The following is a 57671-nucleotide window of genomic DNA, read 5'->3' on the forward strand; positions in this document are numbered from 1 at the left end:
TCTTTTTCTACGATGTTATAAAGCATATTTAAGTGTATATCTTTTTCAACATTCTTTTCCTCGAAAAAATCTTCATTATCATTTAATTTCTTTATCATCTCTCTTTGAGAGGTTCTTAATGCTGATAGTTTAGGTCTATTCTGATTAAATCTATTTTTCTGTAATCCGCTAGTATAAGTCTTGGAAATGTTGATCCACTCTGTATGTTTCGTTTGATTCTCTTCCTGAAAAGAAGCTCTAGCTAATACATAATTGTTAGTACTCACAGGGTCTGGAGCGAATAAATGCCAATTTTGCTTGAATATGGGCCCGACATAACTATTGATAACAGGTGCCATTTTGAAATTCATCGGATTAATGGGTAGGTTGTATAATAAAACAGCCGATATATGAAAAACACAAAAACAAGAAATACAAACAAAGAATAGTTTTGATAGTTTTGTTTTCATTTTTTCCTCCTTAAAAAGATAGAGGGAAGTAAAAGCCTATCAAGACTTTTACTTCCTAATTGAATTATCTTCCGAATTCTGTAACTTCTCCAGCTGATACTTTTTCCTTTGATGCGCCGCCTACACCGTAATATTGAGCTTCAGGAGCAGCATCATAAGCGCCAGCTTCTAATTGTGCATTATATTGGTCATTCAACCAATCACCAGCAGCTTTTCCTGCATCGTACACAGCTGCTGATACAACACCTACTGCAATCCCGCCCCAAAAGCTACTTTCTTTTTTTGCTCCGCCTTCAACCGATTCGATCTTGTTTAATTCATCCCCACTAACATAATCTGTCTGGGCATTCGCACCAAGGGAAAAAGAGAAGAAGGTTAACCCCACTACCGTACTTACACTGAACACTTTTAATTTCTTTGACATTTTCTTCATTAATAATTCCTCCTTATCAATATTTCTATTTGAGCCTAACAGCTTTTTGAAAAGGTTGAATTTCCACTCATAGGTTCTGTGATTAAAATAGATACCAAAATAACATCCATTAATTAGATATTTCACAGAAATATAACAATAGGAATATTTTAAATAAATTAGTGCTTAACAAAATAAAAAACCTCTTCATGACAATGAAGAGGTGATGATTGAACATATTTTTTTATTACTATAAATCGTTTTGTGAGAATATTAATGTTGGTCTGGTAATTCATCTGCCCAAGGATTATCGAGGTCGAAATGATGTTTATGATTTGGAAGGTCAGATCCTAACCAGACACCAGTAAATAACATCAAACCAATGATAAACCGTAAAGATAATTTTTTCACAGTAGCCCCTCCTTTTTTCTTAATTATATAAAAAGTTTTGGATTGGTGCTTTTTCTGTGTCATAGAATGAGTAGGACAGTACTCCCTGAACCTTCCATTTCCTCCTGTTTATCAGTAGAATATAATTATAGGAATATTTTATGAAGAGGGTGAGTGAATGGACTATCAACATATATCTGGTGTAATAAAGGAACTACGAAAGCATAATAATATGACCCAGAAAGAATTAGCAGAAGATATATGTACCCAAGCTCAAATAAGTAAATTAGAAAATGGAAACGAATATCCTTCTTGTATTACGTTATACTACATATCTCAAAAACTAGGAGTTGATATGGATTATTTTTTCGAATCGATTTATACACCACGATTGGATTATGTGAATGAAGTGAAAACACTCCTAAGAGAGTTTATTAGAGAAAGGAATTATGAAGAAGTGTTTCAAATCGTTCAAAACGAAAAGAACACACCGTTATTCAAATCCGGTCACAACCTTCAGTTTCTTATTTGGCATGAGGGAATTGCCGAGTATTACATGCATGGAAATGTGGAAAGAGCAATCGATTTATGTACCTACGCCCTCAACATAACTAGTAATCATTACAAGCCTTATAGTGAAAGAGAAATTGAGATTTTAAATAGCATCGGAATTATTTATAAAGAAAATAATGAGCACCAGAAAGCCTTGTACGTCTTTGAAGATGCTCTTTCCCACTTTCTTCATCTACCGAAGATTTCTGATCGTACCATACAAATACGGATTATCTATAATGCATCAAAAGTTAGCTATAATCTAAAGGAATGGCATCAAGGGATAAGCTTTTGTGAACAAGGAATAAACTTGTGTAAGAAAACAGAATCCCTCTATTTACTAGGTGAATTATATTATCAGAAGGGGCGTTGTTACTTCAATTCACACCATCAAGAAGAAGCATTTAGCCAATACCACAAGGCCCTATCTGTTTTTGAAATCCAGGATAAAACTGCCTATATTAAAGTTGTACAAGATGCAATCAACGAAGTTACTGGGGAAGAGCAAGTGGGGAGTCAGTGAGACGAGGAACCTGTCCCTCCACCCCACAGGTCCCTGGTCCCCACGCCCCATAACATACGAAAAAACCCCCTAAGAGCGCCGTGCTCTTAGGGGGAGAGAGTGGGACGAGGGACCTGTCCCCTTATCCCGCTTCTGTAGCTTCTTCTTCTTGTTCGTTATTGCCGCCGCGTTGTTTCCAGCCGATGCCGAATAGGATGGCTAGGACAACTAGGCTTAGGATGATGAACAGGATGTTTGATTCAGCTAGTCCGATTAGGTTACCAAGGATGATGCCGACAACACCGAAGTCTGCGTCGCCGAATGTTGTTCCTTCGAATCCTAGCGTGCCTAGTACTGGTAGTAGTAGGGCTGGTAGGAAGCTGATGATGACGCCGTTGGCCATACTGCCGAAGATGGCGCCTTTTCTTCCACCTGTTGCGTTACCGAATACGCCGGCTGCCGCTCCGGTGAAGAAGTGTGGAACAAGTCCTGGCACGATGACTTTCAGGCCGAAGATTGGTAGGAAGAACATGCTTAGAAGTCCTGCTACGAAACTTAGGATGAAGCCAATGATTACGGCGTTTCCTGCGAATGGGAAGACGGCCGGAGCATCAAGTGCTGGCTTGGCATTTGGTACGATTTTTTCTGCGATACCTTTGAAGGCAGGTACGATTTCACCTAGTAGCATGCGCACACCGGATAGGATGATGTAAACGCCTGCTGCGAACGTTAGGCCTTGCATGAATGCGAAGACGAGGAAGTTTTGTCCTCCGCTTAGGTTGTTCTGGATAAAGCTTGGTCCTGCGAATAATGCTACGACGAAGAATAGGATGACCATCGTTAGGGATACGGAAACGGATGTGTCACGTAAGAACCCTAGTGACTTCGGTACGTTGATCTCTTCTGTGGAACGAGAGTTTTTGCCGACTTTTTTACCAATAAGTGCAGAGATAAAATAGCCAGTAGAACCGAAGTGGCCGACAGCAAAGTCATCGGAACCAGTGATTTGGCGCGTGTAAGGTTGTAGTAGAGCTGGGAATAGCACCATCAATGATCCTAGAATGACGGATCCGACAAGTACCATCATAACACCGCTCAAGCCACCCGTTTTTAAAATCACGGCAATCATACATGCCATGAACATGGTATGGTGACCAGTTAAGAAAATATATTTAAAAGGGCTAATGCGGGCGATGATAATGTTGGCTACCATACCGAACAGCATGATCATCGCCGTTTCGGTACCAAAGCTTTCTTGAGCAAGTGCTACGATGGCTTCATTGTTTGGAATGACGCCATCTACGCTAAATGCCTCGTTAAACATGTCGCTAAATTTACCAAGTGATTGAACGAGGACATTGGCACCTGCACCTAGGATGACGAAGCCCATGATTGTTTTCAGTGTTCCAGAAACCGTATCGGCAACATTTTTCTTTTGAGCGATTAAACCGATGAGTGCAAATAGTCCGACCAGAATCGCAGGGGTGCCAAGTATGTCGTTCATTATTAGATTGATCATGTTCTCATCCTTTCATGGGGTAGTAATTCGTGTTCTTACAGGTTGTTTTCTAGTGCTTCACGTAGTTCTTGCTTGTCCATTAGGTTGTTTAGTTTCGCGATGTTCTTTTTGCCGTCGTCAATGTTACCAACGATGTCTTCAGAGCCGATATACAGATCAGCGTGTTCTGTTTTCGCAGATGTTAGATCTGTGTGGGATACCTCTGCTTCTTTTCCAAGGTCCTTCAAAATGCTATTCACGTTCATTTCCACGATCATGCTGCTTCCTAGTCCGTTTCCGCATACTACTAAAATTTTTGTCATAATAAATTCCTCCTAATTAATGGGTTGAGTATTGTTTTACTAAGTTAATAACTTCTTCCGAGTTATTCGTTTGAATCAAGTGCTCGAGGTTCTCTGGTTCTGACAGCATCGTCGTTAGCTGGGACAATGCTTGTAAGTGCGTTTCGTTATCAATCGCTGCCAATACGATAATCAGGTTGGCGCGATGTTTTTCTTTTTCGGAAAAATGGACGGGCTCTTTCACGCGTAGAAAACTCATGCCTAGCTTTTCTACACCAGCTTCAGGTCGGGCGTGCGGAATCGCAATCTGCGGGGCAATGACGACATAAGGTCCATTTTCGTACACATTATCGATCATCGCCTGCACGTAATCCTCGGTTATTTTTCCTGAATGAATCAGTGGTTGTGAAGCCTGGCGGATCGCCTGTTCCCAGTCCGTAATGGATTGTTCGAATTGGATCGTATCTTCTGTTAGCAATTCATCCAGCATAGGGCTAATATTCTCCTTTTCCTTCAGGGTGTGGGTAACCTGATAGTTCTCTAGTTCTTTGCGTAATGCTTGTTCATCATGGACGGTTGCGTATTGTTTGATTGTGTTTAAAAGTTCATCGGTGTTGGATGTTTCGTTTTGTTTTGGTGATAAAATAGTGTCCAATTGGTTGATGACAAAGCGTTTATCCACGTCGGTCAAAAGCGCAGGTACGTTAATGACCGGTGTTTCGTTTTGCTTAATATAATTGGTTGCAAAAATCACGTCGGCATGGTGCGTCGTTTCCTTGAACTCTCGATAGGACATTGTTTTTGTAATTTCTAGGTCATGCAACAGCGACTCTAACTGGGAGCGAAGCATGTTGGATGTGCCGACGCCACTCTCGCAAACAATGATAGCTCGGTACTTTGGATTAAGCGACTTCTCTTGCTTGCGTAGCCAACCACCGAAATGAATGGCAATAAAAGCGACTTCTTCATCAGGAAGCGTACGACCGATTAGTGTTTCAAGGTGTACCATGGATTTTTTCGTGAGTTGAAAAACTTCCTGATAATGTTCCTTGATATAATCAAGCAAATCGTTCTGGATTGTGACGCCATATTTTAATCGGTAGTAGGTCGGCTTAATGTGCGTTAGTAGATTTTCTTCTAGCTGGTCTCGGTCATCAAACAGGATGCACGAATAGATTTGAAAGTCATCGATGATTTTGTTGATGGTGTCGCGTAGCTGCGAAATCTCATCGGTTGGTGCGGTGGAAAAATCATCGTATTCGACCTTCGAGCTCAAAATCTGCAACGTTACATAGCGGTGTTCATCGCTTGATAGGGTTGGGTGGTTCGCTTTTTCTAGTTGCTGGTTAAGCTCGTTTATCGCCTCGTAAGCGTTGGTTTGTTGGATGATATCCTGCTGAGCCAAGTCCATTTCAATGTGCTGCTTCGTTGGTTGTTCGGTTAGGATGATGCCGATTTGATAGGCTAGATGCTCCATCGTTTCATCCGTGAATACCAATCCTAGTGTTTGTTCTGTTTGATAGAGTTGTTCTTTTATAAAAGGAAGCAATTCGTTGGTTTCGGGAGCTTGTTGCTGAACCATTTCCTCAAAAACGTTTCTTACCTGGGTCCATTGCTCATTGGAAAGGATGGAACTGAGTACGCCGGATAGTGCATTTTGCCGATCGAATTCAGAACCTGCTAGCGTGTAGCCAGTCTTCTTTTGATAATGAAGAGACAGGTTATATTCGGCTAGCTTTTCCTCAATCTGCTTTAAATCGTGCACAATCGTGCTCCGACTCATCTGCGTCCAATCCATGAAGTGCTTCATCGTTGATGTCTCGTAATGGGTCAACACATGCAAGATTAGGAGAATCTCACGCTCTTCCTGCGAAAACTTATACTGCCACGATTCGTTGATGATGAATTCTTCCGGCAAAGCCTCTCTAGTAGTGTCGGGTAGGAAAAATCCAACCCCACGCTCCCGAGTAATCGGCTCATAACGTGCATCCTCTAACCAATCATTGATATGCTCCACATCGTAGTACACAGTGCGCTGTGATACCCCCATCTTCGAGGTAAACCACTCAACCGATACAGGCTGCTGCGCCTCATGCAACTGCGACAATATATACGTTCTACGGTGATCTAATGTCATAAGGTTTATCCCTCCATCCCCGGATGATGAAGTTTGCAAAATGAGACAGGGGGACAGGTCCCTCGTCCCACTTCGGTGAGTGGGACGGAGGGACAGGTTCCTTGTCCCAATGCAATGATCATTGCTTAATTCATAGTGTAATGGGTATGCGGAGAAGATGAAAGGGGTTTCAGTATGTAAAGATTGTCAATTGATTGTTTGCAAAATTACACAGGTTGGGGTGAGGTGGGATGGGGGGGGCAGGTTCCTCGTCCCACTTTCGCGTTGTGCGTGCCGCGAGAGAGGGGAATGGGACGAGGGACCTGTCCCTTCGTCCCATGTTAAGGGGGATTTCTTGATATGGGTTGAAATACTTTTGTATAATAAAGGAAAGAAGTCCTTTTAGGAGGGGTGGCCGTAAAATGAATCTTTTTAAGAGAGAGAAACCAATGCTCACTAGTGAAGACGAAAAAGAGTTTCTACGAATAAAAGAATCAGTGGAATCAAAGAGAGCGAAATTGGTTATTGATGCTACTTTCGACCATCAAGAAGATTATGTACTAGATGGTGCTCCTTTAGTCAAAGTCAAACGTTCATATATATATAACAAGTTAAAATAGTTGATAAGGATTGCTTTAATTGGAAGGTGTATCAGTTGAAGCTATTGAAGAAATGTACTCTTGTGATTTCGGTTGGGTGAAAGTTCAGGAATTCAATTCAGATAACCCGTCTTTAAACCGGTTTCTTCACCAGGATGCCTATTATCATTCTATTGAATTTGAAGCTAACACTAGCTTATTAATATCTTCAGAGAATGATATCATAGGGTATTTTACATTAGTACGAAGCAGTATGGACTTCCCTAATATTAAGGTCCCTTGCTTAGAAGTTGCAAAACTTGCAGTACACTTAGATTATCAACAAAATGGTTATGGATCTTATATGATAGATGTCATAAAAAAGGTTGCTAGGCAAACCAATCATAGATATATAACCCTTGATTCTCTTTATTCGCAGTGGTGTTGGTATTATAAACATGGTTTTATGTACATTAAACAAGAAGAGATAGAAAATGAATCTGGCTACGTTTATATGTATTGCGACTTATATGATGAAAACATAAGCAACGATTTTTTGGAAGAGTGATTGTATAATACCAGTTCTTATTGCCAAAAATGGTGATAAGAGGTGAAGTTAATGTCATTATTTAAAAGAAAAAAAACCAATCTTAACAAATGAAGATGAGAAACGATTTTTAGAAGAGAAAAAAGAAAAAGAGAATAAGAGAAAGCAAAATAATAAAAAGAAATAGAATCAAAAATTCTTTTTACATATTTATAAGCAACTAACCCTGCTAATACACTTTGGCTAGGGTTTTTTATTTTTTTGAAAGAGGCTGAGACGAAGGCACGGGTTCCACGTCTCAGTTTGGGACGAGGGACCTGTCCCTTCGTCCCACAAAATGTCGAATAGTAGCAGGATTTGGAGGAAATGTGTGGAATAGTATTAGATGTATCACTTTGCCTCCCCTCTAACCCCTTAGTTGATATCCTCATATGTTGTAAGTTCCCTTCGCAAATCCTTTCCTGATCTAATTTTTCTCTAATTTATGCTGAAGCTGTTTTTTCGTAGTGATTTTGTTTAAATGAGAAATGAGGTGATTCATGTTTGCCTAGAAAACCAAGAAAGAGAAGCTATAATGGTGTGTATCATGTCATGTTGAGAGGGATCAACAAGCAAACGATCTTTGAAGATGACGTCGATAAGAAGAAGTTTTTGGAGATTGTGAAGAAATACAAGCAAGTTTGTGGTTTTGAGTTATACGCTTATTGCTTGATGGATAATCATGTTCATTTGCTTCTGATGGAGAAAGAGGAGACTGTTTCACAGGTGATGAAGCGGATTAGTTCAAGTTTTGTCTATTGGTACAATATGAAATACGAGCGAATCGGTCATCTCTTTCAAGAGCGTTTTCGAAGTGAGAACGTGGAAGACATTCGATATTTCAAAACAGTTCTTCGGTATATCCATCAAAATCCTTTGAATGCCGGTGTGGTCTCCAATGTGTGGAATAGTGAATGGACGAGTATTCATGAATATCTTCATAGATGGGTTATGGTCGATGTCGATCGAGGGTTGAATTTGTTTTCGCACGAACGAGAAACAGCTATTCGAGCCTATATCGATTACATGAAGGAAACCAATGATGATGAGTGTTTGGAATATGTGGACCGAGTACGGGTGCCTGATGAGGAAGTGAGGAAGTATTTGAAATCGATCGGGATAACAAGCGCTACGATGATTCAACGGATGCCGAAAAATGAAAGGGATGCGTTGTTAGCTTTGCTTAAAGAGAGGAAAGGTTTATCCGTTAGTCAGATTTCTAGAATAGTAGGTGTATCGAGAAGTGTGGTAGGCCGTGCTCAGTGAGTGGGATGAGGGGACAGGTACCTCGTCCCAGTGGGTTGGTCTCGAAGCTGTTTGAACAACTGATGGAAAGTTATTACTTTGATAATAATTAGGGTTTATAACGTATGCTATAATATGAAAAAGGAGGTTTGTGGAATGGCGACAAAAAATGATTCAAAGCAAGATTTAGACTACAAAAAAATTGCTAAACGTGTCTTCGAAAAACGTCAACGCCGTATTACAAACTACCGTCCGGAGAATGATGATAACATTTCCAGCATTGAAAAATATTTAAAGAAATACCCTGGTAATAGAAACCGCTAAAATTAGCGGTTTTTTTATCCTCTAGGAAATTATAAAATTCAATGCTTGTGTATAACTGAAAAAGTGAAGTAGCCCCGTCCAGCTCCAGCGCCCAGCGACTAGTATGCTTCCCTCGCCTCCGTACGATAAGTTAACATCGAATCACTTCGTTCTTCGTGTTGCCTTTATCTCCTACGGCTCAGTCCAGCATATACGTCGCTACCCGGGCGCTTGCGCTTTTGTTCTTTCGCTTCACTGTAAATGGAGTTTGAAATGACTTTCCAGAATCTAATTTAATCCCTTTTATTTTCAAAGCTCTTGGTGCTTTGTTTTGAAAACCCTTTTTAGTTAAAATCATGTCTAACCATCTACTGTAATATCGAATGAGTCATACACCCTTTCATGTATATGGATAAGAACTGTATAAATCATTGTATGTGTTGCTCATTAGTACAATGTACTACATAAGGTATTTCTTGGTGATTAAGTTAAAGTATTTGCTATATCAACTTCTGTATTCATATCCCAATGAAAAATTTTAAGGGACAAGGTACAGAGATCACTGAGAAGCGGGGAGAACAGGTGCCTCGTTCTGGGATGAAGGGACAGGTCCCTCATCCCACATTTACATCCAACACCCCGGGTGAAGAGGAAAATGGGACGAGGGACCTGTCCCCCCATCCCAAAAAATTTCAAAAAACGTGCAACTTTTTTGTTAGGTAGCTCATCAGTATAAATAGGAAAGGAGGGCGATGTGTTTTGGAGAATATGCTGGAGCGGTTGCGGCAACGGGATGAGAAAGCGCTAGAGTACGTTATGTATCAGTATGGGAACGAGTTAAAACGGAGTGCTTATCTCATGGTAAAGGATCAGCAGTTGGCTGAAGAGATTGTGCAGGATGGTTTTGTGAAAGTGTTTGATAAGATTCACCAGCTTCAGGATGAATCCAAGCTCAAAAGCTGGCTGATGACCATCGTCCTCAATCAGTGTCGATCGAAAATCAGGACGAAGCGGTTTCGGTTTCCGTTTTTGCCTTTTGACCCGAGTGAACGAGAGATCGAGGCAGGGGAGGATGAGTCGCCAGAGGAGCTGGTTGTTCAAATGCAGAAAAGCGAGTCGCTTGTGGAGCATATACATAACCTGGATCACCATTACCGGGAAGTTATCATTCTATTTTATTATCATGATTATTCACTAGAAGAAATGGTAGAGATTACGAATGTGAAAAAATCTACGATAAAAAGTCGATTGCGCCGAGCTAGGATGCAACTCCGCGATCGGTTAGAGAAAGGGGAGACGATTAATGAAGCGACGTAACATTCAGCAAAAGGTAGATCAGGAACTGGAGCACGTCACATTCCAATCCCAATCCCAAGTGCTGGAAAGGGTTAAGCCTGCCTCCAAGAAAGAGCGGTTACGAGCGTGGTTGAACAAAGAAGTGGAAGTTCCACTCGTCCCAGCCGCCACAGCAAGTCTTTTACTAGTTGTTTCGTTGACGTTCAAGCCTTTTTTCTTATCCAATAATCAAGAACATCCTGCTATTCAAGAAAACGACGAACTCATCGAACGAGGTGGGAGCGTGTACTGGAAAAGCTCTTACATGGAGGTGAAAAACCATGCGCGTGAAAATGAAAATTAAGCATATAATAGCTGTTCTAACGGGTTTTGTTGGGTTACTCGCGTTGTTTATTTTCGTCATGTCACCGAACCTGTCCAATTCCAACGCTCAACAATCGGAAAAAGGTGATCTTTTCGCTCAGCTAGAAACGTTATCGGGGGAAGAGCGTTGGAAACGTATAGAGGAAGACATCATTAGTCGATTTCGAATTAAGCCCTACGACGTGTACAAAACCGCTGGTAGCACAGAATTGACGAATTTAAGTGAGAACAAGAATGAGGAATGGATTCCTTTTATCCGTGAATATATAGAGGAAATCCCGGAAGATAAAAAACGCCCCCCGCAAAATGGTTACTATAAGGAAGCGGTGGAAAAATTGGCGAAGTATTATGAGAAGAAGCAGAACTGGGAAGAGGCCACTAAGGTTCTGAGTCAAGGGATGGACGCTTTACCTGAGGATACAGATGGGTACCAGACATTTAAGGTGCAAAAATTACTCGTAGAATCCTACCAACACCCTGCATCTGCCCTGGAAAAGTTGAACGAGATCAAGCCTTATGAAGTGAAGGAATACCAATACGCTGAACTTTTAAAACGGCAAACAAAGCTTTTGATGGACGCAGGGCAATTGGATGAAGCTCACGAGAAGTTGACGAAAGGCATGGAATATATGGAGCAGAATCATGCCGTCCTCCAATCCATCCAAGAGCGTTTGGAAGCGTGGAAAAACGGGGAGGATCTCGTAACCTATCAAGGAAAACTGCAAACGGACGACGGGAAGCCACTTTCCCACGCAAAAGTTTTTCTCGTGAATCCTGATAGGAAAGGCAACAGTTTTACAGAAAAACAGTCCCCTAGCTCGATTACGGATGATCAAGGGAATTTTAAAATCGAAGCCCTGCCAAAAGGGGATTATCAATTAATGCTAGGTATGACGCTGGACCAAGTGGATGGATACACCTGGCCGGTTGAATCCGATGAGTGGTTAGACGTGCAATCCGATGTGAAAAGGAACATCACGCTACCTTCTCTTATCAAAATTAATTCGCCTATCAATGACCAAATGGTAAAAGGCGATAAGGTAGAGTTTTCATGGGAGCCTGTGGAGGACGCAGCGTATTATCAACTTCACTTCGGTATCCAATACGAAGGCGGCGGCATTACTACTACCGCATCAGAACACATCGAAAGCAATGCGTTCGAAATGTCGAAGCAAGCATTTTTGTTCCAATCATTTGGTACGGTTCAGATAATGGATGGTGACGGGGAAATGCAGATTGTGCCAGAAAGCTTGCTCGGATTGAGTAATCCAAACGTTGATATGTACTGGTATGTGGATGCTTATAATAAACAAGGAGAAATCCTCACAAGCAGCAACGGTTTTCGGTTATCGAAGGAAAACGCAGCGCAAATTCCTTATTTTCACTATGAAAAACAAAGCCTAACAGAAGCGGACGAACTTTTATTAGATGGGAAGCTGGACGAAGCTTTTGCGGCGTATAAAAAGGATGAGAATGACCTGCACAGCCAGCGCATGATCTATGAGATTATCTCTTCCGACCGAGATATGTCACGGTACGAGCAACTTCAAGGAGCATTGCCGTATCTAAAAGAATTAGCAAAACGCACGGATTTGAAAAACTACTGGCACCAACTCGCCACCCATGCCTACTTGGAAGGGGACTGGGAGCGTTATAGAAAGTTTGTCGAGAAGCAAGACGAGAGGGAAATCGTGTGGGATGGCTATGACTGGGGCAAATACGCCATCGTATCAATGAAAATGGGCAAAGATGATGAAGCGGAGCAGTATTTTCTGAACTCTCTGGAGGAAGATGGTACAAATCGCTTCTCCTTAAGCTACGCAATGCTAGAGCTTCATCGAACAGGTAGCTTTGAAAAAGCACAGCAGATTGTAGAAAAGTACCCAGAAAGAAGCCTGAGCTCACAAGACTGGGCAAAGCGATTAGAAGAAATTAAGCGCCAAGTAGAGCAATCAGCTAAAACAAAAGAACTATTCCAACAAGGCCTAAACCGCTACACAACAGACGGCCACCACACCTTCAAACAATGGGTCAATCAACTAGACAACGAACTCCTAAGCGAATTTTTCGAAGAATTGGAGTGAGACGGGGGGACAGGTCCCTCATCCCATTTTGAGAGTGGGACGAGGGGACAGGTCCCTCATCCCAAAAAATGTGGTGCCTCAAAATTAAAATAGGAAGACAGATTTACTAAGGAGAAAGGTTCACAGATCATAAATTGATCATGTGAATCTTTTTTATTATGCAGACTTAGGTACCAGGAATTTAATCAGTTCTCCTTACCCCAATGAAGCCAGATATTGAGATGAGTGGACAGGTCCCTTACCTCACCCGAAAAATGGGACGAGGGACCTGTCCCCCCATCCCAGGGACCTGTCCCCCATCCCACACTCCTTGACGTGAATTAGTGATGTAGTGTACTATTTAACTAGTTCACTATAGATTTTATATTCAAGGAGGTTTTCCAATGAATGCATTTCTAGGATTACTTAAGAAAGAGATGCGTTTGTCTCTACCTTTTCATTTGGTAGTGTTTGCTTTTGTTATTTTAGTTCTGGGACTTACCTATTGGCGTTTAGGGAGTATAGAGCAAGTTTATTTTCTAGGTCCTATTTTATTTCTGATAGGGTTACACATATGGTATATCCCTGGCCATGTGCTCTATAGCTTTGGTAGAGAGGCGAGGATGATGCATGTATTCTTGCACTCACCGCGCTCTATTCATACGTTACTAATGTCAAAATTGCTAAATAGTATCGTTTTTTTCTTTATTTCACTTGCCCTATTAAATGGTCTTTTATTCTTCGTGTTATCTAATATCGATACGTTGAATGATTATCTAGCTACCTTTGCGAGATTTTCATTGTGGATCGAGGCTCATTTTGTGTTACTTTCCATTTATTTTGGTATTTTTGTCTTTTTCTTATGGACAGTTCATCAATTTCTTAAAGGTGCGGTTGGGAAGTGGAGTTGGTTACTCGTTGGAGTTTTATTTATCGCTCTTCCTACCGTACTTGGATGGTTTGAATCACAAGTTTTGGCTGATTATTTGAATTGGGGACAGCTCACTTACGACTTTCCTTCCCTTGAAGGTAAGGTGGAAGAATTCGGTAAACTTGAGCTGGAAGGAAATTTCTACATTGGGACATACGTTTTCCACTTTATCCTTTGTGCTATACTCTATTGGTTAGGAAGTTTTATTCTAGGCCGCAAAGTAGAGGTGTAACGATATGCCCCAGGATTTTCAAAAAGATAAACCCATATATCTTCAATTAATGACCCAGCTTTCAAGTGAGATTATACGTGGAGAACGAAAAGCCGGTGACAAGCTTCCCTCCGTGAGGGAGTACGCTATAGAGGCAGGAGTGAACCCCAATACGATGTCCAAGACGTATAAAGAGTTAGAATCGATGGGAGTCGTAGAATTCCGAAGAGGTCAGGGGACTTTTGTAACGGAAGATTATAATCGACTAGAAAAACTACGAACGCAAATGAAAGAAGAATATATAGAATCTTTTATTAAGGATATGAAAGAACTAGGATTTTCGGCGAAAGAGACGTTAGATGGATTGCAATCGTATTATGAAAAGGAGGATGATGGATGATTACATTGGATCATGTGACAAAAAATTATCTGAACACCTCAGCTCTCAATCAAGTAAACCTTGAATTCAAAAAAGGAAGTATCGTAGGCATAGTAGGGGAAAATGGCAGTGGCAAATCAACTACATTGAAATTGATTGCTGGATTGTTGAGACCGACAAAAGGGAAAGTACTTGTAGACGAAAAAAAAGCTAACCGCCTAATCAGTCGGAAAGTCGCTTATATGTCTGAACTAGAATCTGTCTACCCTTTCTTCACTGTAGGAGAAGCTATAAACTATTTTGAATCGCAATTTGAAGATTTTAATAGAGAAAAAGCGGAGGAAGTTCTTAAGTTTTTACAATTAAGCGATGACCAAAAGGTGAAAAATCTCTCTAAAGGAAACAAAGGACGTCTGAAAATGACGATTACGTTGGCTAGAGAGGCACCATATATTTTATTAGACGAACCGTTTGCAGGACTGGATCCTATGGTACGTAACTCGATAGTCAAAGGACTTATCAGGTTTATCGATTTAGAGAAACAAGCTCTTATTTTAACAACTCATGAAATAAGGGAAATAGAGCCTGTATTGGATGAAGTCGTTGCGATACAAAATGGCAATATCATTGGCAGAGAGCATGTGGAATCGATTCGAGACAATCAAAAAGATGTAGTTACATGGATGGAAGAGCTATACAACTAAAATGCTAACAAATTAAAAACCTCTTTTCTTACAGGAGAGGTTTTTAATTTGTCCTTTTTTAGTAGGGCCGTTCCTTTTTAAAGGGATACATTAGCAAAAGGAGTTCGAATATGTTTAAGCTATTTCAAGCGATTTTTATGGTGCTCTCTACTGTTGGAGTAGTATTTTTATTCTACAATTTGTGGATTGGTTTAAGTATTGTGATTTGTTCACTCGCATTTGAATCAATCTGTTTAATAGTATTTATTTTAAAAAATGGAAGGAGGGGCGATCATAATGAGCAAGAAAATGTTTAGAGTGCTTGTCCTTTTTGTAGTGATAGGAATTTTCCTTGTTACCTTTTATGTAGATATGTATAAGCAATCTACGCTCATACCAATTGGTGTCGCTACGTTAGGTGCTATCATTATCCAGATTGGGTTAAGTAATATCAAAGAAGGAACTAGTGATCAACATTCCAAAAAGATAGAAGATAAGGCAGCTAAAGCTACTCTAACCATATCCTTACTTGTCGCCAGTATAGGAAGTGTCCTAATAAGTTTTCAAAACGAACAAATATCTACCTTCCTAACTGGTTACGTTTCTTTCACCATTATCACCTTCATCCTAATCAAATACATCTACAAAAAAGTAATCTGAGATTAGTGGGATGGGGGGGATAGTGGGATGAGGGGACAGGTCCCTCATCCCATTATTGAGATTTGGGATGGAGGGACAGGTTCCTCATCCCATTTTTTGTTGTTTCGAGATTCATCATAGCGGGAAGGAAAATACTAGAAATTACAAATGAAGGGGGCTGCAATGATGTCAGCTAACGGAGATTCTATTAATCTTTATAAAGATACTACGGGTAGGTGGCGTTGGCAGCGTAAAGCGTCCAATGGTGCGATAGTTGGAGCTTCTACGGAAGGTTATGTGAATAAAAATGATTGTAGAGACAACGCGAAACGGAATATGGTCGAAGTGAGCATACATGAATAATGAAAATCTCCCAGTGTTTAGGCGCTGGGAGATTTTTTTTACGTGGAGTGGGACGAGGGACCTGTCCCTTCGTCTCATCTTTTAGGAACAATGAAACCATCTATTATTTGCATGTTATTGAATGGATTGTCCTGTTCTATTGATTGTATTGTGAAGTCTGGGTGGAAGTGTCCCAATTTGAACATCTCTCTAATATGTTTAGATTTTTGAGAAGTTGTGCTTTGTTTTGTCCCAAAATACTCCAAAATTACATCTAGTGAAGCATAGGGTTCAGTGCTTTTATCAAATAGAAAGTTGATTGTACCTAGTGCGTGAATGACCCCGGCAGCCCAATTCTCAATCTTCCCTCTTAAGAAAGGAACCTCTTTTTTTCGAGCCATTTTCTCGATAAGTTTTTTACTGAGCTCTGCGTATTCGTCAGTTATGTATTGGTTGCAGAAATCGGTGGTTAAATCTATTAATTGTTTCTTACGAGCTTCTATTTTTTCTTTATCTTTTGCGATATGTATCTCCTCCTTTTACGTGGATTATAACACAATAGAGTGGGATGGGGGGACAGGTCCCTCGTCTCAGACCAAGCAAGGTTTATGCTAGACTATAATTTTGACATAATAATCAGTACAACGCTTGAGACGAGGGACCTGTCCCTCCGTCTCACATACAGGGGGGAGAATAAAATTAAACATTATAATCAATTTACTAAAGGAAAGAAAAAGAATAGAAAAGGGCGTTTGGCTAAAGCGCAGGAGTTTATCGATAAATATAAAGGTAAGGAACTTTATAAAGGATATGCTAAGCATTTTAGTATTGATAAGCTTGTGGCTATACGAGATTTAGAACAACTTGGCTATGAGTTTAGTGAAGAATTTAAAGAAGAAATGGTAGCAAAGCATGAGAGAATAGTTCAACATCGCAAGCGAAAGAAAGAAGAAAAGAAACAAAGAAAGCAGCGGGGAGAGGAAGAAGCTCTTTTCGATAGTGATGAGAACTTCGCTTTCATAGCGGGGTATACATCAGGGGGCTTTCCGTTTGGGGTTCCATGGGACGATTGGGATGAGCCACATTTGGAAGTAGATGAGGAATTCAAGAGAAAACAGTTAAATGATTATGAAGAGGCTTTTTCTGAACAATCGGTGGTATATGTGGAACAATTAAATCAACAAGAGCTTCAGGAACAGAACATTATGCTTGTTGATGAGGATGCACTTGATCAAGCCAACTTTTCTAAAGGTGTTCAAAAAGAGGAAGCTCTCGAAGAGGTTTTTGAGCAGCTTATACAATGGAGAGCGGGCAATAAGTCATCTGATGAAATGATGGATTCGCTTGTTCATTTTACGGATAGGCTTTTCATTGAATAGAGGGTGAGATGAAGGGACAGGTCCCTCATCCCACCCCCAAAAATGGCGGGACGAGGGGACAGGTCCCTCATCCCACTCTCCAAACTGGGACGATGGACCTGTCCCCCCATCCCAAAAGAAAGGGTGAATCCATGAAAGAGAAAAAATCAAAAGCTGAACGCAGGCGCGACCGGGAGATTTTGGAGCTTTATCATAAAAAGGTGACAGAAGAGGCGCTAGAGCCATTATATGAATACTTTGAGCAGTGGAAGAATGGTGCTTATCCTTATGATGAGTTAACGGAACGGATTCATGAGTTTCATAAGGAGAATCAGGAAATCTACAAGAAATTCAACTATCATGGAGGTGAAATGCTCGTCTTTGAGGCAAAGAAAGAATTGGACATGTTCTCTGAAAAAGATTGGGAGAAAGAGCACTATCATCGATTAAAAGTATTGTTCAACATGGATGACTGATGTGGGATGGAGGGACAGGTCCGTCATCCCACTCTCCAAAATGAGACGCGGGGACAGGTCCGTCATCTCACCCCCGAAAATGGGACGAGGGACCTGTCCCCTCATCCCATCCCCGCATCCCACCCAAATCCCATCACAGGAAACATTTTCTTGTATATCACACCTTTTTCAAGTGTTAGAATTTCTTAGGAACTTATTGGGAGTTTCTACTAATACATAAAGGGGATTTACAGCATGAATAAACTACCATATAAAGTGATAACAGGAGCGCTTGTGGCTTCTATGGTGACGCCGGCTATTGTAGCGACACCTCATGCACAGGCTGAAACGAATGAGATTCAATCGATTACGTTTGAAGCGGATGATAGCACGGTTGAGTTCGCGTACGACGAGTTTGCTTCAGCTATTTTCGATGAGAGTTCTCAGACGTATGAGTTTGTTTCGAACCACAAGATCAATGGTATCGGCATGGATCAGGATACATACGTGAAGTACGATGATTTTGCGAATGAGATGCTCAGCAATGAAGACGAAAATCGCAACGCTCACACGATTTTGAATGATCTATCAGATAAAAAAGAAACGACGTTCACTGAGGATAAGGTAAAAGAAGTAAAGCCATACACGACGACGCACTCTATCAACGTCCTTTCTGATAATAAAGTCGAAATGAATGGCTACGAATATACACTAGGCAAAAACGTGCAATCCATTTTTTCTAATCCGAAAGCGTTTGAAAATGCCAAAGCTTCCGTACGTGTTGAAGATGGCGTAATTACGAAGGTCAATGAACTACACCTGAACGCTAGTGGGTCTGCGGAAAATCCACTTGTACTAAATGCATCAGATGCGACCGTACATGGAGCGGTACATGTTGCTGGAAATCATGTTTCTATTAAAGGCTTAACCGTTGCAGGCAATCTTCAGGTCGAGGGCTCTAATATAGAGGCATCTGATGTGACAGTGGAAGGTCAACTAAAAATAGATTCCGCGTCCTACGAAATGTCATCCGTTTCTGATTTTGCTGTGGTGGATCAGAACTTGGCCAGTGCAACAGCTGAGCACGGTATGATTTTTGTAAAAAGTGGATCGTATAACATTGATGAGCAATGGACCATTTCGAAAAATGTTACGGTGATTGGCGTAGGAGAAGTTTCCGTTCAAGCAACAGCAGATAAGCAAGCGAGCTGGGGCAACGCAAATGGTGCTAAGCACTTGATTTCCCTGCAAGGTTCAGAGGCTACGCTAAAAAATCTATCCATCGATGCCATAGGCACTTACGGTGTTAACACGTATAACCAAGCGGATGTGACCCTTGAGAACGTGCAAATTGACAACGGCCAAGGTGCTGCTTTGACCGTGAACGGCTCTTCCGTACAAGCAACAGAGCTTGCAACCTCTGGCAATGCCTGGGGAGCAGTGAACGTAGACCCTGGTAGCGGTGTGGAAACAGCATCCACGTTCACCATGAACAGTGGCTCTCTAAATGAAGCTGTCCAGGTATGGTCCGATGGCAGTAACGTAAGCGAAAAAGCCACCGTCAGCGTTTCCCTACCAGACGCTTTTGAAAAACAAGCATTTGCCGGAATGGAAAATCGCTATGTATGGACCACAGAACCGATGCCAAACACTGCATCCATCACACAAAATGGAGAAACAACGCTGTATCAATCACTAACTAACGCAGTTGACGCAGCACAAGCAGGCACTACGATTGAACTTGCAGCTGGCACGTATAAGCTAAGTGAACAACTTACACTTGAAAAAAATACCTCCATCGTTGGCGAGGGAGATGTAACGGTTCAAGCAGAAGACGCTAGGAACTGGAGTGAAGCAAATGGCTCCAAACATTTACTGTTAGTATCTGGAGCAGAAGCTTCCGTGAAAAATGTTACCTTCGACGCAGCTGGCACATATGGCGTGAACACCTATGCAGAAGTTGATCTTACCCTTGAAAACGTAAGTATCCAAAACAGTAAAGGCGCAGGTCTAACCGTAAACGGCTCAACAGTCGAAGCAACAAACCTACAAACAAGCGGCAACGGCTGGGGAGCAGTCAACGTAGACCCAGGAAGCGGAGTAACCACAACATCATCCTTCACGATGAACAGTGGCTCCCTTAACGAGGAAGCCCAAGTCTGGTCAGACGGCAGCAACGTCACCCAAGAAGCAGACGTACAAGTTACATTACCAGAAGCATTCAAGAAAAAAACAATAGAAGGCACACAAATCTGGACCACAAAATAATGGGATGAGGGGATAGTGGGATGAAGGGACAGGTCCCTCATCCCATTTATAAGTAAATCGACTCATCTGCTTTTGGTATTTAAACAAAAAGAAGAAACCCGTGAATTGGAAAAGAGTTAGAATAATATAGCAGTATTATGGAAAATTAAACCTATCAGTCAACAAATGAGGATGAACTGGCATTGGATAATTATACGAATAATAATACTGCTAGAAGGTATAAAGCTCATGTGAGTACCATGGGGACAACTCAATTTCATTTAAGAAACCCTTATATTATTGCATGGTGGTCAGTAGCTTTTCCTGGTTTTGGACATCTACTATTATCGAAATATTTAAGAGGTTTCGTACTATTTGCTTGGGAAGTGATTGTGAATTTAAATGCTAACGTCAACTTAGCGATGGTCTATTCCTTTCAAGGAAATATATCCATGGCGAAAGAGGTCTTAGATACTCGTTGGCTTCTTATCTATATCCCTGTATATATATTTGCCATCTGGGATAGTTATCGAACAACAGTTGATATGAATAAGGTTTACGTACTTGCAGAGCGAGAAGATCATGAGATTAACACCTTTAGTATCGGGGCGTTAGAAATTAATTATTTGGATAAGAGGAGTCCCTTTTTTGCTGCATTATGGTCGTTGTTTATGCCTGGATTAGGGCAATTATATATTCACCGAATTATTACGGCATTCGTTGTCATCATTTGGAGTGTTATCTTTTTTTATTACTCTCATCTGTTAGAAGCTGTATCGATGCTTTTTTTAGGGGATATAACTGAAGCGACCAAAGTCTTAGAGCCAGAGTGGTTACTGATGTTTCCTTCCGTATATGGTTTCGCTATATACGATGCTTACATCAATACGGTGGAGAATAATAAACTTTACGAGAAAGAACAAAGGCGTTTTCTCAAGAAAAATTACCAAGCAACTACGTTTCGCATTATAAAAGGGGAGAAGTTGACATGAAAATGCAGCTATTTTCAACTTTTGAAAATCATGCTTATTTAGAGATAGCGATTACTACTTTAGAAAAAATCGGAATCAAACAGGAAGACATATACGCAGTTCCCCTTGATAATCGTCAGGAAAGTGGAAAACTATTTGATACAATGCATAGATCAGATGGAATATCACTTATTGATATTGCGATGCCATTAGCAACAGCCTTTTCGGTAATTACGGCAAGTATAGGGTTCGAACTAAAATGGGGACCGATTTATTGGGGGTTAATTGGAGCAATTAGTGGTTTTATTCTTGGAATTGTGATTCGTCTGCTGTTTGTTTTGAAAAGTAAAAACAAACAGCAAAAACTAAAGGGAAAACACTCCGAAGTTATCCTCATAATAGAATGTGAGGAAGCAAAAGGAGAAATGGTTGAAAAAATCCTATGGGAACACCTAGCCATAGGAGTCGCCAAAGTAATGGGATGAAGGGATGGGATGGAGGGACAGGTACCTCGTCCCAATTTGGGATGAAGGGACAGGTCCCTCATCCCATTCCATAAAAAATAGACTTCCTACGGCTGGAAGTCTATTTTTTATCCTACATATGCATCTACTAATTTGACACTACTTTTATTTTTTCTGCCGTACGCAGAGGAGGATCTGATGAAGATTGAGATCCATCCCAATTAACAATTATCTTATTACCAATTTTTAAACTTTTGTACTCTTCCCTTGGGAAATGATAGTAAGCTCCATCTTCTTCTTTAGCCATATCTTCTAGTTCCTCAGCATTTTTATTAGAAATCTCATCTTCACTTGTGTTCGGAATCAACAATATTTCGGTAAGATTATTTACGTCATCTTTCTTCAAGGCAACGATTCCTTCCTGTTGATTTGAAGATTGACCGCAAGAACCTAATACAAAGGCAACGAGAATGAAGGGTATCAACTTTTTCAAACGGATGACCTCCTTATAGAAGTGAAATCAAGTTTTCACGTTTCAGATGTTCTAAGGGTATCATATTTTTCCAATTTTGTAGCATTTAAAAAAGGGAGACAAGAGGCAGTAAATCTGCCCTCATGTCTCCCTTACCTATAACCAGAGTGAAACAAGGAACCTGTCCCTCCGTCTCACTACACCTCAACTGTTTCTGGTTCGGATACTTTCGGCTTTCTAACAAGTGCCATAATCCCAGCGATTAAATAAGCAACACCGCCAAAGAAGCTAAGGAATAACGTAGCAATAGTGCCAATAACAGCTGTTACGATTAAAATAATGCCTGCAGCTTTTGGTTTTTTGTTCCCTTTTAAAAAGAAGAGAGACAGCCCGCCTAATCCTATGCCTGCTAAGGAAGCAACCAATAGATACGTAGTAAAACTACTAATCATATTAGCCATTTCCTCCAGGTTGATTGTCTGTCCGCCCTCCATTTGGGAGTACGTTTCATTTAAGGAATCTTGAAGCATTTGCTGGAATTCAGGATCGCCCTGTACGCTCAAGAAAATAATGCTTAGTCCAAATAACCCTGTAAACATAACCATACCTATTATAGTAATGATAATTTCTGCTTTTCGGCTCATATATAAACCTCCTTCAAACATGTAACATAGCTCCCTCTACTATATCATGGTAATGGCAATAAGACATAACTACAGCATTTACCAATTTGTTAAGTTGAAAGAGCCCCAAATGGGACGATGAACCTGTCCCCCCATCCCAGCCAGTGAGACGAGGGACCTGTCCCTCCGTCCCACCAACTTGAGGCAAAACAACCATGGAAATCCTCTTCATTAAAGTCGATATAAAGAAGGTACGATAATGGAGAGGAGACGTGTGATGTTTCGCAAAATATTGGCTTGTTTGCTTTTAGGAAGTATGATTACTGGAGGAATCCCAGTGCATGGAGAAAAGAAGGATTATCGCTCCTCTTATAGCACTTGGGTATGGAGAACGTATCAAATCGTTAATCACCAAGAGGAGTTGTTTAGGGAACTGGAAGCAAAACGAGTCCAAAAGGTCTATCTGCAAGTGAACAGGGATATTCCAAAAGAGGAGTACAGAGCCTTTATTCAAAAGGCTAGTGCAAAAGGGATGGACGTATATGCATTAGAAGGATCGCCTAGTTGGATTGAAGCAGACAATAACCGAGCTTCGTTGTTCAAAAGTTGGTTGCAGAAGTATCAAAAAGAGGCTGGTCCGTCGCAGGAGTTTACTGGTATCCATCTTGATGCCGAGCCCCATGCGCATGCCATGTGGGATACAAATCAACAAACAGCCATTACAAGATATCAAGCTATCATAAAATCGTTTCGTAAAAAGGCTGCTGACTTGAATCTCCCACTTGAATCAGATCTACCCTTCTGGTTTGACGGTGTATCGTATGATAACAAATATGGAAAAGGCCGTCTCAGTGACTGGGTCATCCGGAACACAGATGCGGTGACCATTTTAGCGTATCGAAATTTTGTTGAAGGTCAGAATGGCATCATTCCATTGATTGAGCATGAGCTGGAGTACGCTCACAATATGAACAAAAAAGTAGAAGTTGGGGTGGAAACAAAAGATATGACCCCTGACTATTTGACTTTCTTTGAGCTGGGGCAAAACCAAATGAACAATGTCTTTGGAAAAGTAGCTACCCATTATAGTAATGTCTTCAGCTTTAATGGATTTGCCGTTCACGAATTTAATAGTTGGCAAGAGATTAAAAGTGACCCGATTTCCTATGAAAAAGACAACTATATACTGTACAAATCGAAGAAGAATGTTGGCGAGGATCATAACTGGGTGATTCAACTGAATACGGAATTAGATGAGAACTCTATTAATAGTAAAACGGTCTATGTAAAAAAGGCTAATGGAGAAAAGGTAGAAGTAAGCGTGAACCTTAAGAGCGCTGATCGAATAGTGGTTCAACCACCAAACGGAGGATATGAAAAAGGAGAATCTTATACATTATTCATAAGTAACGAAGTGTTATCAACCCAAGGAAAAAAGCTGAAAAACAGTGTATTCATGCCATTCCTAATAAAAAAATGAGACTAGGGAGTGGGACGCAGGGACAGGTCCCTCGTCTCATTTTGATGAGGGGCTCCTTTTGGGATGAGGGACCTGTCCCTCCGTCCATTCCTTCACCACAGTAAAGCGGTGGGGGTCTGGCGGTGGGGGTCTGGCACCCCAATGAGCAGAGGGACCTGTCCCCTCATCCCATTATCGTTTATACTAAAGTCAGTATAGTTTAGAAATGAGGTGGGTTTGCATGATCAAGCATTATACGATTCACTATCAACAAGGTGTGGGTGTTGAGAACGAAGATGCTTATGTCTTGAATGAAGAAGCGGGTATCTATGCTGTAATCGATGGGGCAACGGGGATTGGTGGACTTCCTGGGAAACTATCTTCAGCAACGATGAAGGAAGCTATGGATGCTGCGGAAAGTGGCATGTCTCTTTTTAAAGAGGTATCGCGAGCTAATCAGGAAGTAGGCAAAAGGAATGCTGAACAAACCGGTCATCATCATATTGAGGATGTTCCCCGTCAGGATCGTAGCACATGTGGGATGGCAGCGATTAAGCTCTATGAGTCTGGCCAAATGGAGTTCGCTCATGCTGGGGATTGTATGTTGTTCATTGAATATAATAACGATGATATCCGATGTGTAACCTATGATCATGTGTCCAAATTTGATAGCGTGACAATCGCTTCTGTGGAACAAGCCTGGGAGAATATTTTGCAGTCAGGGGAAAATCCAAACACATGGCCTCAGGAAAAATTCATTCAAACGCTAAAAGATATTCGCACACAGAATATGCCGATTCTGAAGCGCAACCGTTCCAACATTAATAAAAAACATGGCTATAGCATCATAGATGGAAGCAAAGATGCCGAACAGTTCATGGAGCATGGAAAGCTCTACTTACATAACGCGACACGAATTCTCATGCTATCCGACGGCCTTCAGCTACCCGATAGCAAAGCCAATGGCCAGGAAGTTTGGGTGGAAACCGCTAAATATGCTTTTGAACATGGCCTAGAGAAGCTGCAGGAGCGGGTGAACGATCTTGAAGAAACAGATCCTGCATGCATCCAGTATCCACGGTTGAAGCAGGCGGATGATAAGACTGGGGTTTTGATTGAGTTAATAGAATAGTAGATAAGCGTCGCTTCTCCCGTGATTGGAGGAGCGATTTTTTGATATGAAACAAAACTCACCTCCATTCGTATAACAACTAAAGGAGAGATGCGTGATGCTCAAATATCTAGGTATCGGCTCGGTCATTACGCTAGTAGGTCTAATCCACGGCTTCTACACAAAAGATTGGGAAATGGCGCTGACCATCATTGGTGTAGGTGGTGTGGGGCCCTTGCTTGGCGTGGCGTTACTGACCGGAATTTTTGTGAGCGGCGACCAGCATCGATTTAATAAAAAAGTGGAGATGGAAGAGGATAAGCAGAAAAAAGATTCATGGATTACGAGGTTGTTGATGATTAGTGCGCCGAATATTGGATTATTGATTGTGTTGTTTGTGGTTAGTTATGTAGCAGGGTAAGAAAGGAGGAGGGGAAGAGTGGCATTTATTCCTTTTCCTATATTTGGTGTTGTGTTTGGCTTTATTGGTGTGTTTGTCAATTTGAAAAATGTTATGAATGGCGATATAAGTGAAGCATTCGTGGGGATATTTCTAGGAGTTATTGCTGGTGTATTAATCGATATTTTCTTGCTACTGGTAAATAGGTTGAAATAAGAAAAAGGGTCTACTAACCAAAGTAGACCCTTTCTTCATCCTTAAAACCCTTCCATCGCCTGATCCTTCAACTCTTGCTTCCACTGCTCCTTCATCTGCTCATAGTTTTCTTTCACCTCAGAAGCGGCTTCTTTGCTGTGGCCGTTTTCGGCTAGTTTCGTTTGCATGGAGCTATAAATATTGTTGAAGGCACTGTCCATATTGGATTCTAAGCGATTTGCGGCTTCTTTGTATTTTTGATAAAAGTACGAGTAGGAAACATCTTCCCCGTTGTTTTTCTTCTTTTGATATTCTGCTAAGGCATGTTGAGCTAGTTCATCTATTTTGGCTTGGGCTTGTTGTTCTAATTTATCTATAGCTGGTTGATGATTTTGTTTGATTTCGCTTACGGATAAATTTTCATCCTTTGATGTGTCTTCGTTGGTAGATGATTGAGATTGTTGGTCATTGCTAGACTTCGTTTGTTGCTCTGATACCTCTACCTGGAATTCAGAATCGACAATCTCGTCCACTTGCTGATCGGCTGTATCGTAATCCTTCAGGAAGAAAAGGTAAGCTACCCATCCTGCTCCAATCAGAACGATACTAAAAAAGATAATGCCAATCCATTTCCTCATGCATGTTCACTCCTGAATGGGACGCTGGGACAGGTCCCTCATCCCAATTGGGACGAAGGGACAGGTACCTCGTCTCATCGATTTTAGATGAATTATAGCATGTGTGGAAATAATGTTAATAGCACAAAAGTCCAGTTTACGCTCTCAATTATTGGATTGATTACTAGATTGTGTTAGATTTCTTCTAGTAGTCGGTGCCAGACCCCCACCCTGATAGTGCGGTGACGCTGTAACGCGGTGGGGGTCTGGCACCGATAAAAAGGCACCGATAAAGGCAAGAAGGGAATATCATGCAATTATGACGGGTATTTATCTACATACGTACGAAAAAGTACCATACAAAAAGGAGCGTTACATATGAAAAAACTAGTGCACAAAGCCAGGTGGGCTTTATTACTTGGGTTGTTGTTACCAATACTCCAGCCTGGTTCAGCAGAGGCTGCTTTTGGTCCTGATGAATGGCTGGAATACAGATTAAATGATGCGAATAATCCAGTGTATCAGTCTGAAGGGGAAGCTCCTCTAGAGAGCAAAAAGTTCGATACCAATGATCAAATCCGTTCCACGCCAGTTGTGGTTGGGGATCGTATTTTTATTGGGAATCATAATACTGGAGATTTGTATGCGTATAACATCAAAACAGGGGAGCAGTTGTGGACGAATCAGGCACCGAACTGGGTGCACTCGGAGATGATTTTCCATGACGGGACGTTGTTTGTTGGATTTGGAAATCGCTTTTTTCAGGAAAATGGTTTACGAGGAACGAAGGAAAGCGGTGTAATGGCGCTTGATGCAGATACAGGCGAAACGCTGTGGACTGCGAAGACAGAAGGCGAGGTCATGCCAACACCTGCGTACCATGATGGCTTTGTCTACGCGGCGACTGGCGACCGCCATTTGTACAAGCTGAACCCTGAATCAGGTGAAGTGAACAAAAAAATTGAGATGGGCTCCACGTTTAGTATGTCGTCCCCGAATATTTCCGATGGCAATTTATTTGTAGGTGGAGGAGCACCGAAGCCATACACCTTCTATTCGGTGAACTTGGAAGCAGATGAGATTGCGTGGCAAACGGAATTTCCGGATGCATTCGCTGGACTCGACGATGTCCCGCCTGCTATGGATGAAAACATCGTCGTTACAACAGCGCTTGAGAAAAAGACGCTCTCCTTTAAAGAAACGTATCAGCAGGAAGGTTTCTTCCAAATGTATCAAGAGATGACCAAGTGGCTATTGAATATAGAAAGTCGCATCAAAAAGCCCGAGCATATGATGTATGCCATGGATAAGGAAAGTGGCGAAATTTTATGGGAAAGCAGCCTTGGCATTGGAGACATGGTATCGAATAATAAATCAGGCGCTCCGATGATTTATGATGGGAAGATTTTTTTAGGAAGTCCGATTACAAAGACGTTTTACGCTTATGATTTGAAAACGGGAGAGCAGCTGTGGAATTTCCCTAATGCTGTAATGAAAGCTCCACCTGTAGCAGCAGATGACGTTGTGTATTTCACGAATAAAAAAGGATTTGTGCATGCCCTTGATACAGAGACAGGCGAAGAGATCGGACGCAAGCTACTTGGTGGAAAACTCGCCCCATCCGGCCCGATTATCATGAACGATACGCTAATCGTCGGGAGCCAGGATAGCAACGTATATGCACTACCAACAGAAGAAATCCGCAGTGCGTCTGATGAATATGATCAAGAGCTAGCTGCAACAACGAGCGATAAAGGTGGTTATGTATTTTTTGCTTATGTACTGCCATTACTCGTGGTTGGAATTATCGTCGTAGCAGTGATTGCTATCATTAGAAGACGGGGCGGTGCCAGACCCCCGCTGCAGTAGTGTGGTAAAGTGCTAGAATAGGGAAGGAGGCCAACGCGGTCTTGTTCCCTTTTTTTAGTAAGGCTCAACTCCCATATAATCCAAAAACTGTTAAATCCCTCTTTAAACCACACCCCAAAAAAGATACCATTAACAAAAAGGAGGCGTACTATGAAAAAATTCTACCTATCTATGATGTTGGCCGTTATTCTTAGCTTTGCTGGCATGCAGAGTCCTGTCCTAGCTGAATCAAACTCGAACGAAAACATTGCCACCGACAAAATGTGGACAATCACATTCAACACCTCGATCTCACTAGATTCTGCAAAAGAACAAATAAACGTACATAATCAGGATGGAGAGGCTATCTCCACCACGATCTCCTATGGATCCAATGAAAAACAAATTCAGGTTCACCCACCTAAAGAAAACTACGCTCCAAACACAACGTACACGCTTACGGTTCAGGATGAAATAAAAAGCAAAAATGGTGTGAAAGCTGCGAACCCTCACACCATGGACTTTACTACCCAGAAGGAAGGTTGGGGAGATTTTCACTCCATAAAAGAAATGCAAATAAAGGACCCTCAAGGGGAAGCCTATACAGTTCATTTCCTAGCTGATGAAAAACCCCCAGCTGTCACTTCTTCAACCATGTGGTTTGATAATCCATACAAAGCTGAATTCAAACTTGCTCTTGAAAGTAATACGTCTAAAAAAACCGTATCTACTCCCATTGCAGATTCAGAGGACACCACCTTTTATCAAAATGAAGCGGTAGCTTTAGATGATTTGGTGAGGAAAATAAACGATAGCGTATTTGTGATTTCTCAAATGGCATACTCCTCTTCCACAACAGATTATTTTTATACTGTAAAAGATGGCGAAATAGAGCCAATCACCTTTTCTTTCGCAGATGGAGAAACGTCCACTAACATAATGAACACATTTAAAGAGTTTGAACATCTAAACGAAAACACTTATCAACAAGCTTTTTATAATAATGCATTTGGCTTGACGCTTCATACACAATACACGTTAAACCACAATAATGTAGTGTTTAATCAACAACAAGGTATGGATAAAAAAGAATTCCAGAAAAAAGCGGAGCATATAGTAGATTCTGTACACGAGATCTTTTACGATGACCTTATAGATACTGTCGGCAGTTCCCAAGAGCGCGATTTCTCTAGAATAAAAGATGACCTACGCCCGCTGGTTACGCAGGACCATATGAAGGAAATAGAGGATGCTTACTATGATGTCTGCTTAGAGTGTGAGGCGTGGTACATGAATGTGGATTGGTCTTGGGATATTCACATGAATACCTTAGAGAATACACCTAGCCACATGACAGCAGAGACGGTTGAGTTAGAAGGCAATCTGGCTTCAGGAGGCTACGATGTCGTTTCGCTTAAAAAGGAAAACGGAAACTGGAAGCTCGCCCATTTCCAAGGAAGTCTGTTTGATAGTAACCGTCATTTAGATTTATCAAAAGACCAAGCCAAGCAAATTGCCCTAGAGCTGAATACAGTGAACAATGTCACTTACCTAGGCAAAACAACACAGGAAAATACAGACCATAATGGAGATACGTACACGACCACTATGTATCGCTTCTCCGTTAATGATGGTGAAGTAACAATGAAAGTAGACGCATCCACAGGTGCCGTTAGCGGTGCCTGACCCCCACTCCGGTAGTGCGTTAAAGCGGTATGGATCGCATGCACATGTTATACTATCCTTAAACAGGGTTAGCTGGAGTGATGCTCATGCTAGAGAAACTAAAACAGTTGTTTACACCGAAGCAATGCGCTATCTGTAAGCAAAAACCACAAGAACCACGACCGTATTACAATGATCAGGGCGAGAAAGTGCTCGTTTGTCAAAAGTGTGTGCCTTATGCAGAAAGGCGCGCGATGCGTCGGGTATAGATTGTAGGTAATAGAAAGGACTTCCTTGAGGGGGAGTCCTTTTTATTATTTATCTATATTAGTCGGAACCTATATTTCTCGTTACTACGAATTTAGGAAAATTTCGTCCTATGTTAACGAAAGATATCAGTTTATTAAATTACCTTACAATGGCTGCCATATTTCAGGGGATAATGTAAGTTATTGCGAACTTGTCGTTCGTTATAACACTTTATAGTATAAGTAATATAGTGTATAATGAGTTAAACGTTCTTTAAAAAGAACGAAATAGGTGATTTGTAAGAATTTTTAAAGTGATCTTTATATATTTTTGAAGAGTGGTGAGATTCTCTTGAGAAAAAGATCAAATATTGGTATCACCGTTCTAATAATCAGTGTATTCACTTACATTATTACACAAATGGTGAGTGATGGTAATGCTAACATGACTTATCTTAGTAGAGATCATACAGAGAAAAGTATAGAGCACTTTAACTATCCTATTATCCATGATGGGTGGGAATTAATTTGGAGAGATGAATTTGATGGAGATACAGTTAATCCTCAAAAATGGAATTTTGAAGATTGGGCAGCAGAAAAAAACAATGAACTTCAATATTATACTCCTGCCAATGTCACTCAAGAGGATGGGTACTTAAAGCTCATCAGTAAAAAAGAAAAGTTTAAAGGAAGGGATTATTCTTCAGGGGCTATTCATACAAAAGATTTATTCAGTTTCTTGTATGGAAAAGCTGAAATGCGAGCGAAACTACCAACGGGACAAGGTATTTTTCCGGCGTTTTGGATGATGCCAAATAAAGAGCAAACCTGGCTACCGGAAATAGACATTATGGAGATGGTCGGACATAAACCCAATGAAATATGGATGGTTTTACACTGGTTAAATGATAAAGGCGAACTACAAAGTAAATCTAATAATTATATTGGTCCAGATTTCTCTACAGATTTCCATACCTATAGTGTCGAGTGGACACCAAAACAAATAACGTGGCTGATTGATGGAGAAATAAGGTATGTTGAAGATCGTTTTATACCTAATGAACCAATGTATTTATATCTGAATACAGCTATAGGTGGGAATTGGCCAAAAGCCCCTGATGCTACCACACTGTTTCCTCAATTTTATTCAGTAGATTATGTACGTGTATATAAGTATAGAGGAGGGGGGAAGTAATGTTACTCACTACATTAGGGATTTATCTCGTGTTTCTTCTTTTTAGAATATCTTACATCTTTATTCCTATTTTTTCTGTGAAGAATAAGAAAGAATTATTAATTTCTTCAAAGGAAAAGTCGATTAGTGTACTTGTGCCAGCCTATAATGAAGAAAAAATCATTTTGAATTGTTTGAAAGGAATACAGACTCTTAACTATACAAATCTTGAAGCCATTGTAATTAACGATGGCTCAAAAGATGAAACATTCAATATCTTAAATGATAACCTGAATTTGAAACCCATTAATCGATTGGTTAGAGATGAGATGCTCTCTAAGTCAGTAAAGGGATACTATCAATCTCGGCATTACCCATATATTTTCGTAATTGATAAAGTGAATGGCGGGAAGGCAGATGCGTTAAATGCTGGTATTGATATAGCTGATAAGGAGCTTATTATTACATTAGATGCTGATAGTGTGTTGGAATACAATGCATTACAAGCTATGAATCTGGCATTTGATAATAAACAGGTTATTGCTGCTGGAGGGGTAGTGCAGATTGGACAAGGATTTCGTGGTAGTTATTTAAAACCTAAGCCTATTTTTATATCAAAGGGATTAATCAGATTTCAAATCATTCAATATTTTACAGATTTTTATTTGCATAAATTAACCCAAACGAAAATGAATTCAATCACGGTTATATCAGGAGCATTTGGCGCATTCCGCAACTATGCATTACGGGAAGTTGGAGGGTACCGTAATACTGTCGGTGAAGATATGGATATGACCCTGAGAATTCAGAGTCTTATTAAAACAAAATATAAGGGATTTAAAATGATCCTGGTACCAGAAGCCATTTGCTTTACAGAGTGTCCTCAAACCTTTAATGACTTGTATAATCAAAGAATTAGATGGCAAAAGGCATTTATTGATTGTATATGGTATTACAAGTTTTCTTTCTTCAGGAAGCTTGGGTTTGCGCCATCCTTGTTCTTATTAGTTGATTCATTGTTATTAGGTACCCTGAATGCAATTATGATGGTGTTTCTTCCTTTGGCATTGCTCTTATCACCACAGTATTACATGATATCACTGGGGTTATTTACCATAACGTACATTCTATCTTGTTATCAAAGTATAGCAGCAATAATGATTTGTAAGAGATTTGGAGTTGTCTATTCGAAGGGGGATTATTCAAAAATTTTATTGTTTATCCCACTTGAGATTATTTCGTATCGGTTACTTGGAATTCTTTTTGTAACAGTAGGTACTGTTTTGTATTTAAAAAATAAAGAAGATTGGAAGGTTTCACGTAGGGTAGGTGTTAGTTATCAAACTTATGATTAAAAACATATCCTACTAAATTCGGAGGGACAGTTATGAAAAGATATCTTTTCAATATCATTTTCTTAATGTCGTTTATCATATTGTTTTCAGGAGCTTTTATGTTTTACTATGATGATTTTGCCAAAGCATTTTCACGTAATGCACTTTTTTCTGAAGATAAATCTTTTAAAATCAAAGAGTGCCAAAGGTGGACTGATGACATCCGTGAATTTAATTTAATGATAGGAGAAACGGCTGAAAAGATACCAGTATTGATGTATCACAGAATCATCGATGATAGCGACATAAGTGACGTACACTTTAATGAAAATAACAATTTATTAGAAACAGTGGTGTTAAAGTCAGAATTTGAGAAACAAATGCAGTACTTGCATGATGAAGGATATGCTGTTCTTAATTTACAGGAGTTTTTGAGTTTTATAAAGAATGAATTTGAGGTTCCTGAAAAAAGTGTATTGATTACCTTCGATGATGGATTTAAAGATAACTTTACTGAGGCGTATCCGGTGCTCAAATCTTACGGATTTACTGCTGTTGATTTCATAGTTACTGGATTGGTTTCTGAACAGAAAACTGAATATGACCCTAGAGAATTTCAATACTTTAGTCTCCATGACATAAAAAATAGCTGTGACGTGTTTCAATTTCAAACTCATACGTATAACTTTCATCAAAGAACAGAAGATGGAAAAGCTTTTTTAGTTTCAAAATCAAAAGAAGAAATAAAAAGTGATTTAAAAAAAAGCTTGCAAAATCTAAATAATGCTAAAATTGCCATTGCCTACCCTTATGGTAGTTATGATAAGGAAGCGATTGAAGCTGTAAAAGATATTGGATTTAATGTGGCATTTACCGTTCAGGGAATAAAGGCTAAGCCTTCCAAAGATATATACGAGGTACCTCGAATTGCCATAACTTCAGATGATTCAATTGGAGATTTTAGACAGAAGCTTGAAGGAGAACATTAACAGATAGTATTTGGATTTAAAATATCCTATTATTATAAACAAAAAACCTTATTGCCTCAGGATCTCCTCTTGAGTGCAATAAGGTTAATTTAGTATTGTATTCACGTGTTTCTCCCCCTAGAAATCGGCTGGTTCCTCTATCTTCTCGGTTTACGTTGATCAATCATATCTCGAATTTCAGCTTCTGTAAGGATCATTGGTTTTTCCTCCCCCTGTTTTCGTTTAAGCGTATCGAACTACATACAAGCCATCTATCTCGGACGGCGTTCTTCCATGATGTGCTCAAGCTCGAAATCGTTGTAGTTATACATACCATCTACCTCCTTTTTTGTGTACATCGTTTATCTTGGTCTGCGTTGGTCCATTTCATACGCTACTTCGAATTCGTTAAACATGCTGTCATCCTCCTTTTGGTTGGTGAGTTGTTGTTGTGTTTCTTTCTATCTTTAGTATAGGGAATGGCGCGATTTTCCATAACGGTTGCAAGCATGAACTTTTACCGGTCTTTAGACGGAGGGAGCTCTCAGACTGCCCAGGAATGGGACATAAAAAGCCCCACAGGCTTAATCTAGCCTGTGGGGCAATAATGATTTCTGAGGATAAGCGAGCAATACTGATACTGTATCGCCCAGCGATATGCTCGCATCGGGTGGATATATCGCCTAGCGATATACGTGCTATACCATAGGTGTTGCTCGTACCGCCGCCCGATACGCTCGCTCAAGGCCCAATTCATGCTTATCGCCCGGCGACATTCGCACTGTAGCACAGGTAATGCTCGTACCACCCAACGACATACGCGCTTTAGCACAGTTCATCCTTGTACCACGCGGCTGATGCTCGCTCCGGTCCAGTGCATGCCCATATCGCCCAGCGACATACACGTTCCTAACAGAGGTAACGCCGTATCGCTGGCCGATATTGCGCAATCTGGCGGCACTTAAGCTCACCTCATCCACTAATATGTATGCTCTAGCCTAATGTACACTCGTATCACCAATCGATACGCTCGCTCTTCCGCAACACAATGCTCCATCACACAAAACCACTACATCACAAAAAAAGACCTACAAGCTCCAAAGAGCCTGTAGATCTTTTCATCTTAATATCCTAATTCAACGAGAGAAATATCAACTAATTTAGAAGACTTCTCTGTGGTTTCAAAGTCTACTAGTAGTTTGTAGTTATCGCCGATATTTTCATAAATCATGATGTAGTTGTTACTACCGATTGTGTTGACACCTTCATAAGATGGCTTACCTAGTACTTTAACGAGTTCATCACGGTGAAGGTCCATGTCAGATACATAGTTTGCAAGAACATGGATGTACTCGCTCTTAACTGAGTAGCCATATCCATACCCTTTGTCAGGATAGCTCATAATGTCTGCGCCTTCTACTTCACTTGTTTCAAAATCCGTGCCTACTTCGTCCTTCACATCCTGCTTCGTTACGCCTGTTTGAAGTGGCATGCCTTTCATTTTGCCTTCCATTAATAGCTGTGCAAATTCTGAATCAAGATAAGGGTCTTCGTTTCCTGATTCAGCAGTTGTGAAGTCCATCGTTACTTCTTCTTTTAATGTTTTACCGTTGGTGAATTGTAAGTCTGAATCTACATTTAATGTGTAAGCTGTATCAGGATCATAGTTATCTGCAGGCGCATAAACGTAAGCTTTTTTACCATCAAATGTTACGACATTTTGTAGCGCTTCGCCTTCCTCATTCATAACAGCGATGTATTTGCGGTTAGCAGCCGCGTCATCCACCTCAGTGTTAAAGGTAATCGTCCACTTTTTGCCTAAGCTTACGTCATCCTCTGCTTCCATTTCTGTTGCAGCGCTTACGGAAATGCTAGAAACAAGCATAATTAAGAACGTAAGCATGACTGAACTCCAAAGTCGTTTGTGCATGAAATACCTCCATTTAAATAGATAGTCTGTCATTCTATTCCCATTTTGGAATGATTTTACGCATGGGATCATCCCTTTAGACGAAACTATGAAAAAAAGGTTTCAAACGATTTAGAAAATATTATATTGTAAATCCTTTTATCTCAAAAATCTTCCTTTCGAGAAAAATTCCTCATTTCCGTCATATGTGGGTTTCAACCCTTGCTACTAGTGGAACAACTCTAGTACATACTTATTTTTTTACTAAAGGAGTTTTTATTTATATGTATAAAGTAGCAAGGATAGCATCGATAGCTTTAATAGCCTTTTTCATTCTATCTATCCAACAAGAAGTATCAGCACTAGAAACGGATCGCGAGCGAAACGTTGAACCGACAAAGACGTTTACGATTAGCTTGAACACAGAAGTTCAATCATCTGCATTGGAAGATGGTTTTGTTGTGAAAAATGCAAACGGTGAAGTAGTGAACACAGATGTTTCATTTGGAGAAACTCAAAAGAAAGTAAAAGTAGCTGCCCCTGAAGGTGGATATAAAGACGGGAAAACCTACACACTACATATTTTAAAAGATCAGGTTTGCGCAACTCAGCAATCATGCATGAATAATAATATCGAGCTTTCCTTTACCATTGATGGAGATTTCAATCCAGAAAAAGTACTTCAGAAAATCATCGACGAAGAAAATGACGTTCAAACCATGATTCAAAATAACCTACAGCAGTGGGAAGAAGTGCAAAAGCCAATCAGTGATATACCTGAAGAGGAATTCCGCCAGAGTCTAGAAGGTGGCTACACAAAAGAGTATATTGAGAGTCACTGGATGGAAGATATTTATCAAACAGCGAGTCGCACAGATTTCTATGAACCTCATCGTTTCTTCCCACTAGCTTCTCATAAACTATCAGAGCTTATAGAGCATGAAGTTGTAAAAGTGGATGAGAATACACGTGAATTATACGTATCAGAATTTTACCTTCACGTGCCAAAAATGTGGAAGTACACCATGAAGAAAGTCGATGACGAATGGTTGATTGATGATATGCAATCCATCTTCCACCCAATCGATCACCAATCCATGATTACCAATACCCTGTATAATAACGGTACTTACGAATTTGGTGCATTCTCAGGAGAAAACAGTCACACCATAGAATCTGATTTACCTAGAGCATACAAAGTTATGTACAAGGAAAAAAGCAAAGATGATGAAGAATACGAAAGAGTAGAACCGGTTAAATCTTATTCCCTTAACGATATTATCGCCAAAGAGCATTACTATTTCACGACGAAAAACCCTGACGGAGAAAAAACAGGCGAATACCGCGTAGGCGTTGAAGATCACATGCTTTACGATGTAACAAACGAACAAGAATTAGACTCAGAATTCTACAGTGAGTAAGTTAGAAGAGCTGTCCCAAGGGCGGCTCTTTTTTTGTGGGACGAGGGTGGGATGAGGGGACAGGTCCCTCGTCCCACTTTTTGGGATGAGGAACCTGTCCCCCCATCCCAGGAAAGCGACGGAGTCTTTCGTTGTTTGGCGTATTTACCTTTTGTGTAAATATGATATATTAATAGGAAAATAGTGGGTTAAATCGAATCACAATAAATCATTTTATAATAGGAAGTGAACCTTTGGACAAAAAACGTAAAGGAAAAGGTACATTTATAGCTGTTGGTACTGCGATAGGTGTTGCACTTGGGGCAGCATTTAATCAGTTAGCTCTTGGTATTGCATTGGGAGCCTTAATAGGAGCAGGCATTGATTGGTTGTTACATATTAAAAATCTGAAGCAATAAAGTAAATCATTAGAACAGAGGCGAAAGCTCAATATTTATGCACAGGGCAGAATAGTTGAACGCTTATATAAGAGAGAGGGAACATCCCTGATAAAGATAGGTGAGTAAAGTCATGAAAAAGACAGTATCTATTATATTGAGTATCGCTGCTCTAATCTTCATATTGGCAAATATCCCGAATATAGTGGCTCATGTTAAACTTTATTCATTCAACGCTAATAAACAAGTTACAACCGAAACAAAAGTCCTGACTTTTGACAAGGCATTCGAGACTTTGTATCAACAAAGAGAGTTGGCTCAACGTTTAGAGGATTCAACAAAATATTCATTGATAGGCGAACAGGTCAGAAAGGGTATTGATGACGCTTCTGATTACGAAATATTTTTAAGGAAGCATTCTCAAATCAATTCAATCAAAGTCGAACTACCAATCAGCACTTACAAAGATGCCGATAGGACAATTGAGTTTATATCAGGAAAAGGTGAAGTTTTAGAAATATCAGAGAATGGTCAATGGAAAAAATTCAATGGTTCCTGGGATGATTTATGGAACGATTTAATTGAACAATATAACCAGAATGATAATTAAAAGCGAGAATTATGGGTAGTTTAATTAGAAAACTTAAATATTACGATAGAAAGCGCTCAGATTTTCCTGAGCGCTTTTTTTAGTCATTGAGACAAGGGGACAGGTCCCTCATCCCGTTTTTTGGGATGAGGGACCTGTCCCCCCATCCCACCACAACAATAATAAAGAAGCCTATCCTGACGGGGGATAGGCTTCTTGCATAGGGAGGCTCACTTGATTGGGAAGTGAGCTTTTAATATAGGGGAAGTACATAAGCTAGTCGCAAACGTAACGAACATTGCGACTCTAGCATCTGCATTGCACCCAACTCGGCTCCAGCAAAAGCCATGTTCAGCGATTTTTTGTGCTATGACGGTAGCTCAAAATCTGCTGAATGAGTTGGTTACATACATACCATACGAGAGAGGGGGGTGGAGCATGAGGGTAGATGGGGAATGGATTATTTTACATTTTTATTACGTGAGTCAGAACGGTCATGGTGGGATGTCAGGCCTTGTAGGAAATGGATATTTTTTGTTCAAAAAAACGTCACACGAACCAAATGGTAGTGAATATCCAACAACTGTGGTAAAATTTGGGCTGGATTGTAATCTATTTGTAACAGGGGTGTAAAATTATGAGGAAGAAGAAGAACGGTAAAAAGTCACAAGTCCCTTTTCGGTTGAATGTGCTCTTTTTCATTATCTTCTTGTTATTCTCTGGACTGATCCTTCAATTAGGAGTCGTGCAGATCTTATATGGAGCGGATGCGCAAGAGGAGATCAATAAGACGACCAATCAAAAGGTAAGTGTGCCTGTGCCACGGGGGAAAATGTATGATCGGTATGGCAATGTCGTGGCAGATACGCAACCACTCTATTCCATCACCTACACCCCGATGGAAAAAACGCCAAGTCAGAAGCGTCACCTTGAATTGGCGAGAGAATTAGCGAAATTGATTGATATGAATGACGAAGATACAGAAAATATTCCAGTTCGGGATCAGAAGGATTTTTGGATTTTAAATAATGAAGATGCTAAAAAAGAACGTCTGACGGAAGAAGAACTGAAGTACACCGATGAGGAGAAAGCAGCGGACGAACCAACTCCTTATGAGATTCTATTAGATAAAATTGATCCAGAAGAAGATCTTGATTATGGCAAAAAAGAGCTAGAAATCATAGCGATAAAGCGAAAAATGGACAGTGCCTATGCCTTCACCCCTCATGTCATTAAAAATAAAAACGTAACACAAGAGGAATATGCAAGGGTAGCTGAGCACCAACAAAATTTACAGGGAATTAACGTGTCAACAGATTGGAAACGCGCTTATCCATATGAAGGGCATTTCCGTGATTTCCTAGGAAGCGTCACAGAAGATGGGTTGCCGAAGGATAGTCTAGACTATTTCTTAGCTCGAAATTATAGTCGAAACGCTCGTGTTGGCGAGAGTGGGCTCGAGGAAAAATACGAGCCTCTGTTAAAAGGCCAGAAGAAAACCATCCAATATGAGACGGATCGAAGTGGAGAGATTGTTGACGAAAACATCATTAACAAGGGCCAGCAAGGAAAAAATCTGCAGCTAACTGTTGATATGGAACTGCAACAGAAAATGGATTCGATTCTTCAAGAGCACCTGACAAAGGCCAGAAATAAATTCCCATACGAAAATCGTTTTCTAGATGAAGCGATGGCTGTAGCGATGGATCCGCAAACCGGTGAGATTCTTGGCATCTCAGGGCAAACGTGGAACGAAGATGCTGAAGCATTCCGAAATACTGGTATTAACGCTGTTACCTCACCTGTAGCACCAGGTTCTGCAGTGAAAGGAGCAACGTTGCTTGCTGGATATGATTATGGCGTAGTATCAGCTGGGGAACCAATCTATGACCAGCCGATCGATTTGGCAGGAACGCCACTAAAGGCTTCCTATTCCAATTTAGGTTATGTCAATGACATCGAAGCACTAAAAAGATCCTCCAACGTCTACATGTTCCATATAGGAATGAGGATTGCAGGCGACCCTAGTTACGAGAAGGGAGAAAAATTGTCCTATCAACCAGGGCGTTTCCAGGTGTTCCGAAACTATTATGCCCAATTTGGATTAGGTGTGAAAACGGGCATCGACTTACCAAGCCAGACCGAAACGGCCGGCCTGTTAAGTGATAATTTCCGAGCAGGTAATATGCTTGACCTGGCAATTGGACAGTATGATACATACTCTGCTCTACAACTAGCACAATATGTATCTACTATTGCTAATGATGGTTATCGATTACAGCCACGCCTCGTCAACGATGTCAGAGAACCCATTACAAATAAAGACAACAAAGATCAATTAGGTCCTATCATTCAGTCGAACGATACCAACGTGTTAAACCGTATCTCAATGGATGAAAGGTATATCCAACGCGTACAAACAGGCTTTTACCAAGTATTCAACAATCAACTAGGTACAGCAGATGGCTATTTTGCTGATACAGAAGGATACAAAGCAGCCGGAAAAACCGGAACTGCCCAGGTAAACTACTACGAACCATTACGCGATGAAAACGGCAAAACCTATGATTACAAGCGTCACGAACTAGAAAACCTAACACTCGTAGGCTACGCCCCATACGAGGACCCGGAAATCGCCTTCTCCGTCCTCGTACCAAACACCGGATCTATCTCATCACCAGGTTACACCCAATATCAAGCCAATAAAGAGATTGGTAGAGATATTTTAGACGCCTACTTTCAATTGAAGGAAGAGCGCGGCCTGAATGGGGATAATGGTGAGGAAGAAGGTGAAGATGAATCTGAAGAGACGGAAGAATAGGTGGAGCAACCCCGCTCAGGGCGAGCGGGGTTTTTTGTGGTTGCTGGGGGACCGCGGCCCCGAAGAGAGGGTATCGGCGACTTTTAGGGGGAATGTTATAAAAATAGAAATCAGAAAATTTGGTTTTCTAAGCCGAATCAGTTTAGTATAGTGTATATACAATGACGTAGCGTAGGGGGAAAAATATGAACGTAGCGATTTATCAAATGGACATTATTCCTGGGGATGTAAAAGCCAATCACGAGCGGGTACGGAAGTGGATGGAGCATACGGTGAAAAATAGTGAATACAATATGGTCGTTTTACCTGAAATGTGGACGACAGCCTATACATTGCCTGAATTACATGAGGTAGCAGACAAAGAGGGCGAGCCAACGACCTCCTTTTTACAGGAGATGGCCCGGACCTATCAGGTACATGTAATCGGAGGATCGTTTGCCAACATTGTAGATGGAGAAGCGTTTAACACTGCCTGCGTTGTCAATAAACAAGGCGAGGTCGTCTATCAATATGACAAAATCCATCTTGTACCGATGCTTGACGAACCTACCTATCTAGCAGGCGGGCGAAAAACGGCAGAGACCTTCGAGCTGGACGGAGTAAAAATGGGCATCATCATCTGCTACGACTTACGCTTCCCGGAGCTAACCCGCCAACTAGCACTAGAAGGAGCAGAAGTCCTTTTCATCGTAGCAGAATGGCCACTAGCTAGAAGAAACCATTGGATGACCCTGCAAAAAGCCCGCGCCATCGAAAACCAAATGTACGTCATCTCCAGCGACAGATGCGGCAGCTACAACGGCACCACCTTCAGTGGCACCTCGATGATCATCGACCCCATCGGCGATGTGCTAGCCGAAGGAAGCATTGAAGGCGAAGAGACTGTAGAAGCCCAGCTGGACTTGAGTGCTGTGGAGAGGACGAGGAAGAATGTTCCTGTGTTTGAGTCGCGGATGAAGGGGCTTTATAAGGATCTGTAGTAGTATATCTGAAAGAAGAAAGGAAGCCTACTGTAAGGCTTCCTTTAGTTTGTACCACAGCATTTTTTGTATTTTTTACCACTGCCACAAGGACAAGGTTCATTTCTGCCTACTTTTTTGCTTTTGGTGGGAGTGTTTTGGTTTTCATATTGTTGCATATACTCTTGGAGTTGCTGAAAAATTTCTTCATCAGATGGGGTTGTTTTGGAATTGATTTTCTCTTCCCATACAGGCAATTTAGGATGCTCAATTTCGTTGATGACACAGCAACAGTAAAGGTCTTCATCTAACTCAAGCATGCTCTCTTCGTAGCCGTTTTCTACCATATATTCTACTTTAGGGATACCTTCCACGGTTAATTGAGTACATAGGGCAGAAGCTATTAATGTTTTTTCCATGGGACCCTCTACTTCGTCGAACATTGATAAAAGTGTATCATGTGCTAGAGACGATTTAATATTTTGTATCACATCAATAGCATAAAATGACGCTCCATCCTTAAAGCAATATGGTTTTACTGCTTGCACCACTTCATCTGAACCGATTTTAATAAGGGCATGAATGACTTCTTGAGCTAACATATCATCCTCAAAATCAACCTCTAGTAAAGAGGCTAGCGCCGGTATTAGAGAAGGTTCATTAGTTTCTCCTGCAGCATATACATAAATAATCTTACTAGCTGAATTATTATCTTTTTCTTGTATAACTTGTAGAATGTCCTTTTCTGTTAACCATTCTTCTTGAATCATCCGATCTATGATTCGTTTAGCTACAATAGAAGCTGTGACGTCGTTTTCTTGATCAAATTGATTTATTAATAATGGTAATTCCTCTTGTAAATCTTCCATATAAGCATTAGCTATATCAGTAATACTTTTGAATTTACCATCGGTAGCGTCTAACACTTCCTCCCCATACTCTTGAAAAAAACTAGTATCACAATGTAGAAGAAGGCGGAAATACCAATGAAAGTCATCGTCATTTCTTTTTAACCGTTCTAATAGAGCTTCGAACCCCTTACGTCCAATTGTATAAGTATGTAGCTTAGGAATAATTGAATTGTACGTTGCGTTAGGACCACTTTTATCATTTGCCTCTAATGCTAAAAGGAAAGCTTCTTCGTCCCCAAGGTGACTGTTATCAATATTGTATAATGCAAAATTCTGTAGTACCTTGCTGTCACTTAAGATATATGGTTTGACTTTTGATAAAAAGCTGATAGTGACTCATCCTTTCAAATTGATTGTGATGTTGCTATTTTATCATAGATTTTGAGGGGGGATGCTTGGCATGATTCCCGGATTCGGAGCAATTTTTTTGATTTGCGAGCAAAATTTTAGATTTCAGAGCAAAATCCGGAATTTCCGAGCATAATTTCAAATTTGCGATCATTTTTTAAAATTTCCGAGCAAATGCCCAATAGAACATTCTGCCTCTAAAGTAAACTTTCAAGTGAATATCGACTACCTTTATTTTCGCCAATCTTAACTACATCCAATTTGGATAAGATGTGTTTGGCCGTGTGGCGAGAATTGATCATAAGAAAATCACGAAGTTGGGGGTTATTAATGCTCGAATCTATCAAGAGAGCAAAATCTCTTAACGCTTGAATATGCTCATTAGTTGATAGGTGGGAACAGCTGGGGCATACCCATTTTGAGTGGATACGTTTCATAGATAGATGCCCGCATTCATTGCAAAAAAGACCTTTTTGAAGGTGATCTGGCTTTAATTGATGAAGTGTTAATATATCTGGCGAGTATTCCTGATGATGCAGAAGTAGTTCATCGCTAAGTTGAAATAGGGAAGAGGAAGTCAGATGTGATGTAGGATACTTTTGTTGGAGGTAACTAATCTTATGAGGGAGAGTCTCAATTCTAATAACATTACTTGTAGCATTTGAGTGTGTGTCGGAAGCTTTTAAGACGGAATAACGATTCGCGCTCACCACCAGGGTTTCTATAGGAAGAACGGGGTAGTTATGTTCAAATAGCCATTGCTTAAATTTCGCTTTTTGCGCTTCCACTTGTTGAATAGGGTCAGGTAGTGCTGATTCATTAGCTTCATTGGTACGAATGACTTGCTGAAATCGATCATCAAAAAATAGGGTACCTGAAATGTTTTTAACTTCGATGATTAACATAAAAGAGGGAGTTACTAGTAAAGAATCCATCTGAAAGTATTTGTTGTAAGAAAGTTTGAGGCGTAAGTCGAAAAAGAGGTGGAAGGTTCCTTCCGTGAAGGATAGGGGATAGTGAAGGGCTTTCTCACCTGCGTAACCAGCTGCAAAGGTGCGATGCTTCTCCTTGATTTCTACCCATTTAGGATGACTTTGTGGCAACCGCCTAGTTAGAGCCTCTAGTTTCCTTAAATATATAGGCTGCGTGCTGTTATCTTTAACAATCATATCAATCTCCTTTCTGCTGATATAATACTATTAGACATTTACAGGTGGATTCCTTGTTTCGGAGCAAATTTTTTTATTTCAGAGCATAATTCGAGATTTCGGAGCAAATTTTGAAAAATCAGAGCAAAATTTGAAATTTGCGATCATAATTTCAAATTTCCGAGCAAACACCGATTTCCGAGCTCCGCACTCCAGCAAAATAGTGCCAGGATCGACCACCCCCCCCACCCACACAAAAACCAGGGCCTCCCAGCCCTGGCTCTCCACCACACTAACGAATATTCACCTTAACCCCGCCAGAGCCCTGCGCACTCGACGGCGAATCATCGATCTCATCATTATACAAATGACAAGCAACATAGTGACCCTTGCCAATCTCCTGCCATTTCGGCGTTACCTCAGCACAGGCCTCCATAGCCATAGGGCAGCGGGTGCGGAAGACGCAGCCGCTTGGTGGGTTGATGGGGCTTGGTATTTCGCCTTCGATTACGATTTGTTCTCGCTCGTCCTCGACGTCTGGGTCTGGAATTGGGATTGCAGACAGCAGGGCGCGGGTGTATGGGTGGAGCGGGTTATTATAAAGCTCCTCGCTTTCTGTGAGCTCGACCATGTGGCCCAGGTACATGACGCCGATGCGGTCCGATATGTGCTGCACCATCGATAGGTCATGGGCTATGAACAGGTAGGTGAGCTCTTTTTCCTGCTGTAATTTTTCCATCAAATTCACAACTTGCGCTTGTACCGATACGTCCAGCGCAGAAATCGGTTCGTCTGCGATAATGATATCAGGGTCCAATGCGAGCGCACGCGCGATACCGATACGCTGGCGCTGTCCGCCGCTGAATTCGTGAGGGTAGCGGTTGGCGTGGTCGCGGTTCAGCCCGACTTCTTCTAGTAGCGCGTAAACGCGGTCTAGCTTCTCTTTTTCGTTGGAGAACATTTTGTGAATCTCCATTGGCTCTGAGATGATTTCTTTTACTGTAGAGCGTGGATTCAAGGATGCGTATGGATCTTGGAAAATCATCTGCATCTGACGGTTCAAAGCGAATTTTTCCTTGTTGTTCATTTTATGAACGTCATCGCCTTTATAAAAAACTTCGCCTTCCGTCGCGTTATATAATCCCATAATGGTACGACCTGTCGTGGATTTACCGCAACCTGATTCGCCTACAAGGCCAAATGTTTCGCCTTTATACACTTCAAAACTGACATCATCGACAGCCTTCAAATCCTGGCCTTTGCCGAGGCGAAAGTATTTCTTCAAGTTTTTCACTTGTAGGGCGACTTCGTTTTTCATGATGATTCCTCCCAAAAGCGGCGGGCCGCGCAAAGCTCTTTTTCATAGTAAGTGCCTGCTAGATCAATTACTTCCACGCTTCTGCCGGTTTTCGGTGCATGGAGCATTTTGCCGTCTCCGTAGTAAATCCCAACGTGATGGACGGCGCCTTTTCCTTCTTCATAGGCAAAATAAATCAGGTCACCTGGCTGCATTTCATCTAACGGAATATCCTTTCCGCGATTGACCTGGTCGGATGCATCACGCGGAATTTCGTAGCCATTTGCTTTGAGCATGTTGTAGCTAAAGCCTGAGCAATCATAGCCATAGGAGCTCATGCCGCCCCAAAAATAAGGAAGGTCGATGAATTTTTCTCCAGCTGCGACAATATCTAAGCCAGTTCCTTTAGGTATCTCATCGCGAGAAATGTACACTTCCACATCTGTTTCTGGTAAAAAACCATCTCCATTTGGTGTGTGTACCTTCACGAAGCCATCCTTTATATCGAGATAAGGGAGGATGGTTAGGTAACTCAACTCAAATAGTGCTTCTTTTTCTAAATTATATAATGTCGTGGAAGGCACCGTAACGAGTGCTACAGGACCTGCATCCCAGTGGTCATCATCGATTTCTTTCAGTTGTGCGCTTGGGACCCAGCCAGGGTAGCCGCGTTGGTCTTTTTTCGATGGCTGGTGTAGAGCAATGATGTGAGACCAGCCGTCTTTTTCCTCGAGCAAAAGAACTTCCTCTCCGTATAGTAGCTGAGATTGTACGAGGTTATCGTCACATAATGCCACGCGTGGTTCGTACGTCATCGCGTCATACCATTCCTTTAATTTTAAAGGGTTCGTTAGTCCAGGTTGGTCGATTTCTCGGGCTGAGGTGGGGGAGGTCCATACCGTTGCAACGGGAACCTGCACCACCCAAGTTGTGTTCGCAGTCATACAATCGTCTCCTTATTGGTTAATTTTCGTAATATACGTGCTCGATGCCTAGTCCTGCTCCTTCTGAAAAGGAAATATGGCGGCCGTCATAGTTGATACCACCATCTATTAAGTCCTTACTCAACATCAGAGGTGCGTCAAAATCAACACGTGTGATGTTGCGTTGGCTCGCTGCAAAATGGGCTGCTGCTGTAACGCCAAGCTTGGTTTCAATCATGCTGCCGACCATACATGCTACGCCAAAACTTTCGGCCAGCTTATTGATTTGCATAGCGCGGTGAATACCGCCCGCTTTCATTAATTTAATGTTCAAAAGATCCGCGCTTCTGGTAGTGAGAACGCGTCGGGCATCGTCTGGTGAAAAGATACTCTCATCGGCCATAATCAGCGTATTGGTATTATCCGTTACCTGCTTCAGCCCTTCTATGTCATGTGCTTTTACGGGCTGCTCCACCAGTTCCACGTTTAAAAAAAGCTCTTCCATACGCCGTATCGCATAAATGGCTTCTTTTGCGGTCCAGCCTTGGTTGGCATCGAGGCGGATAGTAGCTTCTGAGCCGATTTCGTTGCGTATCGCTTGAATGCGGGCGATATCGGTTTCAATATCGTTTTTACCTACCTTGATTTTCAGCACGTTGAAACCATTTTGTATGTATTCCGCTGCATCCTCTGCCATCTCTTCAGGACTGTTCACACTAACGGTGTAGTCTGTTTCCAAGGAGCTCGAGCTTCCGCCTAACAATTGAAAGAGAGGGAGGCCACATTTTTGCGCAAAGCAGTCGTGTAGCGCTATATCGATAGCCGCTTTGGCACTGGTGTTGCCCACCGTTGCCTTATGTAACGTATGAAAAACGTTCTCTCGCTCAAGCAGTGTCATGCCAAGTATAGCGGGCTTCAGTATATGCTCAATCGTTTCCTTGATGCTAAAAAGACTCTCGCCCGTTATGACGTGGGTGGGAGGTGCTTCTCCCCAACCAACGGTGCCATCGTCGCACGTTACTTTTACATAGATAGATTCTGCAACAGTAACCGTGCGAAGTGCCGTTTTAAATGGCTTGTTTAATGGAATCGCCACGGGATACGTTTCAATCGACTCGATCTTCATAGTTGTCATCCTTTCATTTTACTCCAGGTGTGATATGGAGCGATTTGCTGTGGCTTGATAGACTGGCTGTAGCGCCTAGCGGTACAGCGAAATGTGGGAAGCAATGTCCAATTTTGAAGCCGGAAAGAACCGGTTTATGTAAATCAGCAAAATAATGCTCCAACACTTTGGAAAGTGGAATCGCTGCATCCTGTTCTTTCGGCTCCGCCTTGCTAAAATCTCCAACGATAATACCGGCTGCATCATGTAATTTACCGGCTTGCCTCAACTGATTCAAAAAAGAATCAACCCGGTATGGTTCCTCGCCAATATCCTCGATAAGAAGCATTTTTTCAGCTGTGTCAATTTCGTATTCCGTACCAATAGATGTAACGAGTAACGACAAATTCCCGCCAACAATTTCGCCAGTGGCTTCTCCTTCAGAGAGCACAGTAAGTGGGGAAATACCTTCATCATATGTAAGAGAGGTTGGCTCAAATAGTTGCTGGAACATCTCGCGTGACAGCGTGTCGAAATCCTCCTTTCCAATATCCGAGCTTAGCATTGGCCCATGAAACGTAACGAGGTTAGCTTTTTGTCGAAAGGCCGTATGAAGATACGTAATATCGCTATATCCCCAGAATATTTTCGGATTATCACGAATCAAATCGAAATTTATTTCCGAGGAAATACGACTTGTTCCGTACCCGCCACCAGCACAAATAATGCCAGCAATATCAGGATTCTTGAACATATCATGAAGATCTTCCAGCCGTTCCTCGTCTGTTCCTGCTAAATAGCCATTTTTCTCGGACACATATTTCCCGAGCTGTACATTCAGCCCGAGCTCCTCCTGCAAAAAGGGGAGAGCTTTTTCTAGATATTCTTGGTTAGGATGACTTGCTGGTGCAATCACGCCAACTGTGTCACCAGCTCGTAATCGATTAGGTAGAATCATTTAGGTGCCTCCTTTATATGTATAGAGGTGGTGCACTAGCTTAAATCAGAGTCGCCGATAGATTAACCAATGAGAGTCGCTAATATTACCCGATATCGCTCCCCGCCAGGCCACGCCCACCAGGATTTCCAACCATATCGCCCCTCGACACAGTCGATACACTGCGCTGAAAAGGGCGGGGGATAAGGGTCGAGCTCACCAACTCCACTCTGAAAAAAGAGGACTGCTCACACACACGAACGTGTGCATGAGAGCCCTTTGATTTCATCATTATGCGAGCGTGTAGATTATTCCTTATCCGCCCATTTAAGCTCAAGGAAGCCTACTGGGTGGCGTACGACGTCTTTTACGTCAGGTTTTTGTAGTACTACTTGGTTGTAGTAGTGGATTGGGAAGATTGGCATTTCTTCGAATAGTACTTTTTCTGCTTCGTACATGTATTCCCAGCGTTTTTCGTCATTTGTTTCGTTTTTGGCTTTTTCGATTAGGTTGTCGTATTCTTCGTTGGACCAGCCTGTACGGTTCATCGTAGAGTCGGTTACGAAGCTTTCTAGGAAGTTAACTGGGTCTGCGTAGTCAGCTAGGAATGAGCTACGAGATAGTTGGTGTTTCAGGTCTTTTTGATTTTGAAGGAACACGTTCCATTCTGCGTTCGCTAGTTCGATATCAACACCAAGGTTCTTTTTGTACATTTGTTGCATTGTTTCAGCGATGGCTTTGTGAGATTCGCTTGTGTTGTAGTTTAGCGTTACAGCTGGAAGCTCATCATAGCCTTCTTCTTTCATACCTTCTTCAAGCAGTTGCTTCGCTTTTTCTGGGTCTGGCTCGACCATTTTTCCGTTGTGTTCGCGGAAATCTTCACCAGATGGACTTGTGAAGCCAGGAGAGACGAAACCATATGCTGCTTCTTCTTTATTCTTCGTTACATAATCAACGATTTCCTTCTGATTGATAGCAAGCGCAAAAGCTTTACGAATCTTTTTGTTTTGGAATGGTTCTTTATTAACGTTGAAACGATAGAAATACGTTCCGGCTTGGTCTTCAATGACTGCTTCTTCACTATCCAGTAGCTGGTCTGCCATGTCAGATGGAATAGCGGATGAATCTAGGTCACCACTTTTGTACATTTGATATTCCGTATTTGGATCGTTCACCATTGCCCAGTGTACTTTATCCAGGTTCACGGTTTCTTTGTCCCAGTAGTTTTCGTTCTTCGCCATCATCATTTCGCTGTCGTGCTTCCATTCGGTTACTTTGAATGGACCATTTCCTACGAATGTATCTGCTTCTGCGTACCATTCTGGATTGTTTTCAGCTACTTCCTTATTAACAGGGAAGAAGGCTGGGTTTGCTGTTAGGTTAATGAAAAAGCCTGTTGGAGATGTTAGGGTTACTTTTAATTCTTTTTCACTAACAGCTTCCACCATTACATCGTCACGAGACCCTTCACCTTTGTTATACGCTTCCGCGCCTTCAATGAAGTAGGCTAGGAAGGCTGCTGGAGAAGCAGTTTCTGGATCGACTAGGTTCTTCCACGCATATTCAAAGTCTTCCGCAGTTACATCGTCACCGTTGGACCATTTCGCGTTGTCGCGGATTTTGAATGTGTACACGGTGCCGTCTTCTGATTTCTCCCAATTTTCTGCGGTTGCTTTTTGAGGAGTATCATCTTTTCCAAGGCGAGTTAGGCCTTCCATTACGTTGTTCAAAATGTTCCAAGAGTTTGCGTCAAATCCGATTGGTGGGTTCATGGAGGTTGGCTCAACACCATTGTTCATGTATAGAACTTTTTCCTCGCTACCACCATCGCTGTTGTCGTTGCTAGAATCATTCTCTTCATTTCCTGCACTTTCGTTGGCGGTACAGGCAGCTAGTACGAGAGCTAGCATCGATGCCAATAAAATCGACAAGACTTTCTTCATAATTGATTCCCCCTTAGTGTTTTATGTTGCTATATGCTGTTTTGCCCGTTCATCCTGAAGCCAGCAGTCCACCTCGTGGGTATTCGATAGCTCGGAATGAATCGGATATACTTTTCCACACACCTCCATGGCTTTGGGGCACCTTGCTGTGAAGGGGCAGCCCTGTGGAGGGGCGAACAAGTCGGGTGGCGTTCCGTCAATCGGAACGAGTTTCTCCTTGCGCTTATCCAAGCGCGGTACGGAGTTTAGTAACCCTTGTGTGTACGGGTGCTGTGGGGTATAGAAAATTTCTTTTCGTGTGCCCACTTCGATGACTTTACCGGCGTACATGACGGCGATACGGTCAGCGATTTTTGCGACGACGCCGAGGTCATGGGTGATTAAAATAATCGATACGCCTGTTTCCTGTTGAATCTTATTAAAAAGCTGAAGGATCTGCGCTTGAATCGTCACATCAAGGGCGGTGGTTGGTTCATCTGCAATTAAAAGCTCAGGTTCACAGATAAGTGCCATTGCAATGACGATGCGCTGTCTCATGCCTCCGCTAAATTGGTGCGGGTATTGCTTCATGCGTTCCTCTGGGTTGGGAATGCCAACGAGGTTCAGCATGTCGATCGCTTTTGTTTTCGCTTCCTTGCTCGTTATGTTTTGGTGCTGTTTAATACCTTCTGTCAGTTGGTTTCCAATCGTTAGCGTTGGGTTTAACGCTGTCATCGGATCTTGGAAAATCATCGAGATATCTACGCCGCGAATGTCGCGAATCGCTTTTTCGCTAAGTCTCGTGAGATCTCTTCCTTTAAAATAAATCGATCCGTTGGCAATTTTGCCAGGTGGGGAAGGAATCAGCTTCATGATGCTGTTGGCCGTAACACTCTTCCCACAGCCTGATTCACCAACAATCGCTAGCGTTTCCCCTTTATGTAAGTCAAAACTTACACCGCGTACCGCCTTTACCTCACCGCCGTATGTCTGAAAGGAAACGTGAAGGTCGTTTACTTCGAGTATTTTTTCCATCGCTGCTACCTCCTTAGCTTCGGATCCAGGGCGTCTTGAAGTCCGTCCCCTAGTACGTTAAAGGCAAACATCGTTGCCGAGATAAAGAATGCTGGGAAAAATAAGCGCCACCAGTGTCCAGATAAAATAACTCCTAGTGAGTCATTTGCCATAACACCCCAGCTTGCATAAGGAGATTGGATACCAAGTCCTAAAAAGCTTAGGAACGCTTCTGCGAAAATGGCTGTTGGAACCGTTAAGGTCATTTGGACGATGATCGGTCCCATCGTATTCGGTAATAAATTTTTCTGGATGATTCGTTTCGTCTTAGCCCCAAACGATTGCGAGGCGAGCACGAATTCGTAATTTTTGAGCTGAAGCACTTGTCCTCTGACTATCCTGGCCATGCCGACCCAGCCGGTTACGGTTAAGGCGACGATGATGGTGGCGAGACTTGGTCCCATTACCACTAGTAATAAAATCACGACGAGTAAGTATGGTAATCCATATAAAATCTCAATAATACGCATCATCACGCTATCCGTGCGTCCACCTTTATAGCCAGCAATACCGCCGTAAGCTACCCCGATGAAAAAATCAATCAAGGCTGCCATGATTCCGACGAATAAGGAAATCCGCGCACCGAACCACGTTCTCGTGAATACATCACGACCAAGTTTATCGGTACCGAACCAATGGTCAGAAGAAGGTGGCTTATTTTGATTGGATAGTGTCGTCTCGCCTACGGTATGAGGGGAGAGCATTGGTCCGAAAATAGCCATGAATCCGAGCAATATCAAGAAGACGAGCCCGCCCATAGCCATTTTATTTTTGCGAAGTCGATGCCATGCATCCTCCCAGTATGATAAAGAAGGCCGGACAACGGATTCAGCCTCGCTCGTGTCTTTTTGCTTCGGCTTAAACCAATCATCTGGAATATCAGAAGGATTTGTTTGTTGTTCTTTTTCTTCTGTAGCTGGAAGCACCTTTACTCTCCTCCTTCTTTATGAAGTTTGATACGTGGATCCAACAACCCATATGCGATATCCACTAAAAACAACATCCCGATTAAAAATGCGCTGTAAAAAACGGTTGTCCCCATAATAACGGGGTAATCACGCTGGTTAATGCTTTCGACGAAATATTTCCCCATGCCAGGAATCGCGAATATTTTTTCAATAACGAAGGTTCCTGTTAAAACACCTGCTAACAAAGTTCCCATAATGGTAACCACGGGCATGAGCGCATTTTTTAACGCATGTTTGATGACAATTTTCCAAGGCTTCAACCCTTTAGCGTGAGCGGTCTTTATGTAATCCTGCGTCAGCGTTTCAATCATGCTCGAACGGGTTAGACGCGCAATGATGGCCATCGGACCAGTTGCCAAGGCAATGGTTGGCAAAATCATGTGCATAGGACTCGACCACGTTGCAGCAGGGAGGACGTCCCAATCCACAGCAAACTTTTGAATCAGTAACGTCGCTAGCACAAAGTTTGGAATGGATATCCCTAGTACAGCAAAGGCCATCGCCATGTAATCGATGATACCGTTATGTCTTAGTGCTGCAAATACACCGAGAATAATGCCAGAGATGACGGCGACGACAATGGAAATAATACCGAGCTCCGCTGAAATCGGGAAACCTCGTCCAAGCAGGTCGTTGACGGTTTCCGTCGGCTGCTTTATGGAAGGTCCGAAATCAAATGTCACGACAGATTTCATATAAATAAAATATTGAACGAGTAAAGGTTCATCTAAGTGATAGTGCTCTTCCAGGTTCGCCTGAACGGTTTCGTTGGTACCGCGTTCTTCGTTAAATGGAGAGCCAGGAATCGCATGCATCAAGAAAAAGGTGAGCGATGCGATGATGAAAATCGTTAAAATCATGAGCACGAGTCGTTTGGTTATGTATTTGACCATGCAAAGCTCCCCCTAACTGAATGACGTACGCATCGCTAGCTCCGTCATGACGAGCATCGCTTGATAGGCTTCTAGAATATCTTTTGCTTTAAAAGATACGGTAGTTGAGTTTGGTTCAATTTCGGTACCAGGCATTAAGTTTGCCCACTCCGCTTGGCCATAATTAGCGAACTCAATTCGAAGTGTTGGACTGTCAGGCGGAACGAGTGGTTGAACGTTGTGACGATTCTCGATGGCCTGCGCTGTTTTTTCTTGGAGCAGTGCTCCTGCTTTTTTTGGAGTTAATGAATGAACGGATGAGCGGGACAGCGATTTTTTAACTGCAGCCGTCGTTACATTGGGAATCAATGCTTCTGCCTCCGCAGCAGCCCGGTCATCGCCGGCAACCATGAGAATCGGAATGCCATAATATCCTGCTACATAAGCGTTCAATCCAAGTTCTCCTACGGCTACATCATCTATGTAAAAACTGCGTACCGCGTGGATCATCGAATGGGACATTACACCAGGAGTGGCTGCTCGAGCGTGATAGCCGAGAAACATCGCTCCAGAGAAGGAATCATCCAGTCCCTGCATCATCGAGTAGGGCTTTACATCGCCTGTTATTAGCTCTGCGTCAGGATTTAACTCATCAATCAAAATATTATTCATTTTGGAATGACTGTCATTAACGAGGATATCCTCGACTTGATTGTTGAAGGCAGAATCGATGACATAATTTGTTTCTTCTGTCATGATACGCCGCGCGCGTTCGTAATTATGTTTATCTGAATCAATGAAGGATTGGTCAGGTATTCCCGTTATCCCCTCCATATCAACCGATAAGTAGAGTTTCATAGTCAGATCCTCCTAGAGTTGTAGTTTATTGCTAATTTTGATAATTTTCATATAATTTTAGCAATGTTTTCAATATATAGCAATAGATAGAAAGAATGGTTGTCGGAAATTGTAAGTGATGTGAAAAAGGTGGGAGCTTGTTAAAATTTTTTCTTATAAAAATGGTGTTTTTTTGGTTTATTAGTGATCCAAAGAGGGTATAAGTTCGATTACTTTTTAGAAAGATGAAGAAAAGAAGGAATAAATATGAAAATAGAAAGGGGGAGAATGCGGTATGCAAAAGGCGTGTAACAGTTTACTAGATTATGTGAATGGAGCGCTTTCCGAAGAGGATGCGTATCAGTTCGAAAAGCATAAGAAGGATTGTGCGTATTGCCAGGAAGAGTTCGATGATTTGATGGAGATAATGGACGTGTTACCTTTTGCTGCTGAGCCTGTTCATCCTCCTGATGACATGAAAGCTCGCGTGCTACCAGGTGTAGAGGAGCATCAAGAAGATGAGCGGGTTGTTTCGATACCGAACAAAAAGAAGGATTATAAACATTGGGTGATATCCTTGTTGGCAGCAGGGCTTTTGTTTTCAATTAGTGGGCATGCGTATTCGATACTATCGAAAGATAAAAAAAGTGGTCCAGCAGAAACCGTCCAGGTAATCGATCAGGTGACGAGAAAAATAGATTTACAGGGAGAAACAGCAGGGAAAGCAAGTGCAGCTTTTATAAAAAAGGATAGTAGAATGACGCTTGTCGTAGAAGCTGCAGGACTTGAACCTCTTGAAGGGGAAGAGGTATATCAAGTTTGGTTAATCGAAGGCGAGCAGCCACACCGAGCAGGTAGCTTTGTTACCAACTCAAATGGTGAAGGAGCCGTTTCGTACACGATAGAAACGGATAGAACGTGGGAGCAAATTGCTATTTCGAAAGAACCAAATGCGACAAGTGAAGCACCTCGTGGCGATGTTATGTTGAGCTCCACTTTATAATAAGGAAGCAGTTCATTTTGAAGGCAGACTCTTTGGAATGAGCTGCTTTTTTATGTGGTATTACCAATTAATTGAAACGGATTCGAGCAGAAATCGTAGAGATAAGAAAGGAAGATAACACAAAGCGGAGGGTATCTATGTATAAATTGCTGTTGTTTTTACTGCCTTTGTCACTGCTCGGCTGCTCAATGGAAGCTACATCCTCAACGGAAAAAAAACATATCGATACGATTAAACACGTATTGGAAAAACAATTTACGGGACCCGATGAAGAGTTGGTGGAATTATTCGAGGACCCTGAAAATGTAACTGTCATAGGAGGAGAAGGAGAAAGTTCCTCACCAGAAACTCCCACTGAACTTGATAAATATTTGGAAAAACAATATAAATCCTATTTCACTCCCAATATGTATGAGCGTTTTATTGGTAATTTTGCGATGGATTATCCATTAAGATCTCATGCGACTGACTATCAATTTCGTGTGGGGAATATAGAGCTGGACCAAGCTGAGTCTACGGAAGGAGCTTATGACTTCACGGTACATGTGATGTATGGAAAAGATGGAATGGATGAGAAAGAAAAGAAGGTAGAGGGAAGAGTGAATGTGAATGGTGAGGGGAAAATATCTAACATTAAGATTCTCGATGATCATGGGCTGCATGAGAAGTTGAAGTGAGAATAGAATGGATAAAGTAGTTGAGTGGGAGTTAAGTGGTTCGGTTAGTAAAGTAGAAATATAAATGGCAATCGTTTTACAAGCGAATTTGCATAGTGATTCGCTTGTATATTTTTATGTCAAAAAAACAAATAACTAAATTTGCACTAACGAATACGACTATTGAATAAGAGAAGTTCGATATTGAGGGGAGGATTATTTTGAAAAGTAAATGGATAGCAAGCATAGCCTTTATTTCACTCATACTTAATGTTGTATTATTTATATTTATTTTTAAAGAAGAAGAAAATATTAGACCTGACACTCCTATTGAAATGGCTTCTTTAATGATGGAGGCGGCTGGAGATGATGATCAATACAAGAGCATAAAAGGATTGTTACATCAGCGATATAGAGAGGTTATTTCTGAAGAAAAATTACAACAAATTACTCAAATGCACACAGGTGGTGCAGAATTCTTTTCATACGCTGTAGTAAATTTCAAGGGGGAAAACGGAGGGGATGACGTTTTATTATTAAAATTAACAGATGAATTGGATGATGGGAAAATCAAAATCCAACATATAAAAATAGTCCCGGACGAAATGGAACGAGTTCTGATTGATTAGTTCTTATTATACGAACAGGTACATTAAACAACGAATTATTAAACTACTAAGTTTGTCTGTATTTATAGTAACGATTTATTTTTACAATTAAACCTGCAATTAAGAAAACTATTGCGTTGGCTAACAAACCAAACATGATAAATACACCTCCGTACCCAGCTCCTTCGTGAGTAGATGTAGGATCAAAGATTCTACTGAACTGTAAAAACACAAACCCTAACAGGAATCCAATTAATGGAGCAGAAAAAATCATCCCTATACTAGATAACCACAAATGTACTTTATCAGTTTTGTGTAAATGGATAGCAAGCCAGTCTGAAAGAAAGATAAGTGCTATAAGTAAAAACCAAATCAAGTCATCCCTCCTATTAATAAGTTTCTTTTTGTATAGGAAATTATAAAATTAAATGTTTGTGTATAATTAAAAAAGTGAAGTGGCCACGTCCAGCTCCAGCGCCCAGCGACTAGTATGCTTCCCTCGCCTCCGTACGATAAGTTAACATCGAATCACTACGTTCTTCGTGTTGCCTTTATCTCCAAAAGATTAAGGGGAAGTTCGATTAAGAACGCTACATCACGTAGCAACATCGAACCAACCCACATCGTGTGAGCCGCAGCATATACGTCGCTACCCGGGCGCTTGCGCTTTTGTTCTTGTAGAAGAAGGTTAGCTACTTACATAATTATTTTAACATTAATTTCCATTAATTCCAAAAGAAATATAAAGTCAGATATAGATTTTGATAACAGATGTTATTTTTAACAGTTAAGAATACCTTGGTGCCAACGTTTCGAGAGTTTCCTGTAAGTTTTTTATCCAAAAAAGTGATCCAAACCAACCTCCTTTTCGAATGCTTAATAAGAAAGATAGAGAAAACATTCTAAAGGAGATGAGAATTGTATGGATATGAAAAAAGCGTTGTTGACGGTACCTTTAAGTTTTTCCTTATTGATCCCGACGGCTGCCGATATAGTGAACGCAGAAGATCATATGAAAGATAAACCAACTGTAGCGACAGAGGCTGTTGAGTTACGAGCTCAGCTAGATAAACTGTTAAGTGAGCACGCATACCTTGCAGTGGAAACGATGCGTAAAGGCGCTGAGGGTGCAGCTGACTTCGAACAATCAGCACAAGCACTAAGCGGCAACACGGAAGATTTATCAAACGCGATCGCATCTGTTTACGGAGAAGAAGCAGGCAAGCAATTTAAAGAAATGTGGAGTGACCATATTGGCTTTTTCGTTGATTATGTAAAAGCAACAGGCAATGAAGACGAAGAAGCGAAGCAAATGGCGCTAGACGAACTAGAGCAATATCGCCAAGACTTCTCGAAATTTCTAGAGTCAGCTACAGGCGAACGCTTAAAAGCGGATAAGTTAGTGCAAGGTCTACAAGCACACGTAAACCAATTGATCGGAGCTTTTGATAGTTACGTAGCTGGTGATTATGAAAAAGCATACGAAATGGAACGCAAGGCAATTGAACATATGTATGGCGTAAGTAAAGGCTTATCC

General features: G+C 41.4%; 60 protein-coding genes (2 of these 60 running past the window's edge). 37 read left to right on the top strand and 23 right to left on the bottom strand.

All coding sequences use genetic code 11. The features are described 5' to 3' along the window. From N782_RS20545 to N782_RS21385, 3 genes are all read right to left on the bottom strand, one after another. Positions 1–449, bottom strand: the 5' portion of a protein-coding gene (locus N782_RS20545) for a DUF5819 family protein (RefSeq protein WP_052111075.1). The gene continues 133 nt to the left of window position 1, outside the view; 449 of the gene's 582 nt are visible here — the first part of the coding sequence; its start codon is at positions 447–449; its stop codon lies beyond the left edge, outside the window. 64 nt (positions 450–513) lie between these two features. Beyond that, complete coding sequence (locus N782_RS00520) at positions 514–882, bottom strand: hypothetical protein (protein ID WP_036815147.1); 369 nt, start codon at positions 880–882, stop codon at positions 514–516. Positions 883–1134: 252 nt separating this feature from the next. Beyond that, positions 1135–1272 (bottom strand): hypothetical protein, encoded by a 138-nt coding sequence (locus N782_RS21385; protein ID WP_161783047.1) that lies wholly within the window; start codon positions 1270–1272, stop codon positions 1135–1137. A 157-nt stretch (positions 1273–1429) separates the two neighbouring features. On the opposite strand from N782_RS21385, the gene N782_RS00525 reads away from it, so the two are divergent. Beyond that, the gene (locus tag N782_RS00525; protein ID WP_052111076.1) at positions 1430–2326 is read left to right on the top strand and encodes a helix-turn-helix domain-containing protein; all 897 of its coding nucleotides are present in this window, start codon (positions 1430–1432) and stop codon (positions 2324–2326) included. A 121-nt stretch (positions 2327–2447) separates the two neighbouring features. Here N782_RS00525 and N782_RS00530 read toward each other — a convergent pair whose 3' ends face one another. The 3 genes from N782_RS00530 to N782_RS00540 are packed head-to-tail and all read right to left on the bottom strand — an operon-like array spanning position 2448 to position 6242. Next, a complete protein-coding gene (locus tag N782_RS00530) occupies positions 2448–3824 on the bottom strand; it encodes a PTS ascorbate transporter subunit IIC (RefSeq protein WP_036815150.1) in 1377 nt (458 codons plus the stop codon). 35 nt (positions 3825–3859) lie between these two features. Then, positions 3860–4126 (bottom strand): PTS sugar transporter subunit IIB, encoded by a 267-nt coding sequence (locus N782_RS00535; RefSeq protein ID WP_036815151.1) that lies wholly within the window; start codon positions 4124–4126, stop codon positions 3860–3862. 16 nt (positions 4127–4142) lie between these two features. Beyond that, entirely contained in the window at positions 4143–6242 is a 2100-nt protein-coding gene (locus N782_RS00540; RefSeq protein ID WP_036815154.1) for a BglG family transcription antiterminator, read from the bottom strand. Between the two features lie 401 nt (positions 6243–6643). Between N782_RS00540 and N782_RS00545 the strand changes: the two genes are divergently transcribed. The 12 genes from N782_RS00545 to N782_RS20885 all read left to right on the top strand — a co-directional run bounded on the left by N782_RS00545 (position 6644) and on the right by N782_RS20885 (position 15861). Continuing rightward, positions 6644–6841, top strand: a complete 198-nt coding sequence (locus N782_RS00545; RefSeq protein WP_036815156.1) for a hypothetical protein — start codon at positions 6644–6646, stop codon at positions 6839–6841. Positions 6842–6860: 19 nt separating this feature from the next. Next, on the top strand, positions 6861–7367 hold the full coding sequence (locus N782_RS00550; RefSeq protein ID WP_036815159.1) for a GNAT family N-acetyltransferase: 507 nt from the start codon (positions 6861–6863) through the stop codon (positions 7365–7367). 522 nt (positions 7368–7889) lie between these two features. Then, positions 7890–8651, top strand: coding sequence for a transposase (locus tag N782_RS00555; RefSeq protein ID WP_036815161.1), 762 nt, complete (start codon positions 7890–7892; stop codon positions 8649–8651). A gap of 135 nt (positions 8652–8786) precedes the next feature. Further along, positions 8787–8954: a hypothetical protein gene (locus N782_RS21390; protein ID WP_161783048.1), complete on the top strand. Its 168-nt coding sequence runs from the start codon at positions 8787–8789 to the stop codon at positions 8952–8954. 747 nt (positions 8955–9701) lie between these two features. Beyond that, on the top strand, positions 9702–10250 hold the full coding sequence (locus tag N782_RS00560) for an RNA polymerase sigma factor (protein WP_036815373.1): 549 nt from the start codon (positions 9702–9704) through the stop codon (positions 10248–10250). Continuing rightward, on the top strand, positions 10237–10572 hold the full coding sequence (locus N782_RS00565) for a hypothetical protein (RefSeq protein ID WP_036815165.1): 336 nt from the start codon (positions 10237–10239) through the stop codon (positions 10570–10572). The genes N782_RS00560 and N782_RS00565 overlap by 14 nt, the downstream gene beginning before the upstream one ends. After that, entirely contained in the window at positions 10550–12676 is a 2127-nt protein-coding gene (locus N782_RS00570) for a carboxypeptidase-like regulatory domain-containing protein (protein WP_036815166.1), read from the top strand. Before N782_RS00565 ends, N782_RS00570 begins: the two co-directional genes overlap by 23 nt. A gap of 383 nt (positions 12677–13059) precedes the next feature. Next, complete coding sequence (locus N782_RS00575; RefSeq protein ID WP_036815167.1) at positions 13060–13818, top strand: hypothetical protein; 759 nt, start codon at positions 13060–13062, stop codon at positions 13816–13818. A gap of 4 nt (positions 13819–13822) precedes the next feature. Next, complete coding sequence (locus N782_RS00580; RefSeq protein ID WP_036815170.1) at positions 13823–14197, top strand: GntR family transcriptional regulator; 375 nt, start codon at positions 13823–13825, stop codon at positions 14195–14197. After that, complete coding sequence (locus tag N782_RS00585; RefSeq protein ID WP_036815172.1) at positions 14194–14880, top strand: ABC transporter ATP-binding protein; 687 nt, start codon at positions 14194–14196, stop codon at positions 14878–14880. Before N782_RS00580 ends, N782_RS00585 begins: the two co-directional genes overlap by 4 nt. Positions 14881–15156: 276 nt before the next feature. Continuing rightward, positions 15157–15519, top strand: coding sequence for a DUF2178 domain-containing protein (locus tag N782_RS00595; RefSeq protein ID WP_036815176.1), 363 nt, complete (start codon positions 15157–15159; stop codon positions 15517–15519). Positions 15520–15684: 165 nt separating this feature from the next. Further along, positions 15685–15861 carry a DUF1508 domain-containing protein gene (locus tag N782_RS20885; protein ID WP_084102927.1) on the top strand — a complete coding sequence of 59 codons (177 nt, stop codon included), beginning with the start codon at positions 15685–15687 and terminating at the stop codon, positions 15859–15861. A 74-nt stretch (positions 15862–15935) separates the two neighbouring features. Here N782_RS20885 and N782_RS00600 read toward each other — a convergent pair whose 3' ends face one another. Then, positions 15936–16370 (bottom strand): DUF6398 domain-containing protein, encoded by a 435-nt coding sequence (locus N782_RS00600; RefSeq protein ID WP_338048231.1) that lies wholly within the window; start codon positions 16368–16370, stop codon positions 15936–15938. Between the two features lie 78 nt (positions 16371–16448). Here N782_RS00600 and N782_RS20550 point away from each other — a divergent pair, with 78 nt between their 5' ends. From N782_RS20550 to N782_RS00625, 5 genes are all read left to right on the top strand, one after another. Beyond that, positions 16449–17219 (top strand): hypothetical protein, encoded by a 771-nt coding sequence (locus N782_RS20550; RefSeq protein WP_052111077.1) that lies wholly within the window; start codon positions 16449–16451, stop codon positions 17217–17219. A 131-nt stretch (positions 17220–17350) separates the two neighbouring features. After that, on the top strand, positions 17351–17674 hold the full coding sequence (locus N782_RS00610) for a hypothetical protein (RefSeq protein WP_036815182.1): 324 nt from the start codon (positions 17351–17353) through the stop codon (positions 17672–17674). A gap of 234 nt (positions 17675–17908) precedes the next feature. Then, entirely contained in the window at positions 17909–19921 is a 2013-nt protein-coding gene (locus N782_RS00615; RefSeq protein WP_036815184.1) for a right-handed parallel beta-helix repeat-containing protein, read from the top strand. Between the two features lie 182 nt (positions 19922–20103). Beyond that, positions 20104–20892: a membrane protein gene (locus tag N782_RS00620; protein WP_036815186.1), complete on the top strand. Its 789-nt coding sequence runs from the start codon at positions 20104–20106 to the stop codon at positions 20890–20892. Positions 20893–20894: 2 nt separating this feature from the next. Then, positions 20895–21356, top strand: coding sequence for a hypothetical protein (locus N782_RS00625; RefSeq protein ID WP_036815378.1), 462 nt, complete (start codon positions 20895–20897; stop codon positions 21354–21356). 127 nt (positions 21357–21483) lie between these two features. Here the strand turns inward: N782_RS00625 and N782_RS00630 are convergent, their stop codons facing one another. Next, a complete protein-coding gene (locus N782_RS00630) occupies positions 21484–21828 on the bottom strand; it encodes a DUF3221 domain-containing protein (RefSeq protein ID WP_036815188.1) in 345 nt (114 codons plus the stop codon). A 176-nt stretch (positions 21829–22004) separates the two neighbouring features. Further along, positions 22005–22451: a DUF4064 domain-containing protein gene (locus N782_RS00635; protein ID WP_036815381.1), complete on the bottom strand. Its 447-nt coding sequence runs from the start codon at positions 22449–22451 to the stop codon at positions 22005–22007. Positions 22452–22707: 256 nt separating this feature from the next. Here N782_RS00635 and N782_RS20555 point away from each other — a divergent pair, with 256 nt between their 5' ends. The 4 genes from N782_RS20555 to N782_RS21395 all read left to right on the top strand — a co-directional run bounded on the left by N782_RS20555 (position 22708) and on the right by N782_RS21395 (position 25616). Beyond that, positions 22708–23910 carry a hypothetical protein gene (locus tag N782_RS20555; protein WP_052111078.1) on the top strand — a complete coding sequence of 401 codons (1203 nt, stop codon included), beginning with the start codon at positions 22708–22710 and terminating at the stop codon, positions 23908–23910. A 220-nt stretch (positions 23911–24130) separates the two neighbouring features. Continuing rightward, positions 24131–25021 carry a PP2C family serine/threonine-protein phosphatase gene (locus N782_RS00650; protein WP_036815194.1) on the top strand — a complete coding sequence of 297 codons (891 nt, stop codon included), beginning with the start codon at positions 24131–24133 and terminating at the stop codon, positions 25019–25021. Positions 25022–25118: 97 nt separating this feature from the next. Continuing rightward, on the top strand, positions 25119–25421 hold the full coding sequence (locus N782_RS00655) for a DUF5316 family protein (protein WP_036815196.1): 303 nt from the start codon (positions 25119–25121) through the stop codon (positions 25419–25421). Positions 25422–25439: 18 nt separating this feature from the next. Continuing rightward, positions 25440–25616: a hypothetical protein gene (locus tag N782_RS21395; protein WP_161783049.1), complete on the top strand. Its 177-nt coding sequence runs from the start codon at positions 25440–25442 to the stop codon at positions 25614–25616. 41 nt (positions 25617–25657) lie between these two features. Here N782_RS21395 and N782_RS00660 read toward each other — a convergent pair whose 3' ends face one another. Then, positions 25658–26233, bottom strand: a complete 576-nt coding sequence (locus N782_RS00660) for a hypothetical protein (RefSeq protein ID WP_036815198.1) — start codon at positions 26231–26233, stop codon at positions 25658–25660. A gap of 357 nt (positions 26234–26590) precedes the next feature. On the opposite strand from N782_RS00660, the gene N782_RS00665 reads away from it, so the two are divergent. From N782_RS00665 to N782_RS00685, 5 genes are all read left to right on the top strand, one after another. After that, complete coding sequence (locus N782_RS00665; protein ID WP_036815201.1) at positions 26591–28081, top strand: outer membrane protein assembly factor BamB family protein; 1491 nt, start codon at positions 26591–26593, stop codon at positions 28079–28081. Positions 28082–28231: 150 nt separating this feature from the next. Further along, positions 28232–29746, top strand: a complete 1515-nt coding sequence (locus N782_RS00670) for an Ig-like domain-containing domain (RefSeq protein ID WP_036815204.1) — start codon at positions 28232–28234, stop codon at positions 29744–29746. Between the two features lie 579 nt (positions 29747–30325). After that, a complete protein-coding gene (locus N782_RS00675; RefSeq protein ID WP_052111079.1) occupies positions 30326–31168 on the top strand; it encodes a glycoside hydrolase family 16 protein in 843 nt (280 codons plus the stop codon). Continuing rightward, the gene (locus tag N782_RS00680) at positions 31168–32502 is read left to right on the top strand and encodes a glycosyltransferase family 2 protein (RefSeq protein WP_036815207.1); all 1335 of its coding nucleotides are present in this window, start codon (positions 31168–31170) and stop codon (positions 32500–32502) included. The genes N782_RS00675 and N782_RS00680 overlap by 1 nt, the downstream gene beginning before the upstream one ends. Positions 32503–32534: 32 nt before the next feature. Continuing rightward, entirely contained in the window at positions 32535–33470 is a 936-nt protein-coding gene (locus N782_RS00685; protein ID WP_036815209.1) for a polysaccharide deacetylase family protein, read from the top strand. A 1102-nt stretch (positions 33471–34572) separates the two neighbouring features. On the opposite strand, the gene N782_RS00690 is transcribed toward N782_RS00685, so the two are convergent. Further along, complete coding sequence (locus N782_RS00690; protein WP_036815212.1) at positions 34573–35379, bottom strand: Ig-like domain-containing protein; 807 nt, start codon at positions 35377–35379, stop codon at positions 34573–34575. 263 nt (positions 35380–35642) lie between these two features. Between N782_RS00690 and N782_RS00695 the strand changes: the two genes are divergently transcribed. The 6 genes from N782_RS00695 to N782_RS00715 all read left to right on the top strand — a co-directional run bounded on the left by N782_RS00695 (position 35643) and on the right by N782_RS00715 (position 41546). After that, a complete protein-coding gene (locus tag N782_RS00695) occupies positions 35643–36779 on the top strand; it encodes a hypothetical protein (protein WP_036815215.1) in 1137 nt (378 codons plus the stop codon). A 233-nt stretch (positions 36780–37012) separates the two neighbouring features. Next, entirely contained in the window at positions 37013–37177 is a 165-nt protein-coding gene (locus N782_RS21720) for a glycine zipper domain-containing protein (RefSeq protein WP_202595654.1), read from the top strand. Positions 37178–37289: 112 nt separating this feature from the next. Continuing rightward, positions 37290–37766, top strand: coding sequence for a hypothetical protein (locus N782_RS00700; protein WP_036815217.1), 477 nt, complete (start codon positions 37290–37292; stop codon positions 37764–37766). A gap of 417 nt (positions 37767–38183) precedes the next feature. After that, a complete protein-coding gene (locus N782_RS00705; protein ID WP_036815219.1) occupies positions 38184–38378 on the top strand; it encodes a hypothetical protein in 195 nt (64 codons plus the stop codon). A gap of 4 nt (positions 38379–38382) precedes the next feature. Beyond that, on the top strand, positions 38383–40566 hold the full coding sequence (locus tag N782_RS00710; protein WP_036815222.1) for a peptidoglycan D,D-transpeptidase FtsI family protein: 2184 nt from the start codon (positions 38383–38385) through the stop codon (positions 40564–40566). 185 nt (positions 40567–40751) lie between these two features. Continuing rightward, positions 40752–41546, top strand: a complete 795-nt coding sequence (locus tag N782_RS00715; RefSeq protein WP_036815225.1) for a carbon-nitrogen family hydrolase — start codon at positions 40752–40754, stop codon at positions 41544–41546. Positions 41547–41590: 44 nt separating this feature from the next. Here the strand turns inward: N782_RS00715 and N782_RS00720 are convergent, their stop codons facing one another. The 11 genes from N782_RS00720 to N782_RS00775 all read right to left on the bottom strand — a co-directional run bounded on the left by N782_RS00720 (position 41591) and on the right by N782_RS00775 (position 53888). Continuing rightward, a complete protein-coding gene (locus N782_RS00720; RefSeq protein WP_036815227.1) occupies positions 41591–42451 on the bottom strand; it encodes an SEC-C metal-binding domain-containing protein in 861 nt (286 codons plus the stop codon). Between the two features lie 530 nt (positions 42452–42981). Then, positions 42982–43953 carry a nuclease-related domain-containing protein gene (locus N782_RS00725; RefSeq protein WP_036815228.1) on the bottom strand — a complete coding sequence of 324 codons (972 nt, stop codon included), beginning with the start codon at positions 43951–43953 and terminating at the stop codon, positions 42982–42984. 271 nt (positions 43954–44224) lie between these two features. Next, positions 44225–45250: an ABC transporter ATP-binding protein gene (locus tag N782_RS00735; RefSeq protein ID WP_036815232.1), complete on the bottom strand. Its 1026-nt coding sequence runs from the start codon at positions 45248–45250 to the stop codon at positions 44225–44227. After that, on the bottom strand, positions 45247–46173 hold the full coding sequence (locus tag N782_RS00740; RefSeq protein ID WP_036815234.1) for a C40 family peptidase: 927 nt from the start codon (positions 46171–46173) through the stop codon (positions 45247–45249). The genes N782_RS00735 and N782_RS00740 overlap by 4 nt, the downstream gene beginning before the upstream one ends. A 19-nt stretch (positions 46174–46192) precedes the next feature. Then, entirely contained in the window at positions 46193–47278 is a 1086-nt protein-coding gene (locus N782_RS00745; protein WP_036815236.1) for a mandelate racemase/muconate lactonizing enzyme family protein, read from the bottom strand. Between the two features lie 13 nt (positions 47279–47291). Then, positions 47292–48215 (bottom strand): S66 peptidase family protein, encoded by a 924-nt coding sequence (locus tag N782_RS00750; RefSeq protein WP_036815237.1) that lies wholly within the window; start codon positions 48213–48215, stop codon positions 47292–47294. Between the two features lie 287 nt (positions 48216–48502). Next, positions 48503–50137 carry a peptide ABC transporter substrate-binding protein gene (locus N782_RS00755; RefSeq protein ID WP_036815238.1) on the bottom strand — a complete coding sequence of 545 codons (1635 nt, stop codon included), beginning with the start codon at positions 50135–50137 and terminating at the stop codon, positions 48503–48505. A 21-nt stretch (positions 50138–50158) separates the two neighbouring features. Then, positions 50159–51151 (bottom strand): ABC transporter ATP-binding protein, encoded by a 993-nt coding sequence (locus N782_RS00760; protein ID WP_036815239.1) that lies wholly within the window; start codon positions 51149–51151, stop codon positions 50159–50161. A gap of 5 nt (positions 51152–51156) precedes the next feature. Then, positions 51157–52116, bottom strand: a complete 960-nt coding sequence (locus tag N782_RS00765) for an ABC transporter permease (RefSeq protein ID WP_036815241.1) — start codon at positions 52114–52116, stop codon at positions 51157–51159. Between the two features lie 2 nt (positions 52117–52118). Continuing rightward, on the bottom strand, positions 52119–53051 hold the full coding sequence (locus N782_RS00770) for an ABC transporter permease (protein WP_036815243.1): 933 nt from the start codon (positions 53049–53051) through the stop codon (positions 52119–52121). A gap of 12 nt (positions 53052–53063) precedes the next feature. After that, complete coding sequence (locus N782_RS00775) at positions 53064–53888, bottom strand: M55 family metallopeptidase (RefSeq protein WP_036815245.1); 825 nt, start codon at positions 53886–53888, stop codon at positions 53064–53066. A gap of 274 nt (positions 53889–54162) precedes the next feature. On the opposite strand from N782_RS00775, the gene N782_RS00780 reads away from it, so the two are divergent. From N782_RS00780 to N782_RS00790, 3 genes are all read left to right on the top strand, one after another. Then, the gene (locus N782_RS00780; RefSeq protein WP_036815247.1) at positions 54163–54870 is read left to right on the top strand and encodes an anti-sigma factor; all 708 of its coding nucleotides are present in this window, start codon (positions 54163–54165) and stop codon (positions 54868–54870) included. Between the two features lie 137 nt (positions 54871–55007). Next, complete coding sequence (locus N782_RS00785) at positions 55008–55547, top strand: hypothetical protein (protein WP_036815249.1); 540 nt, start codon at positions 55008–55010, stop codon at positions 55545–55547. Positions 55548–55747: 200 nt separating this feature from the next. Next, positions 55748–56155, top strand: a complete 408-nt coding sequence (locus tag N782_RS00790) for a hypothetical protein (protein ID WP_036815252.1) — start codon at positions 55748–55750, stop codon at positions 56153–56155. A gap of 46 nt (positions 56156–56201) precedes the next feature. Here N782_RS00790 and N782_RS00795 read toward each other — a convergent pair whose 3' ends face one another. Further along, a complete protein-coding gene (locus N782_RS00795) occupies positions 56202–56510 on the bottom strand; it encodes a hypothetical protein (protein ID WP_052111080.1) in 309 nt (102 codons plus the stop codon). A gap of 546 nt (positions 56511–57056) precedes the next feature. Between N782_RS00795 and N782_RS00800 the strand changes: the two genes are divergently transcribed. Continuing rightward, a protein-coding gene (locus N782_RS00800; RefSeq protein WP_036815254.1) for a hypothetical protein crosses the window boundary here: on the top strand, positions 57057–57671 show its 5' portion. Its footprint extends 732 nt past the window's final position; only the first 615 of its 1347 coding nucleotides appear in the window; its start codon is at positions 57057–57059; its stop codon lies beyond the right edge, outside the window.

This window comes from Pontibacillus yanchengensis Y32 (assembly GCF_000770635.1).
Lineage (GTDB): Bacteria > Bacillota > Bacilli > Bacillales > BH030062 > Pontibacillus > Pontibacillus yanchengensis.

Excerpts from the sequence above, each read along its gene's own strand:
- N782_RS21390 (WP_161783048.1), top strand. The coding sequence starts at position 8,787 with ATGGCGACAAAAAATGATTCAAAGCAAGATTTAGACTACAAAAAAATT.
- N782_RS20885 (WP_084102927.1), top strand. The coding sequence starts at position 15,685 with ATGTCAGCTAACGGAGATTCTATTAATCTTTATAAAGATACTACGGGT.
- N782_RS00715 (WP_036815225.1), top strand. The coding sequence starts at position 40,752 with ATGAACGTAGCGATTTATCAAATGGACATTATTCCTGGGGATGTAAAA.
- N782_RS20550 (WP_052111077.1), top strand. The coding sequence starts at position 16,449 with ATGCTAGACTATAATTTTGACATAATAATCAGTACAACGCTTGAGACG.
- N782_RS00545 (WP_036815156.1), top strand. The coding sequence starts at position 6,644 with ATGAATCTTTTTAAGAGAGAGAAACCAATGCTCACTAGTGAAGACGAA.
- N782_RS00595 (WP_036815176.1), top strand. The coding sequence starts at position 15,157 with ATGAGCAAGAAAATGTTTAGAGTGCTTGTCCTTTTTGTAGTGATAGGA.
- N782_RS00570 (WP_036815166.1), top strand. The coding sequence starts at position 10,550 with ATGCGCGTGAAAATGAAAATTAAGCATATAATAGCTGTTCTAACGGGT.
- N782_RS20555 (WP_052111078.1), top strand. The coding sequence starts at position 22,708 with ATGTTTCGCAAAATATTGGCTTGTTTGCTTTTAGGAAGTATGATTACT.
- N782_RS00710 (WP_036815222.1), top strand. The coding sequence starts at position 38,383 with ATGAGGAAGAAGAAGAACGGTAAAAAGTCACAAGTCCCTTTTCGGTTG.
- N782_RS00740 (WP_036815234.1), bottom strand. The coding sequence starts at position 46,173 with ATGACTGCGAACACAACTTGGGTGGTGCAGGTTCCCGTTGCAACGGTA.
- N782_RS00750 (WP_036815237.1), bottom strand. The coding sequence starts at position 48,215 with ATGATTCTACCTAATCGATTACGAGCTGGTGACACAGTTGGCGTGATT.
- N782_RS00695 (WP_036815215.1), top strand. The coding sequence starts at position 35,643 with ATGTATAAAGTAGCAAGGATAGCATCGATAGCTTTAATAGCCTTTTTC.
- N782_RS00530 (WP_036815150.1), bottom strand. The coding sequence starts at position 3,824 with ATGATCAATCTAATAATGAACGACATACTTGGCACCCCTGCGATTCTG.
- N782_RS00685 (WP_036815209.1), top strand. The coding sequence starts at position 32,535 with ATGAAAAGATATCTTTTCAATATCATTTTCTTAATGTCGTTTATCATA.
- N782_RS00575 (WP_036815167.1), top strand. The coding sequence starts at position 13,060 with ATGAATGCATTTCTAGGATTACTTAAGAAAGAGATGCGTTTGTCTCTA.
- N782_RS00585 (WP_036815172.1), top strand. The coding sequence starts at position 14,194 with ATGATTACATTGGATCATGTGACAAAAAATTATCTGAACACCTCAGCT.
- N782_RS00535 (WP_036815151.1), bottom strand. The coding sequence starts at position 4,126 with ATGACAAAAATTTTAGTAGTATGCGGAAACGGACTAGGAAGCAGCATG.
- N782_RS00565 (WP_036815165.1), top strand. The coding sequence starts at position 10,237 with ATGAAGCGACGTAACATTCAGCAAAAGGTAGATCAGGAACTGGAGCAC.
- N782_RS00660 (WP_036815198.1), bottom strand. The coding sequence starts at position 26,233 with ATGAGGAAATGGATTGGCATTATCTTTTTTAGTATCGTTCTGATTGGA.
- N782_RS00785 (WP_036815249.1), top strand. The coding sequence starts at position 55,008 with ATGTATAAATTGCTGTTGTTTTTACTGCCTTTGTCACTGCTCGGCTGC.
- N782_RS00635 (WP_036815381.1), bottom strand. The coding sequence starts at position 22,451 with ATGAGCCGAAAAGCAGAAATTATCATTACTATAATAGGTATGGTTATG.
- N782_RS00580 (WP_036815170.1), top strand. The coding sequence starts at position 13,823 with ATGCCCCAGGATTTTCAAAAAGATAAACCCATATATCTTCAATTAATG.
- N782_RS00690 (WP_036815212.1), bottom strand. The coding sequence starts at position 35,379 with ATGCACAAACGACTTTGGAGTTCAGTCATGCTTACGTTCTTAATTATG.
- N782_RS00610 (WP_036815182.1), top strand. The coding sequence starts at position 17,351 with ATGAAAGAGAAAAAATCAAAAGCTGAACGCAGGCGCGACCGGGAGATT.
- N782_RS00780 (WP_036815247.1), top strand. The coding sequence starts at position 54,163 with ATGCAAAAGGCGTGTAACAGTTTACTAGATTATGTGAATGGAGCGCTT.
- N782_RS00615 (WP_036815184.1), top strand. The coding sequence starts at position 17,909 with ATGAATAAACTACCATATAAAGTGATAACAGGAGCGCTTGTGGCTTCT.
- N782_RS00680 (WP_036815207.1), top strand. The coding sequence starts at position 31,168 with ATGTTACTCACTACATTAGGGATTTATCTCGTGTTTCTTCTTTTTAGA.
- N782_RS00755 (WP_036815238.1), bottom strand. The coding sequence starts at position 50,137 with ATGAAGAAAGTCTTGTCGATTTTATTGGCATCGATGCTAGCTCTCGTA.
- N782_RS00770 (WP_036815243.1), bottom strand. The coding sequence starts at position 53,051 with ATGGTCAAATACATAACCAAACGACTCGTGCTCATGATTTTAACGATT.
- N782_RS00665 (WP_036815201.1), top strand. The coding sequence starts at position 26,591 with ATGAAAAAACTAGTGCACAAAGCCAGGTGGGCTTTATTACTTGGGTTG.
- N782_RS00670 (WP_036815204.1), top strand. The coding sequence starts at position 28,232 with ATGAAAAAATTCTACCTATCTATGATGTTGGCCGTTATTCTTAGCTTT.
- N782_RS00525 (WP_052111076.1), top strand. The coding sequence starts at position 1,430 with ATGGACTATCAACATATATCTGGTGTAATAAAGGAACTACGAAAGCAT.
- N782_RS00650 (WP_036815194.1), top strand. The coding sequence starts at position 24,131 with ATGATCAAGCATTATACGATTCACTATCAACAAGGTGTGGGTGTTGAG.
- N782_RS00725 (WP_036815228.1), bottom strand. The coding sequence starts at position 43,953 with ATGATTGTTAAAGATAACAGCACGCAGCCTATATATTTAAGGAAACTA.
- N782_RS00760 (WP_036815239.1), bottom strand. The coding sequence starts at position 51,151 with ATGGAAAAAATACTCGAAGTAAACGACCTTCACGTTTCCTTTCAGACA.
- N782_RS00700 (WP_036815217.1), top strand. The coding sequence starts at position 37,290 with ATGAAAAAGACAGTATCTATTATATTGAGTATCGCTGCTCTAATCTTC.
- N782_RS00745 (WP_036815236.1), bottom strand. The coding sequence starts at position 47,278 with ATGAAGATCGAGTCGATTGAAACGTATCCCGTGGCGATTCCATTAAAC.
- N782_RS00560 (WP_036815373.1), top strand. The coding sequence starts at position 9,702 with ATGCTGGAGCGGTTGCGGCAACGGGATGAGAAAGCGCTAGAGTACGTT.
- N782_RS00540 (WP_036815154.1), bottom strand. The coding sequence starts at position 6,242 with ATGACATTAGATCACCGTAGAACGTATATATTGTCGCAGTTGCATGAG.
- N782_RS00520 (WP_036815147.1), bottom strand. The coding sequence starts at position 882 with ATGAAGAAAATGTCAAAGAAATTAAAAGTGTTCAGTGTAAGTACGGTA.
- N782_RS00625 (WP_036815378.1), top strand. The coding sequence starts at position 20,895 with ATGCAGCTATTTTCAACTTTTGAAAATCATGCTTATTTAGAGATAGCG.
- N782_RS00705 (WP_036815219.1), top strand. The coding sequence starts at position 38,184 with ATGAGGGTAGATGGGGAATGGATTATTTTACATTTTTATTACGTGAGT.
- N782_RS00735 (WP_036815232.1), bottom strand. The coding sequence starts at position 45,250 with ATGAAAAACGAAGTCGCCCTACAAGTGAAAAACTTGAAGAAATACTTT.
- N782_RS00775 (WP_036815245.1), bottom strand. The coding sequence starts at position 53,888 with ATGAAACTCTACTTATCGGTTGATATGGAGGGGATAACGGGAATACCT.
- N782_RS00655 (WP_036815196.1), top strand. The coding sequence starts at position 25,119 with ATGCTCAAATATCTAGGTATCGGCTCGGTCATTACGCTAGTAGGTCTA.